At 61.1% G+C, this 55,260-nt stretch carries 53 protein-coding genes, 5 tRNA genes and 6 pseudogenes (1 of these 64 only partly in view); 47 read left to right on the top strand and 17 right to left on the bottom strand.

Annotated features, from left to right (window positions below; all coding sequences use genetic code 11):
• Positions 1–2,014, bottom strand: partial view of an EAL domain-containing protein gene (locus ACK6AU_RS12565; RefSeq protein ID WP_409299498.1) — the 5' portion only. 1,265 nt of this gene lie to the left of the window's left edge; the window shows 2,014 of its 3,279 coding nt (coding positions 1–2,014); it begins with the start codon at positions 2,012–2,014; its stop codon lies beyond the left edge, outside the window.
• Positions 2,015–2,099: 85 nt separating this feature from the next.
• Complete coding sequence (locus ACK6AU_RS12560) at positions 2,100–2,990, bottom strand: LysR family transcriptional regulator (protein WP_085599503.1); 891 nt, start codon at positions 2,988–2,990, stop codon at positions 2,100–2,102.
• Between the two features lie 151 nt (positions 2,991–3,141).
• Here ACK6AU_RS12560 and leuC point away from each other — a divergent pair, with 151 nt between their 5' ends.
• The 19 genes from leuC (at position 3,142) to ACK6AU_RS12465 (ending at position 22,128) form a co-directional block, all read left to right on the top strand.
• Positions 3,142–4,569 carry a 3-isopropylmalate dehydratase large subunit gene (gene leuC / locus ACK6AU_RS12555; RefSeq protein ID WP_185701690.1) on the top strand — a complete coding sequence of 476 codons (1,428 nt, stop codon included), beginning with the start codon at positions 3,142–3,144 and terminating at the stop codon, positions 4,567–4,569.
• Positions 4,570–4,580: 11 nt separating this feature from the next.
• Positions 4,581–5,225 carry a 3-isopropylmalate dehydratase small subunit gene (leuD, locus tag ACK6AU_RS12550; RefSeq protein ID WP_409299497.1) on the top strand — a complete coding sequence of 215 codons (645 nt, stop codon included), beginning with the start codon at positions 4,581–4,583 and terminating at the stop codon, positions 5,223–5,225.
• 78 nt (positions 5,226–5,303) lie between these two features.
• A complete protein-coding gene (locus ACK6AU_RS12545; protein WP_409299496.1) occupies positions 5,304–6,068 on the top strand; it encodes a class I SAM-dependent methyltransferase in 765 nt (254 codons plus the stop codon).
• A 52-nt stretch (positions 6,069–6,120) separates the two neighbouring features.
• The gene (leuB, locus tag ACK6AU_RS12540; RefSeq protein WP_409299495.1) at positions 6,121–7,203 is read left to right on the top strand and encodes a 3-isopropylmalate dehydrogenase; all 1,083 of its coding nucleotides are present in this window, start codon (positions 6,121–6,123) and stop codon (positions 7,201–7,203) included.
• A gap of 54 nt (positions 7,204–7,257) precedes the next feature.
• Positions 7,258–8,370 (top strand): aspartate-semialdehyde dehydrogenase, encoded by a 1,113-nt coding sequence (gene asd / locus ACK6AU_RS12535; protein WP_409299494.1) that lies wholly within the window; start codon positions 7,258–7,260, stop codon positions 8,368–8,370.
• Positions 8,371–8,516: 146 nt separating this feature from the next.
• Complete coding sequence (locus tag ACK6AU_RS12530; protein WP_409299493.1) at positions 8,517–9,527, top strand: aspartate-semialdehyde dehydrogenase; 1,011 nt, start codon at positions 8,517–8,519, stop codon at positions 9,525–9,527.
• A gap of 204 nt (positions 9,528–9,731) precedes the next feature.
• Positions 9,732–12,317: a FimV/HubP family polar landmark protein gene (locus ACK6AU_RS12525; protein ID WP_409299492.1), complete on the top strand. Its 2,586-nt coding sequence runs from the start codon at positions 9,732–9,734 to the stop codon at positions 12,315–12,317.
• A gap of 418 nt (positions 12,318–12,735) precedes the next feature.
• Positions 12,736–13,560 (top strand): tRNA pseudouridine(38-40) synthase TruA, encoded by an 825-nt coding sequence (gene truA / locus ACK6AU_RS12520; RefSeq protein WP_185701726.1) that lies wholly within the window; start codon positions 12,736–12,738, stop codon positions 13,558–13,560.
• Between the two features lie 63 nt (positions 13,561–13,623).
• Positions 13,624–14,256, top strand: coding sequence for a phosphoribosylanthranilate isomerase (locus ACK6AU_RS12515; protein ID WP_409299491.1), 633 nt, complete (start codon positions 13,624–13,626; stop codon positions 14,254–14,256).
• Positions 14,257–14,515: 259 nt separating this feature from the next.
• The gene (gene accD, locus ACK6AU_RS12510; protein WP_185701697.1) at positions 14,516–15,436 is read left to right on the top strand and encodes an acetyl-CoA carboxylase, carboxyltransferase subunit beta; all 921 of its coding nucleotides are present in this window, start codon (positions 14,516–14,518) and stop codon (positions 15,434–15,436) included.
• Positions 15,433–16,740: a bifunctional tetrahydrofolate synthase/dihydrofolate synthase gene (gene folC / locus ACK6AU_RS12505; RefSeq protein WP_409299490.1), complete on the top strand. Its 1,308-nt coding sequence runs from the start codon at positions 15,433–15,435 to the stop codon at positions 16,738–16,740. Before accD ends, folC begins: the two co-directional genes overlap by 4 nt.
• Entirely contained in the window at positions 16,724–17,374 is a 651-nt protein-coding gene (locus tag ACK6AU_RS12500; protein WP_409299489.1) for an SPOR domain-containing protein, read from the top strand. The genes folC and ACK6AU_RS12500 overlap by 17 nt, the downstream gene beginning before the upstream one ends.
• An 84-nt stretch (positions 17,375–17,458) precedes the next feature.
• A complete protein-coding gene (locus ACK6AU_RS12495) occupies positions 17,459–18,016 on the top strand; it encodes a CvpA family protein (RefSeq protein WP_185701700.1) in 558 nt (185 codons plus the stop codon).
• Between the two features lie 41 nt (positions 18,017–18,057).
• Positions 18,058–19,563: an amidophosphoribosyltransferase gene (purF, locus tag ACK6AU_RS12490; RefSeq protein WP_031321374.1), complete on the top strand. Its 1,506-nt coding sequence runs from the start codon at positions 18,058–18,060 to the stop codon at positions 19,561–19,563.
• Between the two features lie 36 nt (positions 19,564–19,599).
• The gene (locus ACK6AU_RS12485; RefSeq protein WP_185701701.1) at positions 19,600–20,811 is read left to right on the top strand and encodes an O-succinylhomoserine sulfhydrylase; all 1,212 of its coding nucleotides are present in this window, start codon (positions 19,600–19,602) and stop codon (positions 20,809–20,811) included.
• Positions 20,812–20,816: 5 nt separating this feature from the next.
• Positions 20,817–21,584, top strand: a complete 768-nt coding sequence (locus tag ACK6AU_RS12480; protein ID WP_409299501.1) for an SDR family oxidoreductase — start codon at positions 20,817–20,819, stop codon at positions 21,582–21,584.
• 157 nt (positions 21,585–21,741) lie between these two features.
• Positions 21,742–21,817: transfer RNA gene (locus tag ACK6AU_RS12475), tRNA-Val, on the top strand.
• A 59-nt stretch (positions 21,818–21,876) separates the two neighbouring features.
• Positions 21,877–21,953 (top strand) — tRNA-Asp (locus ACK6AU_RS12470).
• Between the two features lie 98 nt (positions 21,954–22,051).
• Positions 22,052–22,128: transfer RNA gene (locus ACK6AU_RS12465), tRNA-Asp, on the top strand.
• 164 nt (positions 22,129–22,292) lie between these two features.
• Here the strand turns inward: ACK6AU_RS12465 and ACK6AU_RS12460 are convergent.
• Positions 22,293–23,576 (bottom strand): NAD(P)/FAD-dependent oxidoreductase, encoded by a 1,284-nt coding sequence (locus ACK6AU_RS12460; protein ID WP_409299488.1) that lies wholly within the window; start codon positions 23,574–23,576, stop codon positions 22,293–22,295.
• A gap of 187 nt (positions 23,577–23,763) precedes the next feature.
• Here ACK6AU_RS12460 and ACK6AU_RS12455 point away from each other — a divergent pair.
• Positions 23,764–23,840: transfer RNA gene (locus tag ACK6AU_RS12455), tRNA-Val, on the top strand.
• Positions 23,841–24,124: 284 nt separating this feature from the next.
• On the opposite strand, the gene ACK6AU_RS12450 is transcribed toward ACK6AU_RS12455, so the two are convergent.
• The 3 genes from ACK6AU_RS12450 to ACK6AU_RS12440 form a co-directional block, all read right to left on the bottom strand.
• Positions 24,125–24,319: a hypothetical protein gene (locus ACK6AU_RS12450; RefSeq protein WP_409299487.1), complete on the bottom strand. Its 195-nt coding sequence runs from the start codon at positions 24,317–24,319 to the stop codon at positions 24,125–24,127.
• Positions 24,320–24,811: 492 nt separating this feature from the next.
• Positions 24,812–25,429 carry a peptide chain release factor H gene (gene prfH / locus ACK6AU_RS12445; protein WP_185701703.1) on the bottom strand — a complete coding sequence of 206 codons (618 nt, stop codon included), beginning with the start codon at positions 25,427–25,429 and terminating at the stop codon, positions 24,812–24,814.
• Entirely contained in the window at positions 25,429–26,562 is a 1,134-nt protein-coding gene (locus tag ACK6AU_RS12440) for an RNA ligase RtcB family protein (RefSeq protein ID WP_409299486.1), read from the bottom strand. Before ACK6AU_RS12440 ends, prfH begins: the two co-directional genes overlap by 1 nt.
• Positions 26,563–26,837: 275 nt before the next feature.
• On the opposite strand from ACK6AU_RS12440, the gene ACK6AU_RS12435 reads away from it, so the two are divergent.
• From ACK6AU_RS12435 to ACK6AU_RS12410, 6 genes and pseudogenes are all read left to right on the top strand, one after another.
• Positions 26,838–27,158, top strand: coding sequence for a helix-turn-helix domain-containing protein (locus tag ACK6AU_RS12435; RefSeq protein WP_053138141.1), 321 nt, complete (start codon positions 26,838–26,840; stop codon positions 27,156–27,158).
• Positions 27,159–27,245: 87 nt separating this feature from the next.
• Positions 27,246–27,596 (top strand): hypothetical protein, encoded by a 351-nt coding sequence (locus ACK6AU_RS12430; RefSeq protein WP_409299485.1) that lies wholly within the window; start codon positions 27,246–27,248, stop codon positions 27,594–27,596.
• 335 nt (positions 27,597–27,931) lie between these two features.
• Positions 27,932–28,561 carry a lytic polysaccharide monooxygenase auxiliary activity family 9 protein gene (locus tag ACK6AU_RS12425; protein ID WP_031321399.1) on the top strand — a complete coding sequence of 210 codons (630 nt, stop codon included), beginning with the start codon at positions 27,932–27,934 and terminating at the stop codon, positions 28,559–28,561.
• Positions 28,562–28,605: 44 nt separating this feature from the next.
• Positions 28,606–30,072 carry a carbohydrate-binding protein gene (locus ACK6AU_RS12420; protein ID WP_185701706.1) on the top strand — a complete coding sequence of 489 codons (1,467 nt, stop codon included), beginning with the start codon at positions 28,606–28,608 and terminating at the stop codon, positions 30,070–30,072.
• 198 nt (positions 30,073–30,270) lie between these two features.
• Complete coding sequence (locus ACK6AU_RS12415) at positions 30,271–30,471, top strand: hypothetical protein (protein WP_409299484.1); 201 nt, start codon at positions 30,271–30,273, stop codon at positions 30,469–30,471.
• A gap of 77 nt (positions 30,472–30,548) precedes the next feature.
• Positions 30,549–30,937 (top strand): annotated as a pseudogene (locus tag ACK6AU_RS12410) (VOC family protein).
• Positions 30,938–31,171: 234 nt separating this feature from the next.
• Here the strand turns inward: ACK6AU_RS12410 and csrA are convergent.
• Positions 31,172–31,366: a carbon storage regulator CsrA gene (csrA, locus tag ACK6AU_RS12405; protein ID WP_007920550.1), complete on the bottom strand. Its 195-nt coding sequence runs from the start codon at positions 31,364–31,366 to the stop codon at positions 31,172–31,174.
• 267 nt (positions 31,367–31,633) lie between these two features.
• Here csrA and ACK6AU_RS12400 point away from each other — a divergent pair, with 267 nt between their 5' ends.
• Positions 31,634–31,996, top strand: coding sequence for an SPOR domain-containing protein (locus ACK6AU_RS12400; RefSeq protein ID WP_409299483.1), 363 nt, complete (start codon positions 31,634–31,636; stop codon positions 31,994–31,996).
• 51 nt (positions 31,997–32,047) lie between these two features.
• On the opposite strand, the gene ACK6AU_RS12395 is transcribed toward ACK6AU_RS12400, so the two are convergent.
• The 3 genes from ACK6AU_RS12395 to ACK6AU_RS12385 form a co-directional block, all read right to left on the bottom strand.
• On the bottom strand, positions 32,048–32,737 hold the full coding sequence (locus ACK6AU_RS12395) for an endonuclease (RefSeq protein ID WP_185701710.1): 690 nt from the start codon (positions 32,735–32,737) through the stop codon (positions 32,048–32,050).
• A 4-nt stretch (positions 32,738–32,741) separates the two neighbouring features.
• Entirely contained in the window at positions 32,742–33,011 is a 270-nt protein-coding gene (locus ACK6AU_RS12390; protein ID WP_053138153.1) for a DUF1654 domain-containing protein, read from the bottom strand.
• 200 nt (positions 33,012–33,211) lie between these two features.
• On the bottom strand, positions 33,212–34,300 hold the full coding sequence (locus ACK6AU_RS12385; protein WP_409299482.1) for an asparaginase: 1,089 nt from the start codon (positions 34,298–34,300) through the stop codon (positions 33,212–33,214).
• 340 nt (positions 34,301–34,640) lie between these two features.
• Here ACK6AU_RS12385 and ACK6AU_RS12380 point away from each other — a divergent pair, with 340 nt between their 5' ends.
• From ACK6AU_RS12380 to ACK6AU_RS12350, 7 genes are all read left to right on the top strand, one after another.
• Positions 34,641–35,099, top strand: a complete 459-nt coding sequence (locus ACK6AU_RS12380; protein ID WP_185701712.1) for a hypothetical protein — start codon at positions 34,641–34,643, stop codon at positions 35,097–35,099.
• Between the two features lie 269 nt (positions 35,100–35,368).
• Positions 35,369–36,325: a sugar ABC transporter substrate-binding protein gene (locus tag ACK6AU_RS12375; protein ID WP_409299481.1), complete on the top strand. Its 957-nt coding sequence runs from the start codon at positions 35,369–35,371 to the stop codon at positions 36,323–36,325.
• Between the two features lie 55 nt (positions 36,326–36,380).
• Complete coding sequence (locus ACK6AU_RS12370; protein WP_185701714.1) at positions 36,381–37,934, top strand: sugar ABC transporter ATP-binding protein; 1,554 nt, start codon at positions 36,381–36,383, stop codon at positions 37,932–37,934.
• Entirely contained in the window at positions 37,931–38,908 is a 978-nt protein-coding gene (locus ACK6AU_RS12365; RefSeq protein ID WP_185701715.1) for an ABC transporter permease, read from the top strand. The genes ACK6AU_RS12370 and ACK6AU_RS12365 overlap by 4 nt, the downstream gene beginning before the upstream one ends.
• A gap of 3 nt (positions 38,909–38,911) precedes the next feature.
• On the top strand, positions 38,912–39,931 hold the full coding sequence (locus ACK6AU_RS12360; protein WP_185701716.1) for a LacI family DNA-binding transcriptional regulator: 1,020 nt from the start codon (positions 38,912–38,914) through the stop codon (positions 39,929–39,931).
• A 24-nt stretch (positions 39,932–39,955) separates the two neighbouring features.
• Positions 39,956–40,873, top strand: a complete 918-nt coding sequence (rbsK, locus tag ACK6AU_RS12355) for a ribokinase (protein ID WP_185701717.1) — start codon at positions 39,956–39,958, stop codon at positions 40,871–40,873.
• Between the two features lie 92 nt (positions 40,874–40,965).
• Complete coding sequence (locus ACK6AU_RS12350) at positions 40,966–41,994, top strand: nucleoside hydrolase (RefSeq protein ID WP_185701719.1); 1,029 nt, start codon at positions 40,966–40,968, stop codon at positions 41,992–41,994.
• Between the two features lie 33 nt (positions 41,995–42,027).
• Here the strand turns inward: ACK6AU_RS12350 and ACK6AU_RS12345 are convergent.
• Positions 42,028–42,218 (bottom strand): annotated as a pseudogene (locus ACK6AU_RS12345) (hypothetical protein).
• A 137-nt stretch (positions 42,219–42,355) separates the two neighbouring features.
• On the opposite strand from ACK6AU_RS12345, the gene ACK6AU_RS12340 reads away from it, so the two are divergent.
• Together ACK6AU_RS12340 and ACK6AU_RS12335 are read left to right on the top strand one after the other, a co-directional pair.
• Entirely contained in the window at positions 42,356–42,661 is a 306-nt protein-coding gene (locus ACK6AU_RS12340) for a hypothetical protein (protein WP_185701720.1), read from the top strand.
• 159 nt (positions 42,662–42,820) lie between these two features.
• On the top strand, positions 42,821–43,135 hold the full coding sequence (locus ACK6AU_RS12335) for an I78 family peptidase inhibitor (RefSeq protein ID WP_409299480.1): 315 nt from the start codon (positions 42,821–42,823) through the stop codon (positions 43,133–43,135).
• Positions 43,136–43,203: 68 nt separating this feature from the next.
• Here the strand turns inward: ACK6AU_RS12335 and ACK6AU_RS12330 are convergent, their stop codons facing one another.
• Positions 43,204–43,416 (bottom strand): cold-shock protein, encoded by a 213-nt coding sequence (locus tag ACK6AU_RS12330; RefSeq protein WP_185701722.1) that lies wholly within the window; start codon positions 43,414–43,416, stop codon positions 43,204–43,206.
• Between the two features lie 291 nt (positions 43,417–43,707).
• Positions 43,708–44,007: a hypothetical protein gene (locus tag ACK6AU_RS12325; protein ID WP_185701723.1), complete on the bottom strand. Its 300-nt coding sequence runs from the start codon at positions 44,005–44,007 to the stop codon at positions 43,708–43,710.
• Positions 44,008–44,384: 377 nt separating this feature from the next.
• Here ACK6AU_RS12325 and thrS point away from each other — a divergent pair, with 377 nt between their 5' ends.
• The 9 genes from thrS to ACK6AU_RS12280 all read left to right on the top strand — a co-directional run bounded on the left by thrS (position 44,385) and on the right by ACK6AU_RS12280 (position 51,848).
• A complete protein-coding gene (gene thrS, locus ACK6AU_RS12320) occupies positions 44,385–46,307 on the top strand; it encodes a threonine--tRNA ligase (protein WP_185701724.1) in 1,923 nt (640 codons plus the stop codon).
• Positions 46,307–46,858: a translation initiation factor IF-3 gene (gene infC, locus ACK6AU_RS12315; protein WP_176719736.1), complete on the top strand. Its 552-nt coding sequence runs from the start codon at positions 46,307–46,309 to the stop codon at positions 46,856–46,858. Before thrS ends, infC begins: the two co-directional genes overlap by 1 nt.
• A gap of 60 nt (positions 46,859–46,918) precedes the next feature.
• Entirely contained in the window at positions 46,919–47,113 is a 195-nt protein-coding gene (gene rpmI / locus ACK6AU_RS12310) for a 50S ribosomal protein L35 (protein ID WP_002553160.1), read from the top strand.
• Between the two features lie 30 nt (positions 47,114–47,143).
• Positions 47,144–47,500, top strand: coding sequence for a 50S ribosomal protein L20 (rplT, locus tag ACK6AU_RS12305; RefSeq protein ID WP_016963673.1), 357 nt, complete (start codon positions 47,144–47,146; stop codon positions 47,498–47,500).
• 109 nt (positions 47,501–47,609) lie between these two features.
• Positions 47,610–48,626, top strand: coding sequence for a phenylalanine--tRNA ligase subunit alpha (gene pheS, locus ACK6AU_RS12300; protein ID WP_068585791.1), 1,017 nt, complete (start codon positions 47,610–47,612; stop codon positions 48,624–48,626).
• A 35-nt stretch (positions 48,627–48,661) separates the two neighbouring features.
• A complete protein-coding gene (pheT, locus tag ACK6AU_RS12295; protein WP_409299479.1) occupies positions 48,662–51,040 on the top strand; it encodes a phenylalanine--tRNA ligase subunit beta in 2,379 nt (792 codons plus the stop codon).
• Positions 51,041–51,043: 3 nt separating this feature from the next.
• On the top strand, positions 51,044–51,346 hold the full coding sequence (gene ihfA, locus ACK6AU_RS12290) for an integration host factor subunit alpha (RefSeq protein ID WP_002553164.1): 303 nt from the start codon (positions 51,044–51,046) through the stop codon (positions 51,344–51,346).
• On the top strand, positions 51,327–51,683 hold the full coding sequence (locus ACK6AU_RS12285; RefSeq protein ID WP_007920509.1) for a MerR family transcriptional regulator: 357 nt from the start codon (positions 51,327–51,329) through the stop codon (positions 51,681–51,683). The genes ihfA and ACK6AU_RS12285 overlap by 20 nt, the downstream gene beginning before the upstream one ends.
• Positions 51,684–51,771: 88 nt before the next feature.
• Positions 51,772–51,848 (top strand) — tRNA-Pro (locus tag ACK6AU_RS12280).
• A gap of 76 nt (positions 51,849–51,924) precedes the next feature.
• On the opposite strand, the pseudogene ACK6AU_RS12275 reads toward ACK6AU_RS12280, so the two are convergent.
• Positions 51,925–52,422 (bottom strand): annotated as a pseudogene (locus ACK6AU_RS12275) (tyrosine-type recombinase/integrase); the annotation flags it as partial.
• Positions 52,423–52,488: 66 nt separating this feature from the next.
• Between ACK6AU_RS12275 and ACK6AU_RS12270 the strand changes: the two are divergent.
• Positions 52,489–52,899: pseudogene (locus ACK6AU_RS12270) on the top strand (lysozyme).
• Positions 52,900–52,917: 18 nt separating this feature from the next.
• Positions 52,918–53,253 (top strand): annotated as a pseudogene (locus ACK6AU_RS12265) (hypothetical protein).
• A 192-nt stretch (positions 53,254–53,445) separates the two neighbouring features.
• Here ACK6AU_RS12265 and ACK6AU_RS12260 read toward each other — a convergent pair.
• The 3 genes and pseudogenes from ACK6AU_RS12260 to ACK6AU_RS12250 form a co-directional block, all read right to left on the bottom strand.
• Complete coding sequence (locus ACK6AU_RS12260; RefSeq protein WP_409299500.1) at positions 53,446–53,973, bottom strand: DUF4189 domain-containing protein; 528 nt, start codon at positions 53,971–53,973, stop codon at positions 53,446–53,448.
• A gap of 235 nt (positions 53,974–54,208) precedes the next feature.
• A pseudogene (locus tag ACK6AU_RS12255) lies at positions 54,209–54,632 on the bottom strand (SOS response-associated peptidase family protein); the annotation flags it as partial.
• A gap of 230 nt (positions 54,633–54,862) precedes the next feature.
• Positions 54,863–55,260, bottom strand: a 398-nt coding sequence (locus ACK6AU_RS12250) for a hypothetical protein (RefSeq protein WP_409299478.1), incomplete at its 5' end; no start/stop codon positions are given.

The following is a 55,260-nucleotide window of genomic DNA, read 5'->3' as shown; positions in this document are numbered from 1 at the left end:
GGTTGGGCAGGTTGGTCAGAGGATCGTGGTAGGCCAGGTGGCGGATCTGCGCCTGGGCATTCTTCAGCAAGCTGACGTCCCGGGCGGTCAGCAGCAGGCAGGGGGTTTCATTGAGGGTGATCGGCTCTACCGATACCTCGAGGGTGAAGATTTCCCCGCGCTTGTTGCGCCCCAGCATCTCCAGATGGCGCGCCCGACCCTTGAGCTTGAGCTCGGCCAGCAGCGTGGCCAGTTGGGTTTCCTCGGCCCAGATCCCGACCTCGTACAGGGTATGGCCCATCACTTCGTCGGTGCGGTAGCCGGTCAGGCGGCAGAAGCCGTCGTTGACCTCCAGGTAGCGGCCGGTATCGCGTTCGGTGATGGTGATGGCGTCGGGGCTGGAGTGGAAGGCCTTGGCGAACTTCTCTTCGCTGGCCTTGAGCGCCGCTTCCGAGCGTTGCTGCTGGGTGATGTCGCGCAGGGTGGTGACGATGCACGGTTGCTTGTCGACGATGATCTGGCGGCTGGAGATGATGCAGGTCAAAGGCTGGCCGTCCTTATGGTTGACCACCACCGCCACGTTGTTCAGCGCCTGTTCGCGGATCACTTGTTCGATTCGCCGCAGACGCGGCGCGGGGTCTTCCCAGAGGCCGATCTGCTCGGCGCTGCGATTGATCACGTCGTCCAGGGTCCAGCCGAAGGTCTGGGTGAAGCTGGAGTTGATCTCGATGAACTGGCCGGTTTCCAGCAGGGTGACGCAGATCGGGTCGGGGCTGACCTGGAACAGGCTGGCGAATTTCTCTTCGGAGGTGATCAGGCGCTGCTCGCGTTCCACCTGCTCGGTGATGTCCAGCAGGGTTCCGGCCATGCGCAAGGGGTTGCCTTGCTCGTCGCGATAGAGACGGGCGCGGCTTTCCAGGTAACGCGAGCTGCCATCGGCCAGTTGCACGCGATAGGTCAGCTGATAGTTGCCCGCGGGGCCTTCGCGCAGGCTGCGATAGGCGTCGCGCATGGAGTTGCGCTCCTCGGTGGGCACGCCCTCGAAGAAGGCATCGAAGGACTCGTGAAACGGTGCAGGCTCCAGGCCGTGCAGCTGCGCGGCTCGTGCCGAGCCATAGAGCATGCCACTGGGGATGTGCCAGTCCCAGGTGCCCAGTTGCGCCGAGTCCAGGGCCAGGTCCAGGCGTTCCTGGCTGTCCTTGAGGGCCTGTTCGGCGCGTTTGCGCTCGCTGGTATCGAGAAAGGTGCTGAGCAAGAAGGCCTTGCCCTCCAGTTCGACCTTCTGTGCGCTGAGGATGCCGTCGTGGATCTGCCCATTGCTGGCGCGCAGTTGCACTTCGAGGCTGGCGGCCTGGCCCTTCTTTTGTACGGCCTTGATCAGTTGGGCGCGCTGTTCGGGATTGACCCACAAGCCGATTTCCAGGGTGGTGCGGCCGATCACATGCTCGGCGGGCCAGCCGAACTGGCTTTCGAAGTACTGGTTGGCTTCGCTGATCAGGCCATCTTCGAGGCGGGTCAACAGCACCATGTTGGGGCACAAGTGGAAGAGGGTGGCAAAACGCTTTTCCGAGCTGCTCAGGGCCTCTTCGCGCTGGCGCTGGTGGGTGATTTCGCGGATTACCCCGATCATCCGGGGTTTGCCATGCTTGTCAGGCAGCACGCTGCCGTTGATTTCCAGCCAGTGCAGGCTGCCATCGGGCCAGCGGATGCGATGGTGCATGGCCTGTTCCAGGGGCGCGCCGGCCAGCACCGAATGGAAGGCGCGTATGGTCCGGGCCCGGTCCTCGATGGGCAACAGGTCGAGATACTCGAGGTTTTCCGGCAGGGGGTGGCGCGGATCGAAGCCGAACAGTGCCTGGGTGCCCCGGGACCAGCTGATTTGCCCGCTTTCGATATCCCAATACCAGGCCCCCAGCTTCGCGCCGTTGAGCGCGGCGAGCAGTTGTGGCGCACTTTCCCAGCTCTGTTCCGACTCCCTGGGGTCGACGGCGTGGATGCGCGGCATGGGCGGAATACGGTCAGCGGGTTTGGGCATGGTGATCAGGCCTTGTGCTGAGTAGTTCGTTTGGCGCGAGGGCTCATGGTGGGAGGCGGCAGGGCACGGGCAATACCCGGAATACTTATGCCGGGTTCCCTGGCCAATCGACCTGTGCGTCCAATAAGGCCATGAAAGCCCGCGCAGCATTCGACAGTGTCCGTTCGGTATGCAGGATATAGCCTAGCTGGCGGTGTAGTTGTATGCCCGGTAAAGGGATGCGCGCCACTTGTTCGTCGAGCATTGTGCGCGGCAGCACACTCCAGGCCAGGCCGATGGAGACCATCATCTTTATGGTTTCCAGATAGTTAGTGCTCATGGCGATGTTCGGCGTCAGCCCCTGGGCCTCGAACAATCGCTGGACGATGTGGTGGGTGAAGGTATTGCCGCCGGGGAAAACCGCCGGATGCAGGGCGATATCCGCCAGGCTGACCTGGCCGTTGCTGACCAACGGGTGTTCCGGGGCGGCGACGAAGTCCAGTGGGTCGTCCCAGACCGCGGTGGCCTTGACCAGGCCGTGGGGCTCGGGAGCCAGGGTGATGACCGCGAGTTCGGCGCGGCCGTGGAGGATTTCCTCATAGGCCACCTCCGAGTCGAGAAACTGGATGTCCAGGGCCACTTGTGGGTAGCGCCGGGTATAGGCCCGCAGCAGGGGCGGCAGGCGATGCAGGCCGATGTGATGGCTGGTGGCCAGGGTCAGGCGCCCGCTGACTTCGCCGGTGAGGTTGGTCAGGGCCCGGCGCGTGTCGTCCAGCACGTTGATGATCTGATAGGCCCGGGGCAACAGGGCCCGGCCAGCCTCTGTAAGACCGACTTCACGGCCCAGGCGATCGAACAGTCGCACATTGAGCTGTTGTTCCAATGCGGCGATGCGCTTGCTGATGGCCGGTTGGGTCAGGTGCAGGCGCTCGCCTGCTCCAGAGAAGCTGCCGGTTTCGGCGATGGCGATGAAGGCATTGAGGTTGGCCTGGTCCATCTTGCATTCCTGTTGGTTATCCAAATCATGAAAAATATGAATTTGAGTTATTTAATCTAACGCCATAGCATCAGCCTCACAAGCCAAGGGGTTATTGATCGGCGCACGGTCAGGGCCCAGGCGTAGAAACAAGCTGATGAGGAAAGGTCCGATGGCTGGCAAGACGCTCTACGACAAGCTCTGGGAAATGCACGAGGTGAAGCGCCGTGATGATGGTTCGTCGCTCATCTACATCGATCGTCACATTCTTCACGAAGTGACCTCGCCGCAGGCCTTCGAAGGCCTGCGTCTGGCCGGCCGCCAGCCATGGCGCATCGATGCCAACATCGCTACCCCGGACCACAACGTGCCGACCACCCAGGCCGAGCGCAAAGGCGGCCTCGACGCCATCGCCGACGAAGTGTCGCGCATCCAGGTCAAGACCCTGGACGAGAACTGCGACGATTTCGGCATCCTCGAATTCAAGATGAACGACATCCGCCAGGGTATCGTCCATGTGGTCGGCCCTGAGCAGGGGGCCACCCTGCCGGGCATGACCGTGGTCTGTGGCGACTCGCACACCTCGACCCACGGCGCCTTCGGCGCGTTGGCCCACGGTATCGGCACTTCCGAGGTGGAGCACGTGCTCGCCACCCAGTGCCTGGTGGCCAAGAAGATGAAGAACATGCAGGTGCGTGTCGAGGGCCGGTTGCCCTTCGGCGTGACCGCCAAGGACATCGTCCTCGCGGTGATCGGCAGGATCGGCACCGCTGGCGGCAACGGCCACGCCCTGGAGTTCGCCGGCAGCGCCATCCGCGACCTGTCCATGGAAGGCCGCATGACCATCTGCAACATGTCCATCGAGGCGGGCGCCCGCGTCGGCATGGTGGCCTGCGATGACAAGACCATCGAGTACGTGAAGGGTCGTCCGTTCTCGCCGCAAGGCAGCGACTGGGACAAGGCCGTGGAGGCCTGGAGCGACCTGGTGTCCGATGCCGACGCGCATTTCGACACCGTCATCGAGCTGCGTGCCGAAGACATCAAGCCACAGGTCAGCTGGGGCACATCCCCGGAAATGGTGCTCGCGGTGGACCAGAACGTACCGGATCCGAGCGTTGAAACCGATGCGGTCAAGCGCGACTCCATCGTCCGGGCGTTGAAATACATGGGCCTGAATGCCAACCAGGCGATCACCGATATCCAGCTGGACCGCGTATTCATCGGCTCCTGCACCAACTCGCGGATCGAAGACCTGCGCGCCGCCGCCGCCGTGGCCAAGGGGCGCAAGGTCGCCTCCACCGTGAAGCAGGCGCTGGTGGTGCCGGGTTCGGGCCTGGTGAAGGCCCAGGCCGAGCAGGAAGGTTTGGACAAGATTTTCCTCGAGGCGGGCTTCGAGTGGCGTGAGCCGGGCTGCTCCATGTGCCTGGCGATGAACCCGGACCGCCTGGAGAGTGGCGAGCATTGCGCGTCCACCTCCAACCGCAACTTCGAGGGCCGCCAGGGCGCCGGCGGGCGTACCCACCTGGTGAGCCCGGCCATGGCCGCGGCTGCCGCGGTGACCGGTCGTTTCATCGATGTACGTGAATTGATGCAGGCCTGAGGAGACCAGAGATGAAAGCATTCACCCAGCACACAGGTCTCGTCGCGCCGCTCGACCGTGCCAACGTCGACACCGACCAGATCATTCCCAAGCAGTTCCTCAAATCGATCAGGCGCACCGGCTTCGGCCCGAACCTGTTCGACGAATGGCGCTACCTCGATGTGGGCCAGCCCAACCAGGACAACTCCAAGCGTCCGGTGAATCAGGAGTTCGTGCTCAACTTTCCGCGCTACCAGGGCGCCAGCGTGCTGCTGGCCCGTGAGAACTTCGGCTGCGGTTCCTCCCGCGAGCATGCGCCGTGGGCGCTGGACGAGTACGGCTTCCGTACGGTGATCGCGCCGAGCTTCGCCGACATCTTCTTCAACAACAGTTTCAAGAACGGTTTGTTGCCGATCATCCTCAAGGATGAAGAAGTCGACGAACTGTTCCAGCAGACCGAAGCCACCGAGGGTTACCAGCTGACCGTCGATCTCGCCGCGCAGACCGTGACCCGCCTGGACGGCAAGCAGTACCGCTTCGAGGTGGACGCGTTCCGCAAGCACTGCCTGCTCAACGGCCTGGACGACATCGGCCTGACCCTGCAGGACGCCGACGCCATCCGCCGTTTCGAGGTCGGCTACAAGCAGCGCCAGCCCTGGTTGTTCCGCGACGCCTGAGTGCCTGCGTCCCGGCCCTTGCGGTTCGTTGCAGGGCCGGCCAGTGAGCACCGTTCTCTACGCCCCAAGGAGCCAAGCATGACCAGCAATGCCCATACCCAGGTGGTACAGCAGCAATTCGGCGGACAGGCCGTGGCCTACCTCAACAGCGCAGTGCATGCCCAGGGCGCCGAATTCGCGCTGCTACAGGCCGAAGTGACGGGCAAGGACGAGGCCCGGGTGCTGGATCTGGGCTGTGGTGCCGGGCACGTCAGCTTCCATGTGGCGCCGTTGGTCGCACAGGTGGTGGCCTATGACCTTTCGCAGCGGATGCTGGATGTGGTGGCAGCGGCGGCTCGGGAGCGTGGCCTGGAGAACATCCGCACGGTAGCGGGTGCGGCGGAGCGCCTGCCGTTCGCCGATGGCGAGTTCGACTTCGTCTTCAGTCGCTACTCGGCCCACCACTGGAGCGACCTGGGCCTGGCCCTGCGCGAGGTGCGCCGGGTCCTGAAGCCTGGCGGCGTGGCGGCGTTCATCGATGTCCTGTCACCTGGCAGTCCATTGCTGGATACCTACTTGCAGAGCGTCGAAGTGCTGCGCGACACCAGCCATGTCCGCGACTATTCGGCCGGGGAATGGCTGCACCAGCTCAATGAGGCCGGTTTGCAGGCCCGCAGCAGCGCCCGGCAGCGCCTGCGCCTGGAGTACGACTCCTGGGTCGAGCGCATGCGCACGCCCGAGCCGCTGAGGGTGGCGATTCGCCAATTGCAGCAGGCGATGGGCAATGAAGTGCGCGAATATTTTCAGATTGAGGCCGATGGTTCGTTCAGTACGGATGTACTGGTACTGTGGGCCGAGCGATAGAATTTTTCCGGGTGCGCCCAAGGGCGTACCGACAGAACGAACGAGGAACCCCATGAGCAAGCAGATTCTGATTCTCCCTGGCGACGGCATTGGCCCGGAAATCATGGCCGAAGCGGTCAAGGTCCTGGAGTTGGCCAATGACAAGTACGGCCTGGGTTTCGAGCTGAGCCACGATGTGATCGGCGGCGCGGCCATCGACAAGCACGGCGTGCCCCTGGCCGACGAGACCCTGGACCGGGCCCGTGCCGCCGATGCGGTGCTGCTGGGTGCGGTGGGCGGTCCGAAGTGGGACAAGATCGAACGCGATATCCGTCCTGAGCGCGGGCTGTTGAAGATTCGCGCGCAACTGGGGCTGTTCGGCAACCTGCGGCCGGCGATCCTCTACCCGCAACTGGCCGATGCCTCCAGCCTGAAGCCGGAAATCGTTTCCGGCCTGGATATCCTCATCGTCCGCGAACTGACCGGCGGTATCTACTTCGGCGCTCCTCGCGGCACCCGCGAGCTGGAGAACGGCGAGCGCCAGTCCTATGACACCTTGCCCTACAGCGAGAGCGAGGTCCGGCGGATCGCCCGGGTCGGCTTCGACATGGCGCGGGTGCGCGGCAAGAAGCTGTGCTCGGTGGACAAGGCCAACGTCCTGGCGTCCAGCCAGCTGTGGCGTGAAGTGGTCGAGCAGGTGGCCAAGGACTATCCGGACGTCGAGCTCAGCCACATGTACGTCGACAATGCGGCCATGCAGCTGGTGCGCGCGCCCAAGCAGTTCGACGTGATCGTCACCGACAACCTGTTTGGCGATATCCTCTCCGACGAGGCCTCGATGCTCACCGGTTCCATCGGCATGCTGCCTTCGGCCTCCCTGGACGCCAACAACAAGGGCATGTACGAGCCTTGCCACGGTTCGGCGCCGGACATCGCCGGGCAGGGCATCGCCAACCCGCTGGCGACCATCCTCTCGGTGTCGATGATGCTGCGCTACAGCTTCAACCTGACCGCAGCGGCGGACGCCATCGAGCAGGCCGTGAGCCGGGTGCTGGACCAGGGCTTGCGTACCGGTGACATCTGGTCGGCCGGTTGTACCCGGGTCGGTACGCAGGAAATGGGCGATGCAGTAGTCGCGGCGCTGCGGAATCTGTAATCTTTCGGGCCCACTGCACTGACAGTGGCCCACTTTTGTATAGGTGTAGTTGCGATGAAACGTGTAGGTCTGATCGGTTGGCGCGGTATGGTCGGTTCCGTGCTCATGCAGCGGATGCTTGAAGAGCAGGACTTCGATCTTATTGAACCGGTGTTTTTCACCACTTCCAATGTCGGTGGCCAGGGTCCGTCGGTAGGCAAGGATATTGCCCTGCTCAAGGACGCCTACAGCATTGAAGAGCTGAAAACCCTCGACGTGATCCTGACCTGCCAGGGTGGCGACTACACCAGCGAAGTCTTCCCCAAGCTGCGCGAAGCCGGTTGGCAGGGCTACTGGATCGACGCTGCTTCCAGCCTGCGCATGCAGGACGACGCGGTGATCATCCTCGATCCGGTGAACCGCAAGGTCATCGACCAGCAGCTGGATGCCGGGACCAAGAACTACGTCGGCGGCAACTGCACCGTCAGCCTGATGCTGATGGGCCTGGGCGGCCTGTTCGAAGCCGGCTTGGTGGAGTGGATGAGCGCCATGACCTACCAGGCGGCCTCCGGCGCCGGCGCGCAGAACATGCGCGAGCTGATCAAGCAGATGGGGGCCACCCATGCCGCGGTCGCCGATGACCTGGCCAACCCGGCCAGCGCCATTCTCGATATCGACCGCAAGGTGGCCGAGGCCATGCGCAGCGATGCCTATCCAACCGAGAACTTCGGCGTGCCGCTGGCCGGCAGCCTGATTCCGTGGATCGACAAGGAGCTGCCCAACGGCCAGAGCCGCGAAGAGTGGAAGGCCCAGGCCGAGACCAACAAGATCCTCGGTCGTTTCAAGAACCCGATTCCGGTGGACGGTATCTGTGTGCGTATCGGCGCCATGCGCTGCCACAGCCAGGCACTGACCATCAAGCTCAACAAGGACGTGCCGATCGCCGATATCGAAGGGTTGATCAGCCAGCACAACCCCTGGGTCAAGCTGGTGCCGAACCAGCGTGAGATCAGCATGCAGGAGCTGAGCCCGACCAAGGTCACCGGTACCCTGAACATTCCGGTGGGCCGTCTGCGCAAGCTGAACATGGGGTCGCAGTTCCTGGGCGCCTTCACCGTGGGTGACCAACTGCTGTGGGGTGCGGCCGAGCCACTGCGCCGCATGCTGCGGATCCTGCTGGAGCGCTGATTCTTCTGCATCGCCGCGAAAAACCCGCGTTCCCTCAAGGGCGCGGGTTTTTTCATGGGCCGCAAGTTGTGGTCGCTCCGGCGAATTGCCTCGTCCCCGCGTGCCGGGTAAAGTGCCGCTCCCCCCGTTTTGCCTGAGGTAGCACCATGACTCCGTCCTTTGATATTGCCGTGATCGGTGCCACCGGTACCGTCGGCGAAACCCTGGTGCAGATTCTCGAAGAGCGTGATTTTCCGGTCGGCAACCTCTACTTGCTGGCCAGCAGCGAGTCGGCAGGACATTCGGTGCCGTTTCGCGGCAAGAACCTGCGTGTGCGCGAGGTCGACGAGTTCGACTTCGGCAAGGCCCAGCTGGCGTTTTTCGCCGCGGGTCCGGCGGTGACCCTGAGTTTTGCGCCGCGGGCGACGGCGGCCAATTGCGCGGTGATCGATCTTTCCGGGGCCTTGCCCTCGGCGCAGGCCCCCAGCGTGGTGCCGGAAGTCAATGCCAAGGTGCTGGCCGGCCTGGGCAAACCTGTGCAACTGAGCAGTCCCAGCGCCTCGGCCACGGCGCTGGCGATCGCGCTGGCGCCATTGCAGGAGCTGCTGGACATCCAGCGGGTGGGCCTGAACGCCAGCCTGGCGGTTTCCAGCCAGGGCCGCGAGGCGATCAGCGAACTGGCCCGGCAGACTGCCGAACTGTTGAATGCGCGTCCCCTGGAGCCGCGTTTCTTCGACCGGCAGATGGCCTTCAACCTGCTGGCCCAGGTCGGGACGGCGGATGCCCAGGGCCATACCCTGCTGGAAAAACGCCTGGTCAGGGAGCTGCGCGAAGTACTGGGCCTGCCTTTGCTGAAGATTTCTGTCACATGCATTCAAGCGCCGGTGTTTTTTGGCGATAGCTATAGCGTGACTCTGCAGTCGGCTGCCGATATCGACCTTGCAGCGGTGAATGCCGCGCTGGAGGCGGCGCCTGGCCTGGAGCTGGTGGACGCTGGCGACTATCCGACGGCCGTCGGTGATGCCGTGGGCGAGGACGTGGTCTACGTTGGGCGGGTTCGCGGCGGGGTCGACGATCCGGCGGAACTCAACCTCTGGCTGACCTCGGACAACGTTCGCAAAGGCGCGGCGTTGAACGCGGTGCAGCTGGCTGAATTGTTGATAAAAGACCTGCTGTAAAAGATACTTGGCAACAATTTGCAGAATGAATCTAGCTGGGCGCTATGCTTGGCAAGTTGCTGGAGGCGAGTGGCCGTCAGGTGCTCCCGGGGCATGCAAGAATTAATCGCGCGTAGTGGCCATCCTGGCCCCGCGCAATGCCTTATGGCAGCCGCTACAAAACCTTCTCGCTAGCCGAGGAAAGTTCAAACAAAGGATGAGGCTATGGTTCAAGTTCGCAAACTGGTGTTAGCAATAGCGGCCGCCTCGGCGCTGTCCTCCGGTATGGCGCAGGCGCTTGGGCTTGGGGAGCTGACCCTGAAGTCGAGTCTGAACCAGCCTCTGGTAGCAGAGATCGAATTGCTCGATGTGAAGGACCTCACTGCCGCCGAGGTGGTGCCAAGCCTGGCCCCGGCAGATGAGTTCGCCAAGGCCGGCGTCGATCGCCAGGCCTTTCTCAATGACCTGAGCTTTACCCCTGTCCTCAATCCCGGCGGCAAGAGTGTGCTGCGGGTAACGTCAAGCCGTCCGCTATCCGAGCCCATGGTCAAGTTCCTGGTGCAGGTGATGTGGCCTAACGGTCGCCTGCTACGCGACTACAGCGTCCTGCTGGACCCTTCGAAGTTCTCTCCCGAGGCCGCGGCTGCCCAGGGCGCCCCGGTCTCCGGTCCTGCGGTGAAGGCTCCGGTCACGGCGGCCAGCAAGATCAGCAAGCCCGAGCAATACACCACCTCGGCCCGTGACACCCTGTGGGAGATCGCGGCGAGGAACCGTAATGGCGCGTCGATCCAGCAGACCATGCTGGCGATCCAGGCGCTGAACCCGGATGCCTTCATCGACGGCAATATCAACCGCTTGAAAACCGGCAAGGTGTTGCGCCTGCCGGATGTGGTCCAGAGCACCGCGTTGCCGCAGCCCAAGGCGATCGCCGAAGTGGCCGCGCAAAATGCTGCCTGGCGCCAGGGGCGGCGTGGCGGTGCCCGTGGCCAGCAACAAGTGGACGCGACCCGCCGTGCAGGTGCCGACAAGGCGCCCAAGCAGGCCAATACCCGGGACAACCTGAGCCTGGTCTCCGCCGAGAGTGGCAAGGCCCGCGGCAAAGGCGCCGCAGGCGACAGCAAGGCGTTGAGCAATAAGCTGGCGGTCACCCAGGAAAGCCTGGATTCGACTCGTCGCGACAATGCCGAACTCAAAGAGCGCATGGCAGATCTGCAGAGCCAGTTGGACAAGCTGCAGCGCCTGATCGAGTTGAAGAACAACCAGTTGGCCAAGTTGCAGGCCGAGGGTGCGGCTCCGGCGGCGCCTGCAGCCCAGCCGGCGCCAGCCATGCCGGCGGAACTGGTGAGCAAGCCCGAGGCTCCGGCCCCGGTGGCTCCAGTGGCCCCAGCCAGCGAGCCTGCAGCCACTCCTGCACCTGAGGCGGAGGCGGCCAAGGCCGATGAAGACAAGTACGGCGACCTGCTGACCAATCCGATCCTCTTGGGCCTGGTCGCCGGCAGCCTGGTGGCGGCCCTGTTGCTGTTGCTGCTGTTGCTGGCGCGTCGCCGCAAGGCCCGGCAGGAGGCTGAGAAACATCTGCGCATGGCCCGGGCATTGTCCGAGGAGAACAATTTTTCCGAAGACATGGATCTGCCGCAAAGCAGCTTCGAAGGTCTTGAGGTGCCGCCGCCGAGCGTCAAGCTGGCTCCAGCTCCAGCTCCAGCTCCAGCTCCAGCTCCGGTAGCGGAGCCGAACGTGGCGCCAGCCGCGCCACAGGAGCGGGCGACCGACGTCCTGGGCCAGGCGCAGAACCATATCGCCGGCGGCCGCCTGAACCAGGCTGCGGCGATTCTTGAAGAAGCGGTCAAGATGGAGCCGCAGCGCAGTGAGCTGCGCCTGAAGCTGATGGAAGTCTATGCGCGCCAGGGCGATCGCAGCGCCTTCGTCGCCGAAGAGCGCCAGCTGGTAGCCAATGGCGATAACCATGCGCAGGTCGAGCAACTCAAGAGCCGTTATCCGGCCATGGTCGCAGTGGCGGCCGCGGCAGGCCTGGCCACGGCAGCCGCAGCGGCGGAACTGGATGCCGAGTACGTCAAGGAATTGCTCCAGGACGAACCGCCGGCGGTTGAGCCAAAAGCCCCGCTGGAAGGCCTGGATGAAGACTTCGACCTGAGCCTGGATGACCTGGAGGCCGCTTCGCCGGCGGTGGTGGCGCCTGAGCCCGAACCAGAGGTCGAACTGGAAGATTTCCCTCTCGACGACGACCTGAGCTTCGGTTCGGTGCTCGAGCAGCAGATCGCATCCGAGGAAAACCTGGATGACCTGGGAGATTTCGATCTCGACCTGGGCGCGGATCTGCCTGCGGCCACCCAGAGCGATGACGATTTCCTGCTGAGCCTGGAAGACGATCTCAAGGACCTGCCAGCTGGCGAGGTGCCTACGGTGACCGAGTCGGCCCTGGACGACCTTGACCTGTCGGCGGACTTCGACCTGTCCCTGGCGGACGAGATGGGCGCGGACGAACCCAAGGATGCCTTCACTTCCGAGCTGGATGACGTCAATGCCGAGCTCGAGCGACTCGCCCAGACTCTCGATCAGCCGGAAGCGGGGGCGCCGACCTTCACTGCCGCGGATGCCGCTGCGGCACCCGAGGACAGTGAGTTCGACTTCCTGGCCGGTAGCGATGAAGTAGCGACCAAGCTCGATCTGGCCCAGGCCTACATCGACATGGGCGACAACGATGGCGCCCGGGATATCCTAGGTGAGGTGCTGAGCGAAGGTAACGAAGGGCAGAAGAGCGAAGCACAGGAAATGCTCGCGCGGCTGGCTTGAGTCGACCTGATGCTTGAGCGCAACGGCAGTCCATGAGGCTGCCGTTTTTGTTGGTGCCACCCGGGTTCGGCAGCCGGCCCATGACAGGGGCCTGTTTCTCGGCGGATCGATACAGTCCGGGAGGCGGCCTCATGGCGGTCCCGGACTACTCTCAGGGCAGGCAAGAACAGATCGGCAGCGCCTGCCAGATTCGCTCCGTGCCCGGTTCCCGCGGCATTCATTCATCAGGTCCCGATCAGGTTTTTTGTTATCAGTCGCTGTATGGGCTGATATGTAGCGCGTGGTCGATGATCGCTGCAATCTGCAACTAAACCCCCGTGGTGCATGGCGTCCGTTTGCGCTGGCCTTATAATGGGCGCCTTTGCGCATATCAGCAGGCTGTAAGTTCTTGGCAAATATAGATAACGCGGCCGCCGAAATGGCGGCCGCAGGCTTTTCCCGGATCGCCCTGGGCGTCGAATACAAAGGCTCGCGCTACCATGGCTGGCAGCGCCAGTCGTCTGGCGTCCCCAGTGTCCAGGAAGCCCTGGAGAAGGCCCTGTCCAGGGTCGCGGACTCCCCGATAACCCTGACTTGCGCGGGGCGTACCGATGCCGGGGTACATGCCAGCGGCCAGGTGGTGCACTTCGACACCCAGGCCGTGCGCCCGATGAAAGCCTGGGTCATGGGGGCCAATATCAATTTGCCCCATGACATCAGTGTCAGTTGGGCCCGGGAGATGCCGGCGCATTTCCATGCGCGTTTCAAGGCGATCGCCCGGCGCTATCGCTACGTCATCTACAACGATCAGATCCGCCCGGCCCACCTCAATGAAGAAATCACCTGGAATCATCGTCCACTGGACACCGAGCGGATGGCCGAGGCTGCCGCCTACCTGGTGGGCACCCACGATTTCAGTGCTTTCCGGGCCGGACAATGCCAGGCGAAGTCGCCGATCAAGGAGATTCACCACCTGCAGGTCATCCGCTGCGGCAAGATGATCGTCCTGGATATTCGCGCCAGCGCGTTCCTGCATCACATGGTGCGCAATATCGCCGGGGTGTTGATGACCATTGGTGCCGGCGAGCGGCCGGTGGAGTGGGCCAGGGAGGTCCTGGAAAGCCGGGTGCGCCGAGCTGGTGGCGTTACCGCCCATCCTTTTGGGCTGTATCTGGTACAGGTCGAATACCGGGATGAGTTCCAGTTGCCTGAGCGCTACATCGGGCCGCATTTCCTCACCGGATTCCCGGAATTTGGCGGCTGACGCCCGGAAAAGCATTTGCTACCATCCGGAACTTTCCGGATTTACCCCAGGGGTTCACACGATATGTCGGCCGTTCGCAGCAAGATTTGTGGGATTACCCGCATAGAAGACGCGCTGGCGGCGGTGGCGGCGGGGGCCGATGCCATCGGCCTGGTGTTCTACGCCAAAAGCCCGCGGGCGGTGAATGTGCAGCAGGCGCGGGCGATCATCGCCGCCTTGCCGCCGTTCGTGACCACGGTCGGGCTGTTCGTCAATGCCAGTCGTTGTGAGTTGGGAGAGATCCTCGACGCCGTGCCGCTGGACCTCTTGCAGTTCCATGGCGATGAATCGGCTGCCGCCTGCGAAGGTTACCATCGCCCCTATATCAAGGCGCTACGGGTCAAGGCGGGGGATGACATCGCCGCGGCCTGCCTGGCCTATCCAGGGGCCAGTGGGATCCTCCTGGATACCTATGTCGAAGGCGTGCCTGGGGGAACCGGCGAGGCCTTCGACTGGTCCCTGGTTCCGCAGGGGCTGAGCAAGCCGATCATCCTCGCCGGCGGCCTGTCTGCCGATAACGTCGCGATGGCCATTGCCCGGGTGCGTCCTTATGCGGTGGATGTCAGCGGCGGCGTGGAGCAGAGCAAGGGCATCAAGGATCCAGCGAAAATCCAGGCGTTTATGCAGGCTGTACGTCGCAGCAGTGAGTCGATGTGACGGCTGGCAGTCTGCCGCCGTCCATAACACCACTGTACAAAACAGGCAGGCGCCGCCATGAGGCGGGGTCTTAATCGAGTGGCAGCCGCTCTATCGCGGGTTGTCGGGATGGCGCAGGAGAGGTTCGCTGCGGGCTGGTCGAGCCAAGTGCTGACCGCGGTAGCGAGTCGATCATCGCCGCATACATGAATTTGGCTCAAGGGCATGCGCGGGGCCGCGAACCACAGTGTTCGGGCCGCCGGTACTGGAGAAAGAAAGCATGAGCAACTGGTTAGTAGACAAACTGATCCCTTCGATCATGCGTTCCGAGGTGAAGAAGAGCTCGGTGCCCGAAGGTCTTTGGCACAAATGCCCGTCCTGCGAGGCCGTGCTCTATCGTCCGGAGCTGGAAAAGACCCTGGATGTTTGCCCCAAGTGCAACCACCACATGCGGATCGGCGCACGTGCCCGCATCGATATCTTCCTTGATGCCGAAGGTCGCACCGAGCTGGGTGCCGACCTGGAGCCAGTGGACCGCCTGAAATTCCGCGACGGCAAGAAGTACAAGGATCGCCTGAGCGCAGCGCAGAAGCAGACCGGCGAGAAAGATGCGCTGGTTTCCATGAGCGGTACGCTGCTGGGGATGCCAGTGGTGGTTTCGGCTTTCGAATTCTCCTTCATGGGGGGCTCCATGGGAGCCATCGTTGGCGAGCGTTTCGTGCGTGCGGCCAACTATGCCCTGGAAAATCGCTGCCCGATGGTCTGCTTCTCCGCTTCCGGTGGTGCGCGCATGCAGGAAGCGCTGATCTCCCTGATGCAGATGGCCAAGACCTCCGCGGTGCTGGCGCGCCTGCGCGAAGAAGGCCTGCCGTTCATTTCCGTGCTGACCGATCCGGTCTACGGCGGCGTCTCCGCCAGCCTGGCGATGCTGGGCGATGTAATCGTCGGTGAACCCAAGGCGCTGGTAGGTTTCGCCGGCCCACGAGTGATCGAGCAGACCGTGCGCGAGAAGCTGCCTGAAGGCTTCCAGCGCAGCGAATTCCTGCTGGAGCACGGTGCGATCGACATGATCATTTCCCGTCAGGAACTGCGTCCACGCCTGGGCAACCTGCTGGCCCAGCTGATGGGCCTGCCGACGCCGGAGTTCGTGGCCGCACCGGTCGAAGCAATTGTGGTTCCCCCGGCCCCTGCAAGCCTATGACCCGACGTACCCTGGGCGAGTGGCTCGCCTACCTCGAGCAGTTGCATCCTTCGGCCATCGACATGGGGCTGGAGCGCTCGCAGCAGGTAATGGCCCGGATGGGGCTGGGCAAGCCGGCACCCCGGGTGATAACCGTCACCGGTACCAATGGCAAGGGTTCAACCTGTGCCTTCATCGCTTCCCTGCTGCGGGCCCAGGGCCTGCAGGTCGGGGTCTACAGTTCGCCGCACCTGTTGCGCTACAACGAGCGGGTGCAGGTCGATGGCGTCGAGGCGACGGACCAGCAGTTGTGCGAGGCCTTCGCCGCGGTGGAGGCCGGGCGTGGCGAGGTCTCCCTGACCTATTTCGAAATGGGCACCCTGGCGGCATTCTGGCTGTTCCAGCGCGCGACCCTGGATGCCGTGGTGCTCGAAGTCGGCTTGGGAGGGCGCCTGGATGCGGTCAACCTGGTGGATGCCGACATCGCCCTGGTGACTAGCATCGGTGTCGATCATGTGGAGTATCTCGGCGACTCTCGCGAGTCCGTGGCCTTCGAAAAGGCCGGGATCTTCCGTCCTGGCGCCCCGGCATTGTGCGGCGACCTCGAGCCGCCGCAGCCCTTGCTGGACAAGGCGCGAGAGCTGGGTTGCCCGTTTTTCCTCCGTGGCCGGGATTTCGATCTGGGAATCACCGACACCCATTGGCAATGGCGTGGCCTGGATAACCAGGGCAAGCCGGTGGAGTTGCGCGACCTGCCGCTGCTCGACCTGCCCATGGAAAACGCGGCCCTGGCGCTGCAGGCCTATCTGCTGACCGGGTTGCCCTGGCAGCCTGAGCGGATCGCCAGCGCGTTGCAGCAGACCCGCGTGACCGGGCGCCTGGATCGTCGCCGGATCAACTGGCAGGGCAAGTCGATCAGCCTGTTGCTGGATGTCGGGCACAACCCCCATGCGGCGCAGTACCTGGCCGAGCGCCTGGCGCGCCGGCCGGTGGCTGGCCGGCGCCTGGCGGTGTTCGGCCTGCTGGCCGACAAGGACCTGGCGGGCGTGGCGGCCTGCCTGCAGGCGTCGATCCAGCACTGGGCCGTGGCTCCGCTGGACTCGCCCCGGGCACGTCCGGCCGAGGATCTGCAGGCGGCGCTGGAGAACCTTGGCGCTCCTGTGGCGTCTTACGCCAGCGTGGCGGCGGCGCTGGAGGCGCAATGCGCGCAGGCCGCCACCGATGACGAAATACTGTTGTTCGGGTCTTTTTATTGTGTTGCCGAGGCCCTTGAGTGGTTGGCCCGGCGCGCCACGGAGGAAGCTGCACATGGCTATGCTGGATAACGTCTACAAGCAGCGGATGGTCGGGGCGTTGGTGCTGGTGGCACTGGCCGTGATCTTCTTGCCGATGCTGTTCTCGCGAGAAGATGAGCAGCGCCATGTGGTGGTCGAGGCGCCTGCTGCGCCGCAGTCATCGGCGTTGCCCCAGGTCCAGGTCGAGCCGGTGGTGGTTCCGGAGCCGCAGCCATTGCCGCAAGGTTCCGTGCCTGCCGATGAGCCGGTGGTGCAGCAGGCGGCCCCTACGGCGCCGATCGCTCCCAGTGTGCCGGCGGCTCCGGCACCGGTAGTGGTCAACAAGCCAGCCCCGGCGCCCAAGCCCGCGCCAGTGCCGGCGCCAGCGCAGCCGGTGGTGAGCGCCAAGCCCGATACCAGCCAGAGCCGGGTCGATGCCAATGGCTTGTCCGTCAGCTGGTCGGTGCAACTGGCCAGCCTGTCGAGCCGGGAAAGCGCGGAAAACCTGCAAAAGACCCTGCGTAGCCAAGGCTATAACGCTTATATCCGTTCGGCCGAAGGCAAGAACCGGGTATTCGTCGGGCCGCTGATCGAGCGTGCCGAAGCGGATCGCCTGCGTGACCTGTTGGGCCGCCAGCAGAACCTCAAGGGCTTCGTGGTGCGCTTCCAGCCAGAGCGCGGTTGATTTCAAAAGCACAGTGAATCGCGGCTTACCGACAGCCAAGCGCTCTGTTAAAATGCGCCGCCTTATCCGTCTGTAGGCTGCACTGTGCCATTTACCCTGGTTGACTGGGCGATTGTTGCAATAATCGCCATTTCCGCTTTGATCAGCTTGAGCCGTGGTTTCGTCAAAGAAGCCTTGTCGTTGCTTACCTGGATCATCGCAGGAGTCGTCGCCTGGATGTTCGGTGGCTCGCTGTCCGAGTACCTCGGCGCCTATATCGAAACGCCTTCGGCTCGGGTGATTGCGGGCTGTGCAATCATGTTTGTCGCCACCTTGCTGGTGGGCGCAATGGTCAACTATCTCATCGGCGAATTGATTCGCGTCACCGGCCTGTCCGGTACCGATCGATTCCTCGGCATGGCCTTCGGCGCGGCGCGTGGCGCGTTGCTGGTGGTCGTGGCGGTCGGGCTTCTTAGCTTGGGGCCGGTTCAGCAGGATTCCTGGTGGCAGCAGTCGCGGCTGGTGCCACAATTTCTATTGGTTGCAGATTGGTCCAAGAACCTCATATTGGGGTGGAGCAGTCAGTGGCTGGCCAGCGGTATCAGCGTACCCGCTGAAATACCGTTCAAGGAGCACCTCTTACCGGCCAAAACGCCTCAGTAAGATGGGTTCAGTTCAGTTTCATTAAGTAGGGGTTGCGTCGCATGTGTGGCATCGTCGGTATCGTCGGTAAGTCGAACGTTAATCAGGCGCTGTATGACGCGCTAACCGTCCTCCAACACCGCGGCCAGGACGCGGCCGGTATCGTGACCAGTCATGATGGCCGGTTGTTCCTGCGCAAGGACAACGGCCTGGTCCGTGATGTGTTCCAGCAGCGCCACATGCAGCGCCTGGTCGGCCACATGGGCATCGGCCATGTGCGTTACCCGACCGCCGGTAGCTCCACTTCGGCCGAGGCCCAGCCGTTTTACGTCAACTCGCCTTACGGCATCACTTTGGCGCACAACGGCAACCTGACCAACGTTGAGCAGTTGGCCAAGGAGATCTACGAGTCCGACCTGCGCCACGTCAACACCAGTTCCGATTCCGAAGTGCTGCTTAACGTGTTCGCCCACGAGCTGGCCCAGCGCGGCAAGCTGCAGCCCACCGAGGAAGATGTGTTCGCCGCCGTGACCGACGTGCACAACCGTTGCGTAGGTGGTTATGCGGTGGTGGCGATGATCACCGGCTATGGCATCGTCGGTTTCCGCGATCCCCATGGCATCCGTCCGATCGTGTTCGGCCAGCGCCATACCGACGAGGGCGTGGAGTACATGATCGCTTCCGAAAGCGTGTCCCTGGATGTGCTGGGCTTCACCCTGATCCGCGACCTCGCGCCGGGCGAGGCGGTCTACATCACCGAGGAAGGCAAGCTCTACACCCGCCAGTGCGCCACCAATCCGCAGCTCACCCCGTGCATCTTCGAGCATGTGTACCTGGCCCGTCCTGACTCGATCATCGACGGCGTCTCGGTGTACAAGGCGCGCCTGCGCATGGGTGAGAAGCTGGCCGAGAAAATCCTGCGCGAGCGCCCCGAGCACGATATCGACGTGGTGATCCCGATTCCGGACACCAGCCGCACCGCGGCACTGGAGCTGGCCAACCACCTGGGTGTGAAGTTCCGCGAAGGTTTCGTGAAGAACCGCTACATCGGCCGGACCTTCATCATGCCGGGCCAGGCCGCGCGCAAGAAGTCGGTACGCCAGAAGCTCAACGCCATCGAGCTGGAATTCCGTGGCAAGAACGTGATGCTGGTGGACGACTCCATCGTGCGCGGCACCACCTGCAAGCAGATCATCCAGATGGCCCGCGAAGCCGGAGCGAAGAATGTCTACTTCTGTTCCGCTGCCCCGGCCGTGCGTTATCCGAACGTGTACGGCATCGACATGCCGAGCGCCCACGAGCTGATCGCCCATAATCGCTCCACCCAGGATGTGGCCGACCTGATCGGTGCCGATTGGCTGATCTACCAGGACCTGCCGGACCTGATCGAGGCGGTCGGTGGCGGCAAGATCAAGATCGAAAGCTTTGATTGCGCGGTGTTCGATGGCAAGTACGTGACTGGTGATGTCGACGAGGCCTATCTGAACAAGATCGAGAATGCCCGCAACGATGCCTCCAAGGCCAAGACCCAGGCGGTCAGCGCGATCATCGATCTTTACAACAACTGATCCAGAGCATTCACGAAGAGATTGGGAGTAGGCGGCATGAGTCAGGATTGGGATGCCGGTCGGCTGGATAGCGACCTTGAAGGCGTAGCGTTCGATACCCTGGCGGTGCGCGCTGGTCAGCACCGTTCGCCGGAGAGCGAGCACGGTGATCCGATGTTCTTCACCTCCAGCTATGTGTTCCGCACGGCCGCCGATGCGGCCGCGCGTTTCGCTGGCGAGGTACCGGGCAACGTCTATTCGCGCTACACCAACCCTACGGTGCGTTCTTTCGAAGAGCGCATCGCGGCACTCGAAGGGGCGGAGCAGGCGGTGGCTACTGCGACGGGCATGGCGGCGATTCTCTCGGTGGTCATGAGCCTGTGCAGTGCTGGCGACCACGTGTTGGTTTCGCGCAGCGTGTTCGGTTCCACCATCAGTCTGTTCGAGAAGTACTTCAAGCGTTTCGGTGTCGAAATCGACTACGTGCCCCTGGCGGACCTGTCTGGCTGGGACGCGGCGATCAAGAGCAATACCCGATTGCTGTTCGTCGAATCGCCCTCCAATCCACTGGCCGAGCTGGTGGATATCGCCGCGCTGGCTGAAGTGGCCCATGCCAAGGGGGCGATGCTGGTGGTGGATAACTGCTTCTGCACCCCGGCGCTGCAGCAGCCGCTCAAGCTGGGTGCGGACGTGGTGGTGCATTCGGCCACCAAGTTCATCGATGGCCAGGGCCGCTGCATGGGCGGCGTGGTCGCCGGACGCGGCGAGCAGATGAAAGAAGTGGTGGGTTTCCTGCGTACCGCGGGGCCGACCCTGAGTCCATTCAATGCCTGGGTCTTCCTCAAGGGGCTGGAGACCCTCAGCCTGCGCATGCGCGCCCATTGCGCCAATGCCCAGGCCCTGGCCGAGTGGCTGGAGCGCCAGGATGGGGTCGAGAAGGTGCATTACGCCGGGCTCGCCAGTCATCCGCAGCACGAGTTGGCCAAGCGCCAGCAACGTGGCTTCGGCGCGGTGGTGAGTTTCGAGGTCAAGGGGGGCAAGGAGGGCGCCTGGCGCTTCATCGATGCCACTCGCCTGGTCTCGATCACTGCCAACCTGGGTGACAGCAAGACCACCATTACCCATCCAAGCACCACCTCCCACGGACGCCTGGCGCCACAAGAGCGTGAGGCGGCGGGTATTCGCGACAGCCTGATCCGTATTGCGGTCGGCCTGGAAGACGTTGCCGACCTGCAAGCCGACCTGGCTCGCGGCCTGGCAGCCTTGTGATCGAGTTGTCGACGCCCCCGGGGGCGGGCAATGGTCGTGTTGCGCTGGTGACCGGCGCGGCACGGGGTATCGGCCTGGGCATCGCCGCCTGGCTGATCAGCGAAGGCTGGCAGGTGGTCCTCACCGACCTGGATCGCGAGCGCGGCTCCAAGGTGGCCAAGGTGCTGGGCGACAACGCCTGGTTCATCACCATGGATGTGGCCGATGAGGAGCAGGTGGCTGAAGGGGTCGCCGAGGTGTTGGGGCAGTTCGGGCGTCTCGATGCCCTGGTTTGCAATGCTGCCGTGGCCGATCCGCACAATATGACCCTGGAAAGCCTCGACCTGGGGCATTGGAATCGGGTGTTGGCGGTGAATCTTGGCGGGCCGATGCTGCTGGCCAAGCACTGCGCGCCCTATCTGCGGGCCCACGGCGGTGCGATCGTCAACCTTGCCTCTACCCGCGCCCGCCAATCGGAGCCGGACAGCGAAGCCTATGCTGCGAGCAAGGGGGGCTTGTTGGCCCTGACCCATGCGCTGGCGATCAGCCTCGGGCCGGAGATTCGCGTCAACGCGGTAAGCCCGGGCTGGATCGATGCTCGTGACCCGGCCGTGCGGCGCGCGGAGCCCTTGTCCGATGCCGACCATGCCCAGCATCCGGCAGGTCGGGTGGGCACCGTTGAAGATGTGGCGGCTATGGTGGCCTGGCTGCTTTCACGCAGTTCGGGATTCGTCACCGGCCAGGAGTTCGTGGTGGACGGTGGCATGTCCAAGAAGATGATTTACCAGGATTGAATTCTTTCGCGGGCAAGGAGCGGGGCGCTTGCCAATCGCTGGGGATTTTTCCCGGGGCTTGAAGCGTGTCGTTTACAGCTCTTTTGAAAAAAACTTCAATCCTGCTATTGACTTAGCTTCGATACGTGCGTAAATTTCGCGGCCTCAGCGAAGCAAAGGGTGATTAGCTCAGCCGGGAGAGCATCTGCCTTACAAGCAGAGGGTCGGCGGTTCGATCCCGTCATCACCCACCACTTCCTGAGTGCCTTTCGAAAGAAAGGCGGAAGCTTCCAAGGAAGCCTCCAACCGACGCGCAGCGGTAGTTCAGTCGGTTAGAATACCGGCCTGTCACGCCGGGGGTCGCGGGTTCGAGTCCCGTCCGCTGCGCCATATTTTCCAGATCAGGTTCGCCTGGTTTGAGATTGAAGGCCCTAGGGCCTCAGTCAGATGATTCAAGAGTTTCACCTGGATATAAATCCAAGCGATACGCAGCGGTAGTTCAGTCGGTTAGAATACCGGCCTGTCACGCCGGGGGTCGCGGGTTCGAGTCCCGTCCGCTGCGCCATATATGCTTCAAGGACCACTGAACGCCTTGATGCAGCGAAACAGCAAAGACCCCGGTCGCAAGACCGGGGTTTTTGTTTTTGCATTTGTAGCTTCTGTCGTTATGATTCGCCCACAAAAAAACCGCCTGGCTGGCGGTTTTTTTGTGGGTGATGCAAAGCCTCGTCAGAAGCCGAGTTTGTCCCGCAAGCTGTAATACCAGGCTCCCAGGGCGCTGAATGGGACGCGTAGCGCGTGTCCGCCGGGGAAGGGGTAGTGGGGTAGATTGGCGAAGGCGTCGAAGCGCTCCGCCTGGCCTCTCAAGGCCTCTGCCAGGACTTTGCCGGCCAAGTGGGTGTAGGTCACGCCATGGCCGCTGCAGCCCTGGGAGTAGTAGATGTTGTCCCCCAGGCGGCCAACTTGCGGCAGGCGCGACAGGGTCAGCAGGAAATTGCCGGTCCACGCATAGTCGATCTTCACGTCCTTGAGCTGTGGGAAGGCCTTGAGCATCTTGGGGCGGATGATCGCTTCGATATTCGCTGGGTCCCGGGCGCCATATACCACGCCACCGCCGAAGATCAGGCGCTTGTCGCTGGAGAGCCGGTAATAATCCAGCAGGTAGTTGCAATCCTCGACGCAATAGTCCTGAGGCAGCAGGCTGGCTGCCAGTTCGTCGCTCAAGGGTTCGGTGGTGATCACTTGGGTGCCGCAAGGCATGGACTTGGCTGCGAGCTCCGGAATCAGGTTGCCCAGGTAGGCATTGCCGGCGACGATGACGAACTTGGCGCGGACCTTGCCCTGGGGGGTGTGCACCACGGGATTGACTCCGCGCTCGACCCGCACTGCCGGGGATTGTTCATGGATGACACCGCCCAGGGATTCGACGGCGGCCGCTTCGCCCAATGCCAGGTTCAGCGGGTGGATGTGGCCGCCGCTCATGTCGAGCAGGCCGCCCTGGTACTGGTCGCTGGCCACGACTTCGCGGATCCGCCGCTCATCCAGCAGTTCCAGCTGAGTGTGGCCGTAACGCTCCCACAGGCGTTTCTGCGACTCCAGATGGGCCATCTGCTTGCCCGTCAGGGCTGCGAACACGCCACCGTCCTTCAAGTCGCACTGAATCTTGTACTTGGCGATGCGTTCGCGAATGATCTTGCCGCCCTCGAATGCCATTTGTCCCAGCAGTTGTGCCTGCTTGGGGGCGACGCTGCGCTCGATTACATCGATGTCGCGGCTGTAGCTGTTGACGATCTGCCCGCCGTTGCGCCCGGATGCACCGAAACCGACCCTGGCCGCCTCCAGCACGGTGACGCGAAAGCCGTTCTCCAGGAGGAAGAGGGCGCTGGACAGGCCGGTGTAACCCGCACCGATCACGCAGACGTCGGTTTCCATCTCGCCCTGCAGTTGGGAGCGTTCCGGGGCGGCGTTGGCGGAAGCGGCGTAATAGGACTGTGGGTATGGAATGTGCGCCATCCTGCGACCTCTTGTGTTTAATATATTTTACGAATGCGGCGATGCTACCTGAGTTGTAAATGGGCTGCCAGAGCAGAAGAAAAACTTATTCGCCCCCCGGAAATTAAAAAATTCGCATATTCATAGGCTTAGCTGAAAAAAAGGTGTTGACACCCCTGCGGAATTCCGTAGAATGCCGCCTCACAGCAGGCACGTAGCTCAGTTGGTTAGAGCACCACCTTGACATGGTGGGGGTCGTTGGTTCGAGTCCAATCGCGCCTACCAAACAAAATCCGCTCTGCTGGGCGGTCTGAAAAAGGGTTCACCGAAAGGTGAACCCTTTTTTCGTTATGGGGCTTTTTCACGGCCTTTGCACAACCCTTCCGTTCTTCCTGATACCCGCTGCATGTGGCATTCCAGCTCCGCTGAGCTTGCACTGGGCGTTGCCCTGACGGCGCCTCGGGTTCTTGTTCTTCGTTGCCTGGCAGTTTGTGTGCCTGGCGCAATGGCGTGTGTAGCTAGCCGGTCGATTCGGCAATGGCTGGCACACAGGTTATGTTGCGGAAATATCAAAGGTGGCGAACAAACTGCGCAAACAAAAGAGAGTTCTCAGTCACTCGGGCGATCATTTCTGCCTGTGCCTGTTTTTCGAATACAGCAAAAAATTTGATAACCCCCTGTTTTTTCTGATGAAACCATAGCGCCGCGGTTTTTCCGGTGACGCATTCTTGGAGGCTTAGCCGTTGGCCAGGCAGCGAGCGCATGGCACTTCAGGGCGGCGGTGGGCGAGGCACCGGCGTTAATTATCATCATCAGATAGCGGGGGGAGCGGGGCAGCCTTGGCCGTCGCTCAAGCCCTGCTCGATCATTGTCTGCCGATCTTGTTGATCGAGTGTTTGCGCAATCTAAGGGGCGCAGTCCAGCTGGCTGATCCAGTTGATGTCGTTCAGGTTCGCGTGCAGCAGGTTCTCTAGGCGCCTTGGCGGTCGCCGTATGGCGCCCCGGCGGGACGTCCGGGGACGCTAGATGAGTGGCTCCGGCAGTAGGCTGGAGCGCCTCTGTCGATTCATTGGGGATGAGTTGCAGCCGTATCCGGGGCGAGCCAACTTGATGTTGAAAGCGTCGAGAGATTGCCTACCGGTGCTGTCGCGCAGAGGTGAGGGGCTGCGGCCGTACTGCGGGCAACCTGCGGTTGCACGATGAGGAACTGGCCTCGCTTCCGGGGCGCGTGGTGCTGTGCGCCCCGGGGCAAGGTGTCAGTCCTGGGCGATGAAGGACGGACCGTTGAAGATGCGTACCGGATTGCCGCGTTCCACTTGGTGGTGGGCGTAGCGGCGATCCTGGCGCAGTTGCTCCTGTTCTTGCTGTTGCCGGGCTTCCAGGCGCTGCTGGATCAACAAGCGCGCCAGGCGCTTGTTGTCATGCTGGCTGCGCTCGGACTGCACTTTCACGCTGATACCGGTAGCCAGGTGCGTGGCACGCACGGCGGAATCCGTGGTGTTCACATGCTGGCCACCGGGGCCCGAGGCACGCATGGCTTCGAAGCGGATCTCGCTGTCCTGGGCGCCCTGGGGCGGACTGAACAGCTGGCCGGCGAAATACCAGTTCTTGCGCTTGTGGCCGGGTCGCGAAGGGCTCTTGCAGCTCCAGAGCAGGGTGCCGGTCCAGCGCCGGGCCAGCTCCTCGGCCTGCTCGCCGTCGAGGCGGGTCAGGACCGACTTGCAGTGGTTACCGCCATATCCGGCAACCTGCTCCACGATATCGATACGCACGCCCAGGAACTGGGCCTCGCGATGCAGCTGGCGCAAGGCCTTGCTCACGGCGATTTCACATTCCAGCGGGCCCTGGGCGGAGGAGAGTTGCAGCAACAACATCAGCAGCACCCCCGGCGCTTGTAGGTCAGTACCGGCTTGAGCCGGGCGATGATCTTCACCAGCCCGGCATCACGCAGGCTGCCCACTACGCTGTCGATGCTCTTGTAGGCTTCGGGGGCCTCCTCGTACATCAAGCCGCGGTCTTCGCAGATCACCCGGCTGCCCAGTTGGGTGCGCTTGAGCTGTTCGAAGCTGAAGCGTGCGTCCAGGCGGCCCTTGCAGTCGCTGCGCAGCCATTTGCGCCCGGCCCCGTGGGCCAGGGAATAGAGGCTGGCGGTTGCCGGGGTGGGTCGCACCAGGTAGCTGTGGTCGCCCCGGGAACCCGGGATGACCACCGGTCCTGCGTCCGAAGGCGTGGCTCCTTTGCGATGCAGCCAGCCGCTGACTCCGTCGACGTTGGCCGGCGATACCAGGTTGTGGTTGATGTCCAGCACGGCATGCCCCTTGGCCCGCAGGTTGCGAAGCAGCCGCTCGGCGATCAAGCGGCGATTGGCCTGGGCGAAGCGCAAGGCTTCATTGTGTTGTTGCAGATACTGGGCACCGGCGACGCTGTCGACGTCCAGGGGCTGATGCCCATGCTGGTCCACATGACGGCGCAGAATGGCTTCCCCCAGGCCCCGGGAACCGCTGTGCACCAGCAGGAGCAGGGCCTTGGGGTTCAGCTCCAGGGCTTGCAGGGCCTCGGTGTCGTACACCTGGTCGAGCTGTTGCAGCTCGGCGAAGTGGTTGCCGCCACCAATGGTGCCCAGGGAGTGCTCATGGCCGGTCACCGGCAGGTCCAGTTGCTCACGTTCTTCATCCCACTGCTCATCCAGCGGAAGGTCGATGTTGCCGATCTTCTTTTCCAGCTTGTCGAGGTTCGGGCGAATGCTGGAAATATCGGTTTGCCACAGCGCCATGCCGCAGCCGATGTCGTTGCCCACCAGGGCTGGGTAGATCACCTGGGTGGAGAAAAATGCCGCGCCTACCGGGTAGCCTCGGCCGGGATGCAAGTCAGGCATGCCGACGACCTGGCGCATGCCGGGCAGTTGGGCGGTGGTGTGCAGTTGCTGGAGCGCTTTGTCTTCGATCCAGGTGGTGTCGGAGGCGATCAGAGAGACGCCGTTCGACAAATGACGGATGCAAGTGTCCATGTCCAATTCCTGATTGGAAAAAATATTCAGGTAATGGCAGGACGAAGCGGGATTAAGCGAAGGCGCTAACGAATAGCGGGTGCAGCGTTTAAACCAGGCACGTCCTGCAAGGGGTGATCAGCTGTTCCATGATGAGTCTCCTTGTCAAAAGTGTGGGAAGGGGCGCGCAGGTTAATTGTTTGTCCCATGGCTGGCAATGGGCCATTTTACAAAATGGGCACCTTCGCCAATGGCCACGGTCGTAACAACCATCACCTTGTCGAATGAGGATGGTTATGCAGACCTTCGGTGAGCGCTTGAAAGAACAGCGCAAGGCGCTGGGGCTTTCCCAGCAGGAGTTCGGGGCTATCGGCGGGGTCGAGGCCAATGCCCAGGGGCGCTATGAGAGTGGTGAGCGGGTACCCAAGTCGGATTACCTGATGGCGATCGGACGTCATGGGGTAGACCTGCTCTACGTGTTGACCGGCGAGCCTTCACGCTTGCCCGAGGGCAGCCTGAGCGCCGATGAAAGCAGCATCATCCAGAACTACCGCCATCTCGGCGATGACGACCAGGAGGCCATCGCGCAATTGGCGTCGTCCCTGGCCGAATGCTGAACCTTTGCGCGGTTTTTTCTCGTCCCTGGACGGCTTTTTTCCAGCGTCTGAGCGATACTCTCGCGTTTTCACGGACCAGGAGGCAGCATGCGGGTTTTGACGGCGGTAACGGTGGCGGCTCTGTTGGCCGGCTGCGCGAGCTCCAACATGGATGATGCGCGGGCCAAAGCCCCCGCCAAGACTTTGACCTCGGCCAAGGCCGACCAATTGGTGGCGCAGTGCGTGCAGTTCGCCTGGCAGGATGAAGCGGTATTCGGTGTCGACGCCGCAGCCTATCTGGAGTCGGGCAAGGGCGGTGGCTATACGGTGTATAGCCGGTCCGCCGAGTCCTTCGTGGATATCAAGGCCGAGGCGGCGGCGACCACCGTCCGCTTCTACACCGCCGAAGACAACTTCGTCTCCAAGCGTCGGCTGGCGGCTTTGGCCACCTGCCTGTAGTTTCCCCTGGCGCAAGCCTTCAGCGCGTTTCCCGCAAACCCGGCCCTGGCCGGGTTTTGTCGTTTCTGGAACTTTGATTTTTCGCTCTTAGTTTCAAGTTCTTCTCTGGAATAAACCGGGAAAAGCCATTTTTGCTCCAGAAAAGCGTGTAATACATTGACTCTTCAAATTGTCAGCGCAAATAAGGAGGCCCAAGGTTTAATGGGCTTTGCGCTGTTTTTTGCAAATTGGTCGAAGTGGTTACTTGTCGAGGGCATGAAAAAAGTCGGAAAAAGTGCGCTAAGTTAAAGGTGCTCGCCAAGAGCGGGTTTTAATTAATCAATGGAGTGAAAGAAATGAATAAGCCACAAACTCAACTTAAACATGGTCGTGTCGTATCTCCTTCCAGCCGCGGTGCGGTTGCGGTGGACCTGGGGCTCTTGGGCACCTGGCAGGTCAACGAAATGGAAGGCGGGAAGAACTTGCCGGCCTTGGGCGCCGGACCGTTCCCGGCCCCTTACGGCAGCGACGAGCCCAGTGTCGCGCCGCCTGCGGATGGCCATATCCTCAGCGGTGGCAAGACCGATGCGCGTGATTGCGTCAACTTCACCGACGAAGAAATGTCGAAGAAACTCAATCGTCCATTCAGCTGGCCGCTGGTGAACGTGGAGCCAGGGCAAGTATTCCGGGTGCAGTGGGTTTACAGTGCTCCACACGTCACTCGTGGTTATAGCTGGTTCATCACCAAAGATGGCTGGGATCCGAAACAACGGATCAGCCGTGCGCAACTTGAGCCCAAGGCTTTTTACCAGGATTTCTATACTCAAGTTCCGTATCACGCCCATGGCCCGGAATTGAAAGCCAAGACCGAACATGAAGTCGTTTTGCCCAAGAACAAGAAGGGGCACCATGTTGTAGTTCTGGCCTGGATTGTTGCCAATACAGGTAACGCTTTCTATCAGGCCTTCGATCTGGACTTCAAATAAGTTGCAGTAGAAGAAGCTCTTTAATAGTTCTGAAGGAATAGAACATGGATAAAATCGACTTTTCCTTGATCAAGAGCCTGGCCGCCGATGCCGCATCGCTGATGCCCAGCCTCGCCGGCAAGAAGATCCTCATGGGCTTCTGGCACAACTGGGCCGCTGGCGCCGCCGATGGTTACCAGCGCGGGCAGTTCGCCAACCTGAGCCTGCTGGATGTACCCAAGGAGTACAACGTGGTGGCGGTAGCCTTCATGAAAGGCAACGGCATTCCCACCTTCAAGCCCTACAACCTGTCTGACGCCGAGTTCCGGCGTCAGGTGGGCATACTCAACAGCCAGGGGCGGGCGGTGTTGATCTCCCTGGGTGGCGCCGATGCGCATATCGAGCTGCACAAGGGCAACGAACAGCCCTTGGCCAACGAGATCATCCGCCTGGTCGAAACCTATGGCTTCGATGGCCTGGACATCGACCTGGAGCAGAGCGCCATCGACTTCGCCGATAACAAGAGCGTGCTGCCAGCGGCATTGAAACTGGTGAAGGATCATTACGCCGGCCAGGGCAAGCACTTCATCATCAGCATGGCGCCGGAGTTCCCGTACCTGACCAGCAGTGGCAAGTACCTGCCGTACTTGCAGGCGCTGGAGGGCTACTACGACTTCATCGCCCCGCAGTACTACAACCAGGGCGGTGACGGCCTCTGGGTGGCGGAGGCCAACGGTGGTCGTGGGGCCTGGCTTGCCCAGAGCAACGACCAGGTGAAGGAGGACTTCCTGTTCTACCTCACCGACAGCCTTGCTACCGGCACCCGTGGCTTCACCCGCATCCCGGCGGACAAGCTGGCGATCGGCCTGCCGAGCAACGTCGATGCCGCGGCTACCGGGTATGTCATCGATCCGGCGGCATTGACCAATGCCTTCAAGCGCCTGCAGAAGGCTGGTCATGCCATCAAGGGGCTGATGACCTGGTCGGTGAACTGGGATGCCGGCATCAACCGGCAGGGAGCGCACTACAACTGGGAGTTCTGCAATCGTTACGCGCCGCTGATCCATGGCGATGGCGGTGAGCCGGAGCGCCCACCGGCACCCGGCAACCTGGCGGTATCGGGCCGTAGCCGCAACAGCATCGGCCTGGAGTGGAGCGTGGTCGGCGGCGAACGTCCGGTGGAGTTCTACACCCTGTATCGCGACGGTCGGTCAGTGGCCAAGACGCCTGCTCCAGGGGTCGAGGACCAGGGCCTGCAACCCGATACCGAGTACAGCTACTTCGTCACTGCCACCGACATCCGGGGGCAGGAGTCGTTGCCCAGCCGCAGCGTGACCGCCAGGACCGCCGGTGGCGAGGTGGACCCGGGCTTCCCGCAGTGGCGCGTCGGCCAGCACTACCGCAAGGACGACGGCGTGAGCCATGAGGGCAATCGTTACCTGTGCCTTCAAGAGCACACCTCCAACCCGGCGTGGACGCCTTCGGTGGCTTTCACCTTGTGGCGCAAGGTATTGCTGGAGCGCCATGCTTGAGCATGGCGGGTCATTGCAGGAGCGGATGGCCAGGCGACCCAGGTGCGGATCTTCCGATCCGTGCCTGGGTCGTTTTTTGCCTTGCGCATTTCCCTGCAGCGGCGGATGCCGCGCCCATGAACCATTCACTGAGCTGCCCGGATGTTTCGATCAATCGGATGGAGGTGAGCGCAAAGCTGATGCAGTGGATGTTGGCGATTGTGCACCCGCTGGCGTTTGCCGGCGGTGCAGGCCCGTGCCGCAGCCTTTGTGCGCCTGGTCCGTGGCGAGTCCAGCTACCGGTCGGTGTTGCTGGTCGACAATGCCTGGAGGCTGATCGCCCTGGTGTTGCTGCTGGTCGCGGCCAGTGGCAGGGCGCGAGGAGTGGGGCTGGCGCAGCTGCAGGCTGGAACTTTGTAATCAATGGTAAGCGCTACTGCATTGGCCTGGGCTTGGGAGTAGTCTCGCGACTCGATCAATGAGCGATGGATGCCGCGATGTCCCCAGGGTTTCAGATGAACAAGCTGGTCCCGGAACTGCTGGTCACGAACCTGGACCGCAGCCTGGAATTTTATTGCACCACCCTGGGCTTCAGGGTCGAGTACCAGCGACCTGAGTCCGGCTTCGCCTTTCTTGATTTCAACGGTGCCCAGCTGATGTTGGAAGAGGACGACCAGGAGTCGTCGCCGTGGCGTGTCGAGCCCTTGGAAGTACCTTTCGGACGCGGGATGAACCTGTCGATCGAGTGCCCGGACATTCGTACCTTGGCGCAGGCCCTGGCACACGCTGGCATCATGTTGCGCCGGGATATCCAGGAGTGCTGGTGCTCGACCCGGATGGCTACCTGCTGCGTTTCACCCAGGCGCTGGGTTTCAGGCCGGCCTAGTCCGGGTCTGGGGCGACGCCTGCAGAGCGGGGCGTCGCGTATCGGGAGTCAGGGATGGAGTGTGAGTCGGGGAGGAGAGTCGTCAGTGATGAAGGGGGGGCTGGTGCCTGGGAATCTGTGGTGCTTGCCGCCCTGTCGGGGCATGCAGCGGGGTTGCGGGAAAAAGCTCAAGGCGAACAAGGTATACGCCGCGCCAATCGTAGCGCGCGGGCCGAAAACTGATGCTCATGGGGCTCAAGGGGTTTCGCGTTTGTCCGGTGCGGTGAGGCCCGCCTGGATCCGTTGGTAGATTTCTTCACGGTGGACCGCGACGTCTTTTGGCGCATTGATGCCGATACGGACTTGTTGGCCGCTGACGCCGAGGATGGTGATCGTAATGTCGTCACCGATGTTGATGCTTTCACCGACTTTGCGGGTGAGTATCAGCATGGTCTTCTCCTTGATAGCTTGGTAGGGCACCAGATTGAAACAGTGCAGAGGTCGGTCTTAGGTATAGATTAGTGCGAAGTTCCACTAAGTGGGTGCCTCTTTCTGACGCGCAGAGGATCTATAAATTCCCAAGGCGCAACTATACAGATGCAATAAATATCATTCTTCCTGTTTCGGCTCGATTTTGTGACGAGGTCTCTCGAGCCTTGGGTGGTAAAATCGCCGAGTCAGATTTTCTAGGGGTAGGTTGTGCGCACGATAGCGATGATGTTAGCCGCATTGGCAGTGGTGGGCTTGGCCGGTTGTGGCGAAGGCAAGCGAGTCGAGGTGAGCAAGAATGCCGCGGGAGCGGCGCAGGATCAGCCGGCGGTGATCGCCACTTCTGCACAATGGGATGTGCTGGTGGGCAGCGAGTTGCCCCAGGCGGTGAGCGACCTCACCGGCTGGTTGATCGAGCACGGGATCATGTCCAACGTGGTGACGGTGGACGGCAAGCAGCGAGTGCTGGTCGGGCCTTTTGCATCCCGGGCCGAAGCCGAGGCGAAGAAGGCCGAAGTGGTCGAGAAGCTGGTCAAGGCGAAGAAGCGCGATATCGATGTCACGGTGATCGAGCACCAGAGCGCGCAGTAGGCCAGGATTTCCTTCCTGGAGTATCGCCCGCGTCCTGCGGGCGATTGCAGGTCAACCGCAAACCTTGAGGTTGACCGTCCCGACGAATTCGTTACCGCGTCCCATCACGCACGCCACGCTCTGGTTGCGTTGGCGCTCCCAGTCCTGCACCGGATAGGTCTTGTTCCAGGCTTCGAAAAGTTGCCGGTCCTGCTTTGACAGGCGCAAGCCGTATTGCTTGCTCATGTAGAAGTAGGTGCGGGCGATCATGCCGCGGATCGATGGCCTGGGCATGACCTTCTTGGCCTTGAAATCCACCTGGGTCAGGCAGGAGCCATATTGACCCGGTTGTTCGGGGAGCCAGCCGAAGCTGAAGTTGCTGCGGTCGCCATTCACTTCGCCGATGCTCGGTACCAGGTTGTGCAGGTCGGCCTCGGCACGTTGATAAGTCGTATCGTTGCGCGAGCAGTTCTTGCGGCCGCCTTGTTGCCAGCACTGGCGTTGGTGGCCGATTTGCCAGGCCGGCACTATGTGTTCCCATTCGATGCGCTCGGCGCGCTTGGCATTCTTGCGGGGTACATAGCCGCAGGCGGCCAGGTTCACCCGATTGCCCTTGTACTTGCAGCCGCAATAGAACTCGGTGGACTGTGGGGCATAGAGTTTCCAGGCAACCTTCTTGGCTTCACTGAAAGTGCGAGGGGCATCGGCCTGGGCGCTGAAGCAAAGGAACAACAGCAGTACAGCGAAGCAACGAACGATCATCAGCTCAATCTTCCTTCGGCACGACCCAGAAAATCTGCACGCCACCATCGTCGCGATAGGCGAGGGTGACGTTGTCGTTTTCGGCGATCTCTTCCAGCAGGCGTTCCCATTCGTCCTGGGGTTCATCGGCGAGGCGGAAGATCAAGGCAGCCTTGGCTTTTTGGGCGGTAGGAGAGTTGATGATCTTTTGGATGCGCACACCCAGGCGTTCATAGGAGCTGAGGGGTGTTTGGGATGAGGCCACGGAACAATCCTTATTAAGCTGTACGTGCATACAGTATTTAACTGTAGGAAATTTCGCAACTGCTTAAAATTCAAGAAGTTCTTCTGACAACGCTTTGCGCGTTTGTCTCATGGCTGCCGGAAATTTTTAAGGTGGGAGAAGAAGCGGAGTGATCTGGAATCAAGGACCACTCGCCCGGGCGGGCGAGTGGCGGCAAGCCTGCTCGACCGGGGCCGGTCGAGCAGTGGGAATCAGTATTCCCAGAACATGCGTTGCAGTTCCTTGCTGTCCTGGGTCTTGGTCAGGGCGACCATGGCCAGGATGCGGGCTTTCTGCGGGTTCAGGTCATGAGCCACGACCCAGTCGTACTTGTCATCAGGTTGTTCGGCGTTGCGCAGTACGAAACCACCGGCATTGACGTGGGAGGAACGGATGATCTGCACGCCATTCTTGCGCAGCTCCTGCAGGGCCGGTACCACGCGGGAAGATACCGAGCCGTTGCCGGTGCCAGCGTGGATGATGGCCTTGGCGCCGCTTTGAGCCAGGGCCTTGTAGGCGGTGTCGCTGACGTTGCCGTAGCCATAGGCGATTTCTACGTCAGGCAGGCTCTTGATGTTCTTGATGTCGAATTCCGAATCCATGGTGTGGCGCTTGGCTGGCAGGCGGAACCAGTAGGACTTGCCTTCCACCACCATGCCCAGCGGGCCCCATGGGCTCTTGAAGGCTTCGGTCTTGATGTTGATCATCTTGCTGACGTCGCGACCGGATTGGATCTCGTCGTTCATGGTCACCAGTACGCCTTTGCCCCGGGAGTTTTTGTTGCCGGCCACGGATACGGCGTTGTACAGGTTGAGCATGCCGTCCGCCGACATGGCGGTGCCTGGACGCATGGAGCCGACTACGACGATTGGCTTATCGGTTTTTTCCACGAGGTTGAGGAAGTAGGCGGTCTCTTCCAGAGTGTCGGTGCCGTGGGTGATGACGATGCCGTCCACGTCCTTGCTGTCGGCCAGCTCGGCTACGCGGCGGCCCAGTTGCAGCAGGTTTTCGTTGGTGATGCTTTCCGAGGCGATCTGCATCACCTGCTCGCCACGGACGTTGGCCACTTGGCTCAACTCGGGAATACCGGCGATCAGTTGCTCGATGCCGACCTTGGCTGCCTGGTAGGTGGCGCTGTTGGCGGCGCTGGCGCCAGCGCCGGCAATGGTGCCGCCGGTGGCGAGGATTACCACGTTGGAGAGTTTCTGTTGGGTTTCAGCTTCCTTGGCCTGCAGGGCTGCGGGTAGGAGCATGAGCAGGGCCAAAGCGCCCGGAACGAAGGTTTTGAAGGCAGATTTCATTGTTTTCTCTCTAGTAGTGAGACAGTGCTGATGCAGGTTCATCTAGAAACACCTCGGCTGCAGATCTGTATGCGGCAGGGCACCGCAGGTTGAGCAGGATTTGTACCAGCGCTACCTTGGCCAGATATTTATTTTAAGTTACTGATTTATATCAATTTTATTTCTATATTTGACGAGCCTTGACAAGCATCTGTCCGGGTTTCCGAACGTTTGCGGGTGTGATGTTCGGCAAACCGAAAGCGACAGTCGAAAGCCGTGCGCGGGCTTTTCGCTCATGAATTAAAGATTGTTCTGAAGCGGTCGATGAGTCTTTTAGGATTTTTTTTAACTAGGAGTTCACATGTCGCTGTCAGTCGGATTTCCAGGGCCGGGGGCTATTCTGATCAATGGCAAGTCGCCCGCGACCATCAATGCGTTGAGCGACGCCAGTGCCGAGGGTGCTCCGGCAGCGCTGGGCACTGAAGACCCGGGTACTTTGCGCGTCGGCTCGGCCAAGCAGGCGGAAAAGGCCGAGAATGGCGATGCGGGTGGCGAGGGCGACACTCACAGCATCGCGGTCAAGATGTTGCTCAAGCGCATGCAGGAGCTGCAAGAGCAGCTCAAGCAGCAGCAACAGCAGCTGGCCGCTGCCCAGGCCGCCAGCTATCCGACCCCCGAGGCCAAGCAGACCGCCGTCATGGCCATCCAGGGGCAGGTCGCGCAAACCAACGCCGCACTGGCTGAAGTTTCGGGCAACCTGGTGCGTGAACTGGCCAAGGAGTCAGGCTCCTCCGGCAAGCTGGTGAATACCTCCGCTTGATCGTGCCCGCCCAGTGCCGGGCACTGGGCGGCTACCTCTTTTTAGCTATCGGCCGCCCTGTGCGTCGATGGCCTTCCCACGCTGTGAACATCATTGACAAACCCCATTCTGGTTCGCATAGTTCGCCTTACGCAAACGTTTGCGCGGAATTCCGGCAAGGATAATCGACTATCTTTTCCGAACCTCCAGGCCGTTTAGCGATACCCGGCACCTGGTTCCGCATGCCATGCAAGCGTTGCCCACAATAATCATAAGATCGGAGTGAACCCATGAAGCTGCCCTTTGCTGGACGTCTACTCGCTGCTGCGGTCCTGGCTGCTACCTGTGCAGCGCTGCCCCTCTCTTCGGCCTATGCCGATACCCCGCAGAAACCCAAGGTCGCCCTGGTCATGAAGTCCCTGGCCAACGAGTTTTTCCTGACCATGGAAGACGGTGCCAAGGCCTACCAGAAAGAACACCCGTCCGACTTCGACCTGGTGTCCAACGGCATCAAGGATGAAACCGATACCGCCAACCAGATCCGCATCGTCGAGCAGATGATCGTCTCCAAGGTCAATGCGCTGGTGATCGCGCCTGCCGACTCCAAGGCGATGGTGCCGGTGATCAAGAAGGCGGCGGATGCCGGGATCACGGTGATCAACATCGACAACCAACTCGACCCCGGCGTGCTCAAGAGCAAGAACATCAGCGTGCCGTTCGTAGGTCCTGACAACCGCAAGGGCGCTCGCCTGGTGGGCGAATACCTGGCCAAGCAGCTCAAGGCCGGGGACGAAGTGGCGATCATCGAAGGTGTCTCCACCACCACCAACGCCCAACAGCGTACCGCTGGCTTCAAGGACGCCATGGAGGCCGCGCAGATCAAGGTAGTATCCCTGCAGTCCGGTGACTGGGAGATCGACGCGGGCAACCGTGTCGCCGCGGCCATGCTCAGCGAATACCCGAACCTCAAGGCACTGCTGGCCGGTAACGACAGCATGGCCGTGGGCGCGGTATCCGCGGTGCGCGCCGCTGGCAAGGCCGGCAAGGTGCAAGTGGTCGGCTACGACAACATCAATGCCATCAAGCCGATGCTCAAGGATGGCCGGGTCCTGGCCACCGCCGATCAGTTCGCCGCCAAGCAGGCGGTGTTCGGCATCGAGGCCGCGCTGAAGATTCTCAAGGGCGAGAAGGTCGACAGCGGCGCCAATGGCGTGATCGAAACTCCGGTCGAACTGGTCACCAAGTAATCCTCCCGGCGGTACAACGGCGCCCATCCTGCGGATGGGCGCATGGAGAGTCTTTATGCCTGTTTCCGCTGCGAATGCTGTCCTCTCGGTCAGCGCTATCGGCAAGACCTATGCGCAACCGGTACTGACCGGTATCGACCTGACGCTGCTGCGTGGTGAAGTGCTGGCGCTGACCGGCGAGAACGGCGCCGGCAAGAGTACCTTGTCGAAGATCATCGGGGGTCTGGTCAGCCCCACCACCGGCCATATGCGTTTCAATGGCCAGGATTACCGCCCGGGCAGTCGTACCCAGGCCGAGGAGCTGGGCATCCGCATGGTCATGCAGGAGCTCAACCTGCTGCCGACCCTGTCGGTGGCCGAGAACCTGTTCCTCCACAACCTGCCCAGCCAGGGCGGCTGGATCAGCCGCAAGCAGCTGCGCAAGGCGGCGATCGAGGCCATGGCCCAGGTCGGCCTGGACGCCATCGATCCCGACACCCTGGTGGGTGAACTGGGGATCGGCCACCAGCAGATGGTGGAGATCGCCCGCAACCTGATCGGCGACTGCCATGTGCTGATCCTCGACGAGCCGACCGCGATGCTCACCGCTCGCGAGGTGGAAATGCTCTTCGAGCAAATCACCCGGCTGCAGGCCCGCGGGGTATCGATCATCTATATCTCCCATCGCCTGGAAGAGCTGGCCCGGGTGGCCCAGCGCATTGCCGTGCTGCGCGACGGTTGCCTGGTCTGCGTCGAGCCGATGGCCGATTACAACAGCGAGCAGTTGGTGAACCTGATGGTGGGGCGCGAGCTGGGCGAACATATCGACCTGGGCGAGCGCAACATCGGCGCGCCGGCGCTGACCGTCAGCAACCTCAGTCGTGCGGACAGGGTCCGCGATGTGTCCTTCCAGGTGCGCAGCGGCGAGATCTTCGGTATTTCCGGATTGATCGGGGCAGGGCGCACCGAGTTGCTGCGCCTGATCTTCGGCGCCGACATCGCCGACAGCGGCAGCATTGCCCTGGGCGCTCCGGCGCGGACGGTGAGCATCCGCTCCCCGGTGGACGCGGTGGCCAACGGCATTGCCCTGATCACCGAGGATCGCAAGGGCGAGGGCCTGCTACTGACCCAGTCCATCAGCGCGAATATCGCCCTGGGCAACATGCCAGCGATTTCCAGCGGCGGCCTGGTCAATGCCGAGGATGAAGAACAGCTGGCGCGCCGGCAGATCGACGCGATGCGGATTCGCAGTTCCAGTCCGGCGCAGTTGGTGTCCGAACTCTCCGGCGGCAACCAGCAGAAGGTGGTGATCGGTCGGTGGTTGGAGCGCGACTGCTCAGTGCTGCTGTTCGATGAGCCGACCCGTGGTATCGACGTTGGCGCCAAGTTCGACATCTATGGCCTGTTGGGTGAACTGACGCGCCAGGGCAAGGCCTTGGTGGTGGTCTCCAGCGACCTGCGGGAATTGATGCTGATCTGCGATCGCATCGGCGTGCTGTCGGCTGGACGGTTGATCGATACCTTCGAGCGCGACAGTTGGACCCAGGACGAATTGCTTGCCGCCGCGTTCGCCGGCTATCAAAAACGAGATGCGTTGCTCAATGAAGCGGCGCCTAGGAATGCATCATGAAAATTGCACCTGCAAGCGGCAAGCGAGGCGGCCAGTATTACGGCCTCGGCACCTACCTGGGGCTGGCGGGGGCATTGTTGGGGATGATCGTCCTGTTCTCCCTGCTCAGCAGCCACTTCCTGTCCTACGACACCTTCAGCACCCTGGCCAACCAGATCCCGGACCTGATGGTGCTGGCGGTGGGCATGACCTTCGTCCTGATCATCGGCGGCATCGACCTATCCGTAGGTTCGGTGCTGGCCCTGGCGGCGTCCACTGTCAGCGTGGCGATCCTCGGCTGGGGCTGGAGCGTGGTGCCGGCGGCCCTGCTGGGCATGGCCTGTGCCGCGCTGGCCGGCACCCTCACCGGCTCGATCACTGTGGCCTGGCGCATCCCGTCGTTCATTGTGTCCCTGGGGGTGCTGGAAATGGCCCGGGGCGTGGCCTACCAGATGACCGGTTCGCGCACGGCCTATATCGGCGACGCCTTCGCCTGGCTGTCGAATCCGATTGCCTTTGGCATTTCGCCGTCGTTTATCATTGCCCTGCTGATCATCTTCCTGGCCCAGGCGGTGCTGACCCGCACCGTGTTCGGTCGCTACCTGATCGGCATCGGCACCAACGAAGAGGCAGTGCGCCTGGCGGGAATCAATCCCAAGCCTTACAAGATCCTGGTATTCAGCCTGATGGGGTTGTTGGCGGGCATCGCTGCGCTGTTCCAGATTTCCCGCCTGGAGGCGGCTGACCCGAACGCGGGCTCCGGCCTGGAGCTACAGGTCATCGCTGCGGTGGTGATCGGCGGCACCAGCCTGATGGGCGGGCGCGGCTCGGTGATCAGCACCTTCTTCGGCGTCTTGATCATCTCCGTGCTGGCTGCAGGTCTTGCGCAAATCGGCGCAACCGAACCGACCAAGCGCATCATCACCGGTGCGGTCATCGTGATTGCCGTGGTGCTCGATACCTACCGCAGCCAGCGCTCCAACCGGCGGGTTTGACTCATGGCAACAATCAAGGATGTGGCAGCGCTGGCGGGAATTTCCTACACCACGGTGTCCCATGTACTGAACAAGACACGGCCGGTCAGCGAAGAAGTGCGGCTCAAGGTCGAAGCGGCGATCCAGCGCCTGGACTACGTGCCCAGCGCGGTGGCTCGTTCGCTCAAGGCCAAGACCACCGCCACCATCGGTTTGCTGGTGCCCAACAGTCTCAATCCGTACTTCGCCGAGTTGGCTCGGGGTATCGAGGATTACTGCGAGCGCAATGGCTATTGCGTGATCCTCTGCAACTCCGACGATGATCCGGACAAGCAGCGCAACTATCTGCGGGTACTGCTGGAGAAACGCATCGACGGGCTGATCGTGACCTCCGTCGGTGGCGACAGCGGCCTGGCCCAAGGGCTGGTCGGGGTGCGTACGCCCATGGTGATCGTCGACCGTGGCCTGGAGGGCGTGGATGCCGACCTGGTGCGCATCGATCACCAGTACGGCGCCTACCTGGCGACCCGGCATTTGCTGGAGCTGGGGCATCGCGACATCGCCTGTGTGGGCGGCCCGGCCAATACCAGCGTGACCCAGATGCGCCTGGCGGGCTTTCACCAGGCGTTGCGCGAGGCGGGGGTCGAGGTGCCGGCACGGCGCATCCTGGAGAGCGATTTCAGTAGCACCGGCGGGTACCTGGCGGCGGCGCAGCTGCTGGATGAGAGTCCGCCGAGCGCGATCTTCGCCACCAACGACATGATGGGTATCGGCGTGTTGCGCGCTGCGGCGGAGCGCAATATCCGCGTGCCCGGCGAATTGTCGGTGATCGGTTTCGACGACATCCTGTTGAGCCGCTATGTCTATCCGGCGCTGACCACCGTGGGTCAGTCGATCCTGCAGCTGGGCGAGACCGCGGCTGAGCTGTTGCTGCGCCGTATCGCCACGCGGGACCTGCCGCTGGACCAGCGCATCGTCACGCCGAGTCTCGTCTTGCGGGAATCGACCGCGCCCGTCGCTGGCGCGTTTGTGCAATACCGCTGAACCTTATTGATTGAGTATCGATGTATGCCAGCAAAAGTAGTGGTAGTGGGTAGCCTCAACATGGACCTGGTGACCCGGGCCGAGCGCCTGCCTCGGGGGGGCGAGACGCTGGCGGGCAAGTCCTTCGCCACGGTGTCCGGCGGCAAGGGGGCCAACCAGGCGGTGGCGGCAGCCAGGCTGGGCGCGGAAGTAGCGATGGTGGGCTGCGTGGGTGACGATGCCTATGGCGTGCAGTTGCGTGATGCGTTGCTCGCCGAGGGCATCGATTGCCAGGCCGTTAGCGTGGTCGAGGGTTCCAGTGGCGTGGCCCTGATCGTGGTGGATGACAGCAGCCAGAACGCCATCGTCATCGTTGCCGGTGGCAACGGCCAGCTTGTGCCCGAGAAGGTAGCGGCCGTGGACGCGGTATTGCAGCAGGCCGAGGTGATCATTTGCCAGCTCGAGGTGCCGCTGGCCACGGTGGGCTATAGCCTCCAGCGCGGTCGTGAGCTGGGCAAGACAGTGATTCTCAACCCGGCGCCAGCCAGCGGGCCGTTGCCGGAACACTGGTATGCCTGGATCGACTACCTGATTCCCAACGAAAGCGAGGCCGGCGCACTCAGTGGCGTGGTCGTCGATTCGCTGGAAAGCGCCGAGCAGGCGGCCAGCCGCTTGCTCGCCGCGGGTGCCGGCAAGGTCATCATCACCTTGGGTGCCCAGGGCTCATTGTTCGCCGATGGCAGCCGCTTCGAGCAGTTTCCGGCGCCCAAGGTGCAGGCCATCGATACCACGGCGGCGGGGGACACCTTCGTCGGTGGCTTCGCGGCCGCGTTGGCGGCCGGCAAGAGCGAGGCCGAGGCCATCCGTTTCGGCCAGGTGGCGGCGGCTCTGTCAGTGACTCGTGCCGGCGCCCAGCCTTCCATTCCCACGCAGTCCGACGTCGAGGCGTTCATTCCCGCATGAAAAAGACCCCTTTGCTCAACATCGCCCTGATCGCCGGCGTGACTTTCTAGGTCGCCAACCGGTTTTTTCCCACTTTGCACAAGGAGTGCGCTATGCGCCGCTATGCTCAGCTGTTCCACCACTGGTTCCGGAGTCTACTGCTCTTGTCTTTGCTCACTGCTACCGGCGCCCAGGCGGCGGAAAAGATCGACCTGATCATCGATACCGACCCGGGGGCCGACGATGTGGTGGCCCTGTTATTCGCCCTGGCGTCGCCCGAGGAGCTGCATGTCCGCGCCTTGACCACCGTGGCCGGCAACGTGCGCCTGGACAAGACCTCGCGCAATGCGCGCCTGGCGCGTGAGTGGGCCGGGCGCGAGGAGGTTCCGGTGTACGCTGGTGCCCCTACGCCTTTGCTGCGCACGCCCATCTATGCCGAGAACATCCATGGCAAGGAAGGTATTTCCGGGGTCACGGTGCATGAGCCCAAGGCTCCCCTGGCCAAGGGCAGTGCGATCAACTACCTGATCGACACGTTGCGGGCGGCCAAGCCCCATAGCATCACCATCGCCATGCTCGGCCCTCAGACCAACCTGGCGCTGGCGCTGATCCAGGCTCCCGACATCACCCAGGGCATCAAGGAGGTGGTGGTCATGGGGGGGGCGCACTTCAACGGCGGCAATATCACTCCGGTGGCGGAGTTCAACCTGTACGCCGATCCCCAGGCCGCCGAAGTGGTGCTCAAGAGTGGCGTCAAGCTGACCTACCTGCCGCTGGATGTCACCCACAAGATCCTGACCAGCGATGCGCGCCTGCAGAAGATCGCGGCATTGAACAACAATGCCAGCAAGGTGGTGGGCGATATCCTCAATGAGTACGTCAAGGGCGATATGGAACACTACGGTATTCCAGGTGGCCCGGTGCACGATGCGACCGTGATCGCCTACCTGCTCAAGCCAGAGCTGTTCACCGGGCGTCAGGCCAACATGGTCGTCGACAGCCGCGAAGGTCCTACCTTCGGCCAGACCATCGTGGACTGGTATGACGGCCTGAAGCAGCCTAAGAACGTGTTCTGGGTCGAGAACGGCAATGCCCAGGGCTTCTTCGACCTGCTCACCGAGCGCCTGGCTCGCCTGAAGTAAGCATCGCCCCCGCAGGCACCTGCCTGCGGGGCTCTAGTCCCGACGGCTTGCCGGGTATTTCTCGAATACCGCTCCATGAACGCCAAGGCCGACCCCACCCTCAGATCCCTGACCAGCAGGTCGACGCCGATGATCGCCAGTTCTTCCGGGCTTGCAGGGCTATAGGTGAATTGGCCCTGGGGCCATCTGGCCTTGATGTCGGCGTCGATGTCGGCGATGGGCATGCAGTCTCGCTGGTTCTAGGGAAGAGGGCAGGTAAGCTTGCGGAGTTAAGCCTGTCGTCCTGGTTGGCGCACCGCGACTTAGGCATCAGGCGAGGGCTGTGCGACACTGCGGCTTTTCCGTGCTCAAGGACGCCCCTGTGCAAATCGACCTGACCCAGCCTGATGCCCTGACTCCGCAAGCGGTACGCCAATTGCTGGCTTCGGCCAGCGACAAGGTCCACACCCAGTTGCGCGTGAGCAAGGCCGGTATCGCTTATATTTCCTCGGGAGTGGTGGGCGGAGCCCAGATCGATGGCGTGCTGTTTCGCCTGGAGACCTGGGCTGCTGGCTCCGGTTACGTAGGGGAGGTGGCCGCTAGCGATGAGGCCTGGGTGATGCAGGTCCTCAATGCGCTCAAGCAGAACTGGCCGAAGCCGGCATTCGACTACATCGATATCTACTGAGCGTCATTCATATCCAGTGACGATTGTCCGCTGAAACCGGCAGGTTGGCTGAGGCAGACTTGTCCGCCGCGTGCGATGGGGCAAAATGCCATTTCGTTTTGCAACCAAACGCAAAATTGACTGTCGCACGATCTCTGTACATTTTTAAAAGGAGGCTTCATGCCTTGGAAGTTCGCTTCATTCGCAACCTTGTTGGCCGTGGCAGTCCTGAGTGGTTGCAGTACCGATGGGTCGACCAAGGAACCCGTGGCTGCAGCCGAGGCTGGGCATACTCGTTGTGAAGCAACCGCCGCCGAATTCGCCGTCGGCAAGAAGGCCTCCGCGGAGCTGCTCGAGCAAGCCCGTACCCGCGCTGGCGCGCAGTATGCGCGCTTCCTCAAGCCCAGCGACATGATCACGTTGGAATATCGCTCTGATCGCCTGAACCTCAATACCGACGCCGACCTGGTGATCACCCGGGTCAATTGCGGCTAAAGACTGCAGGTTTTACTTGCCCACAAAAAACCCCGTCACATGGACGGGGTTTTTAGTTCGCTGAGAAATTACTCAGGGCGAACTTGTGCAGCTTGCATACCCTTTTGGCCTTTCTCAGCCACGAAGGAAACGGTTTGGCCTTCTTTCAGGCTTTTGAAACCGTCGCATTCAATAGCTTTGAAGTGTACGAACAGGTCGTCACCGCCACCTTGAGGAGTGATGAAACCGAAGCCTTTTTCATCGTTGAACCATTTTACGGTGCCGGTTTGGCGATTAGACATGGTGTATCTCCAAGAAACATATATTTTCAGTAGTGCTGTGTTGCTCAGGCCAACTGGGCACACCGAGCTATCATAGTCGAAATGTTCGGCTTGGGAGCCCCCTGTGGAGGCTGTTTGCCTGATGCGCTGGTGAGTTTTCCTGCTTGGGCTGGCTACAGGCCCCGGTTTAAGGGGCTCCTGCAGAAAAACATACGGTGATAAAAAAACCGTAAAAGCTGTATTCCAGTGTCGGAAGGCCGCGTTCAGCCTGCTTGGCTAACATCGACGCGGCTCGTTCCTGGTAGTGTCGGGTTATTTCGTCACCCGGCATGCGGCGATGGCGTCGAGTGCCCGGGTGCGTAGGTCGGCACTGGGTTGTTTGGTCTTGCTCATCAGTTCCTTGATTTCCTCGGTCGTGAATTTTTCATTCAGTTTTTCGGCACCGCAGGCGCAATGCTGCTCGGCGCTTTTGGCATCGATGCTCTGGCTGGCCGCTGCAGTGCAGTCCTTCATGTAGTCGGCACGGGTGCCGGCTGGCCAGGCGGCCTGGGCGCTCAGGGGCAGCAGCAGGGCGAACGGAGCGGCTAGGGCAAGCAGGTTGTTGAGGCGCATGGGGCGATTTCTCCTGAAGTCGGTAGCAAAGACGACGATTCTCGGGGTGTTTGAGGGCTGGCGTACATGCCAAGTTCACTTTCTTCAATAAAAGACCGGAAACTGCAACTTGCGAAGTTCGCCACGCGATGATTGTGATTTTTCTGTGCTAGCATGCGCCGCTTGGGTGTTTTCAGGCTTTGGGTGTTTCACTGTCCCTCGCGGTCGATGCCTTTTTTGATTTGAATTCCAGTCACTCTGGTTCGTCCCTGGCAGGCCGAAAGGTCTCTGCCACTGTGAGGCAGGCTTTCCCGTGGGAAAGGCAGGGCGGATCTTGTACTGGCTCATCCCAACCCACGTGACCTTTGGTAGGGGTCACCACTAGGAGAGGAGGCGCCATGCCCACTATTACTCTTCCCGATGGCAGTCAACGTTCGTTCGACAAGGCCGTATCCGTAGCCGAAGTCGCCGCCTCGATCGGCGCTGGCCTGGCCAAGGCCACCCTGGCCGGCAAGGTCGACGGCAAGCTGGTCGATGCTTGCGACCTGATCGAACACGATGCCACCTTGCAGATCATCACCCCCAAAGATGAAGAGGGACTGGAGATCATTCGTCACTCGTGCGCCCACTTGATCGGCCACGCGGTGAAGCAGCTGTATCCGACCGCCAAGATGGTGATTGGCCCTGTGATCGACGAAGGCTTCTATTACGACATCGCCTATGAGCGTCCCTTCACTCCGGACGACCTGGCTGCCATCGAGCAACGCATGCAGCAGCTGATCGACAAGGACTACGATGTCGTCAAGAAGATGACTCCGCGTGCCGAAGTCATCGATGTGTTCCAGAGCCGTGGCGAAGACTACAAGTTGCGCTTGGTGGAAGACATGCCCAACGAAACCGCCATGGGTCTGTACTACCACGAAGAATATGTTGACATGTGCCGCGGTCCACATGTGCCGAACACGCGTTTCCTCAAGGCTTTCAAGCTGACCAAGCTGTCGGGTGCCTATTGGCGCGGCGATGCCAAGAATGAGCAGCTGCAGCGCGTCTATGGCACTGCCTGGGCCGACAAGAAGCAATTGGCGGCATACATCCAGCGTATCGAAGAAGCCGAAAAGCGCGACCATCGCAAGATCGGCAAGCAACTGGACCTGTTCCACCTGCAGGAAGAAGCGCCAGGCATGGTGTTCTGGCACGCCAACGGCTGGACCATTTACCAGGTGCTCGAGCAGTACATGCGTAATGTGCAGCGCGAAAACGGTTATCTCGAGATCAAGACTCCGCAAGTGGTCGACCGTATTCTTTGGGAGCGTTCCGGCCACTGGTCCAACTACGCCGAGAACATGTTCACCACGTCCTCGGAAAGCCGTGACTACGCGGTCAAGCCGATGAACTGCCCATGCCACGTGCAGGTGTTCAACCAAGGCCTGAAGTCCTACCGTGACCTGCCACTACGTCTGGCCGAGTTCGGTGCCTGCCACCGCAATGAGCCATCTGGCGCCCTGCATGGCATCATGCGCGTGCGTGGCTTCGTACAAGACGATGCGCACATTTTCTGCACCGAAGAACAGGTGAAGAAAGAAGCCGCCGACTTCATCAAGCTGACCCTGGACGTCTACAAGGACTTCGGCTTCAGCGACATCGCCATGAAGCTGTCGACCCGCCCGGCCAAGCGCGTGGGCTCCGAAGAGCTGTGGGATCGTGCCGAGGGTGCCTTGGCCGATGCCTTGAACGAGTCTGGCCTGGAATGGGAATACCAGCCGGGAGAGGGCGCGTTCTACGGCCCGAAGATCGAGTTCACCCTGCGCGACTGCCTGGGTCGTAACTGGCAGTGTGGTACCCTGCAGTACGATCCAAACCTTCCAGAGCGCCTGGATGCCAGCTATATCGCCGAAGATAACAGCCGTGTTCGCCCGGTCATGCTGCATCGCGCGATCCTTGGGTCGTTCGAGCGTTTCATCGGCATGCTGATCGAGCATTACGCAGGCGTGTTCCCGGCTTGGCTGGCGCCAACCCAGGCGGTGATCATGAACATCACCGACAAACAGGCCGATTTCGCCCTTGAGGTGGAAAAAACCCTCAACCAAAGCGGATTTCGTGCCAAGTCCGACTTGAGAAATGAAAAGATCGGCTTTAAAATCCGCGAGCATACTTTGCTCAAGGTTCCCTATCTCTTGGTTATTGGAGATCGGGAAGTCGAGATGCAGACTGTCGCTGTGCGTACCCGTGAAGGTGAAGACTTGGGCTCGATGCCTGTCGCCCAGTTCTCGGCGTTGCTCGCACAAGCGGTTTCCCGGCGTGGTCGCCAAGATTCGGAGTAATTATTATTAAGCGTGATATGAGACAAGATAAACGAGCTGCACCGAAAGCCCCGATCAACGAGAATATCTCGGCACGCGAGGTTCGGTTAATTGGCGCTGACGGCGAGCAGATTGGCATCGTCTCGATTGATGAAGCGCTTCGTATAGCTGAAGAAGCCAAACTGGATCTGGTGGAAATTTCCGCCGACGCAGTCCCACCTGTTTGCCGGGTGATGGACTACGGCAAGTCGATCTTCGAAAAGAAGAAGCAACTTGCTGCTGCGAAAAAGAACCAGAAGCAGATTCAGGTTAAAGAAATCAAGTTTCGTCCAGGGACGGAGGAAGGGGATTACCAGGTAAAACTACGCAACCTGGTACGTTTCCTGAGTGACGGGGACAGGGCCAAGGTTTCCTTGCGATTCCGCGGCCGTGAGATGGCCCACCAGGAGCTGGGGATGGAACTCCTCAAGCGGGTTGAAACTGACCTGCAAGAGTACGGTTCGGTCGAACAGCATCCTAAGATGGAAGGACGCCAGCTGATCATGGTCATCGCCCCGAAAAAGAAGAAGTAATCAACAGGGCACGGCAGGCCTTCTGATTATGTTTATCAATTGAATGCGGAGTATCCGAACATGCCAAAGATGAAAACCAAAAGCGGTGCTGCTAAGCGGTTTCTGAAAACTGCTAACGGTATCAAGCACAAGCACGCTTTCAAGAGCCACATCCTGACCAAAATGTCGACCAAGCGTAAGCGTCAACTGCGCGGTAGCAGCTTGCTGCATCCGTCTGACGTGGCAAAAGTCGAGCGCATGCTGCGCCTTCGTTAATTTTTGGATCAAGAATAGAGGAAGTAACTCATGGCTCGTGTAAAGCGTGGCGTCATTGCCCGTAAGCGTCACAAGAAAATTCTGAAACTTGCTAAAGGCTACTACGGCGCTCGCTCGCGCGTATTCCGTGTTGCCAAGCAAGCGGTAATCAAGGCAGGCCAATACGCCTACCGCGACCGTCGTCAGAAAAAACGTCAGTTCCGCGCTCTGTGGATCGCTCGTATCAACGCTGGTGCTCGTACCAACGGCCTGTCCTACAGCCGTCTGATCGCTGGTCTGAAAAAGGCGTCCATCGAGATCGACCGTAAGGTTCTGGCTGATCTGGCAGTGAACGAAAAAGCGGCGTTTGCTGCGATTGTCGAGAAAGCTAAAGCCACCTTGGCTTAAGTACCCCCGACAGTCATCCGGGTCCACCCTCGTGGGCTCTGGTGTTAAACGTCATAAATAGGGGAAGAGCCTTCAAGCTCTTCCCCTATTTTGTATCTGGAGTCTGTACATGGAAAACCTGGATGCGCTGGTTTCTCAAGCACTTGAGGCCGTGCAACACGCAGAAGACATCAATGCCCTGGAACAGATCCGGGTTCACTTCCTTGGCAAGAAGGGCGAGCTGACTCAGGTGATGAAGACCCTGGGCAACCTGCCAGCCGAAGAGCGCCCGCAAGTCGGTGCGCTGATCAACGTTGCCAAGGAGCGTGTAACAGAGGTTCTCAATGCTCGCAAAGCGGCTTTCGAGGAGGCGGAACTCAGCGCCAAGCTCGCCGCCGAGTGCATTGACGTAACCCTGCCGGGCCGTGGCCAGACCTCTGGTGGTCTGCATCCGATCACGCGGACCCTGGAGCGTATCGAGCAGTTCTTCACCCATATTGGCTACGGCATTGCCGAAGGCCCTGAGGTCGAAGACGACTATCACAACTTTGAAGCGCTCAACATCCCAGGCCACCACCCGGCCCGGTCGATGCACGACACCTTCTATTTCAATGCGAACATGTTGTTGCGCACCCATACCTCGCCGGTACAGGTCCGCACCATGGAGTCGCAGCAGCCGCCGATCCGCATCGTCTGCCCAGGCCGTGTGTATCGCAGCGACTCCGATATCACCCACTCGCCGATGTTCCATCAGGTAGAAGGCCTGCTGGTGGATCGCGGGATCAATTTCGCCGATCTGAAGGGCACCATCGAGGAGTTCCTGCGGGTGTTCTTCGAGAAGGAACTGGCTGTGCGTTTCCGTCCTTCCTACTTCCCATTCACCGAGCCGTCCGCTGAAGTCGATATGGAATGCGTGATGTGCAGTGGTAAAGGCTGCCGCGTCTGCAAGCAGACCGGATGGCTGGAAGTGATGGGTTGCGGCATGGTTCACCCGAACGTGCTGCGTATGTCCGGGATCGATCCGGAAGAATTCCAGGGCTTTGCCTTCGGCATGGGCGCCGAGCGCCTGGCCATGCTGCGTTACGGTGTCAATGACTTGCGCCTGTTCTTCGACAACGACTTGCGGTTCCTTGCGCAATTTCGCTAGTCGCGCGTCCGTAACGAATCTATTAGGAGAGCAGGATGAAATTCAGTGAACAATGGCTGCGTGGCTGGGTTAGCCCGCAGGTAAGTCGCGACGAACTGGTCGCTCGTCTGTCCATGGCCGGCCTTGAGGTGGACAGTGTTACGCCAGCCGCCGGTGATTTCAGCGGTGTGGTGGTGGGGGAGGTACTAAGCACCGAGCAGCACCCTGATGCCGACAAACTGCGGGTCTGCCAAGTCAGCAACGGAGCCGAGCCTTTCCAGGTTGTCTGTGGTGCGCCGAACGTACGCCCCGGCCTGAAGGTTCCGTTCGCGATGATCGGTGCCCAGTTGCCCGGCGACTTCAAGATCAAGAAGGCCAAGCTGCGTGGCGTCGAATCCAACGGCATGCTGTGTTCCCAGGCGGAGCTGCAGATCGGCGAAGGCAACGACGGCTTGATGGAGTTGCCGGCTGACGCGCCAGTGGGTGAGGACATTCGTGCCTACCTGAGCCTGGACGATGCCAGTATCGAGGTCGACCTGACCCCTAACCGCGGTGACTGCCTGTCGTTGGCCGGTATTGCACGCGAAGTTGGTGCCCTTTATGCGGCTAAGGTGCAGCGACCGGAAGTCAAGGCAGTTCCTGCGGTGCACGATGAAGTGCGTCCAGTTGACGTGTTGGCGCCGGCAGCCTGCCCGCGTTACCTGGGACGGGTGATCCGTAACGTGGACCTGTCCAAGCCGACCCCGTTGTGGATGGTCGAGCGCTTGCGCCGTGCTGAAGTTCGCAGCATCGATGCCGCAGTGGATATCACCAACTACGTGATGCTTGAGCTGGGGCAGCCGCTGCATGCGTTCGACTTGGCCGAGATCAACGGTGGCATCCGTGTGCGCATGGCCGAAGAGGGCGAGAAGCTGGTATTGCTCGATGGTCAGGAAGTGGCCCTGCGCAGCGACACCCTGGTGATCGCCGACCATACCCGCGCCCTGGCGATTGCTGGTGTGATGGGGGGTGAGCACAGCGGCGTCACCACCAAGACTCGCGATGTATTCCTGGAAAGCGCGTTCTTCGACCAGATCGCCGTGGCTGGCAAAGCCCGTTCCTACGGCCTGCATACCGATGCTTCCCATCGTTATGAGCGTGGCGTGGATTGGCAGTTGGCCCGTGAGGCGATGGAGCGTGCTACTGGCCTGCTGCTGGAAATCACCGGCGGTGAAGCCGGCCCGATCATCGAAACCGTCAGCGAGCAAAATCTGCCATTGGTGGCGCCTGTCACCCTGCGGGCCGAGCGCATCAGTCAAATGCTGGGCATGGAACTCGAAGGTTCCGAGGTCGAGCGTTTGCTCACCGCGTTGGGTCTGACGGTAGCTGCCGATGGGGCAGGGCAGTGGCGTGTTGAAGTCCCGAGTCATCGTTTCGATATCAGCCTCGAGGTCGATCTGATCGAAGAACTGGCACGCCTTTACGGTTACAACCGCCTGCCGGTTCGTTATCCGCAAGCCCGCCTGGCTCCACAGGCCAAGGCCGAGGCGCGGGGCGACTTGCCGGCACTGCGGCGCTTGCTGGTGGCTCGTGGTTACCAGGAAGCCATCACCTACAGCTTCATCGATCCGAAACTGTTCGAACTGTTCAGCCCTGGCGTCGAGCCCTTGCTGCTGGCCAACCCGATTTCCGCCGACATGGCGGCCATGCGCTCGTCCCTGTGGCCAGGCCTGGTCAAGGCGCTTCAGCACAACCTGAACCGTCAACAGGATCGCGTCCGCATGTTCGAAAGCGGCCTGCGGTTCGTTGGTCAGCTGGAAGGCCTGAAACAGCAGCAGATGCTGGCAGGTATCGCTTGTGGTACTCGGTTGCCTGAAGGTTGGGCCCAAGGCCGCGATAGCGTGGACTTCTTTGACGTCAAGGCGGATGTAGAGGCGGTGCTGGGTTTTGCCGGCGCCTTGGATGCGTTCACTTTCGTACCGGGCAAGCACCCTGCGCTGCACCCGGGCCAGACAGCGCGCATCGAGCGCGAGGGACGTGAAGTCGGTTACTTGGGAGCCATTCATCCGGAGCTGGCCAAGCAGCTCGGACTGGATCGCGCGGTTTTTGTGTTCGAACTGGTCCTGAGCGAAGTGGCCCATGGTCGTTTGCCGAAGTTCCACGAGCTGTCGCGCTTCCCTGAAGTGCGTCGTGACTTGGCCCTGCTGGCAGATCGTGACGTTGCCGCCAGTGCGGTCCTGGAGGTGATTCGCGAGAATGCGGGCGAGTGGCTGACCGATCTCAGGCTATTTGACGTGTACCAGGGTAAAGGTATTGATCCTCATAGAAAAAGCCTTGCCGTTGGCTTGACCTGGCAGCATCCATCGCGCACTCTTAATGACGATGAGGTGAACTCAGCGACGCAAAACATCCTCACCTCGCTCGAACAAAGGTTGAACGCCACGCTAAGGAAGTGACGTATGGGGGCTCTGACGAAAGCTGAAATGGCCGAACGTCTCTACGAAGAGCTGGGCCTGAACAAACGCGAGGCCAAGGAATTGGTCGAGCTATTCTTTGAAGAAATCAGGCACGCTCTCGAAGATAACGAACAGGTCAAATTGTCCGGTTTCGGTAACTTCGATCTTCGGGATAAACGCCAGCGTCCTGGTCGGAACCCGAAGACGGGTGAAGAAATCCCGATCACGGCTCGCCGAGTCGTCACCTTTCGTCCAGGGCAGAAGTTGAAAGCCCGAGTTGAGGCTTATGCTGGAACCAAGTCATAACGACGAGCTCCCGGTCATTCCGGGTAAACGTTACTTCACCATTGGTGAAGTCAGTGAGCTCTGTGCGGTCAAACCGCATGTGCTGCGTTATTGGGAGCAGGAGTTTCCTCAACTCAACCCCGTCAAACGCCGCGGAAATCGCCGGTATTATCAGCGCCAGGATGTGCTGATGATCCGGCAGATCCGCGCGTTGCTTTATGACCAGGGATTCACCATCGGGGGTGCGCGCTTACGCCTCTCCGGGGATGAAGCCAAAGACGATACCACTCAGTACAAGCAACTGATCCGTCAGATGATCTCCGAACTGGAAGATGTGCTCGTAGTACTCAAGAAATAATTCTCTGCTTTAAATACTTCCACTTTTCAAAAGGTTGCGGTATATTCCTCAGCGTTTCCTGAGAAGTGAAACAGGTTTCACGCCTAGTCGGGGCGTAGCGCAGTCCGGTAGCGCACTAGCATGGGGTGCTAGGGGTCGAGTGTTCGAATCACTCCGTCCCGACCATATTCCTGAGTAAAATCAGACACTTAAGCCGATCTCTTGATCGGCTTTTTTGTGCCTGCGCAAAACCCGCGCAAAACTACCCCGTGATTTCGCTGATATTAAGGTCGGGAATCGCCTCCGACCAGACGATTTCAGCATTATCCTTCTGGTAGTTTTTGGTCATGGTCTCGCTGGCATGGCCGGCTATCTTCTGACCATCCTTCCCAGCTTTCTGATACAGGTGCAGCGACAGCGCCCGCACTTCATGGAAGCCAGGCATTTCCTCCTCTTTCCATCCCTTGTAGCAACCCGCCGCTTCCCGGGCTTCCTTGAAGGCTCGCGTCAAATATCGTTCTTCGACCTGCGTCCAGTGGTCCTTCGTCTGCTCCTGTTTCTGCTTCTTGCGGTCAGGTCGGCGGAGGATCAGGTAAGGCGAGACTATGTCGTCCCGGCACCGGCTGATCACGGTCTGCAGCTCCTCGGTCACCTTGAACCGAATCCATGCTGCATCGCTGGCCTTGGCCGTCTTCTGTTGCACCACATACAGAAACCCTTCCCGAACCCCATCGAATCGCATGTTGAGGATAACCCCACGAGCTGACACATAAATAATCGAGATCACCGCCATCTGGCGGTTTTTTTGTGCCTGGAGGAAAAACCAATGCGTACGTCGCAACGCGGCTTGAGCCTGATCAAGTCATTCGACGGCCTGCGCCTGCAAGCCTACCAAGATGCCGTCGGTGTCTGGACTATCGGCTACGGCACAACCCGTGGCGTTGAGGCGGGCATGTCGATCAGCAAGGAGCAGGCCGAGTGCATGTTGCTCAATGATGTCCGGCGCTTCGAGCCTGAGGTGCAGCGACTGATCACTACACCGCTGAACAGAACCAGTGGGACGCCCCCATGAGCTTCACCATGCAACATGGGCTCAGCGAATCTGGAATCGTCGACGCTCCATCGCCTGCTCAATGCTGGCGACTATGCCGGAGCCGCAGAGCAGTTCCTGCTCTGGCACAAAACGGGTGGGAAAGTGCTATCGGGCCTGACGCCGTCCGCGTGTGGCAGAGCGTGAGCTGTTCCTGGAGGCGGCATGAAGGCCCCGGGCTGGTTGTTGCCAGTCCTGGCCCTGTTGCTGGTGCTCGCCTTGGGCGGTTGGCTGGCCTGGTCCTGGCCGGCGAACGCCTACGGCCAGGCCCTGGCTGAGCAGGCCTAGACGTACAGCTCGGACCGCGAGCAGGCCGCTACGGCGGTAATCAATTGGCAGGGCGAGAAGCAGGACGCCCGCCGGGCCTTGGAGGATCGCCAGCCACCGCCGGTGCCAGCGGCAGCTCAACGAATTGTCGGAATCACCGGTGACGGTGACCAAGGACTGATCGCCCTGGCGGCCTGCCAGAGCTACGTCAACGAAATTGTTTCAACGAAGTGAAAAAGAGCGGTTGGGCCCGTTGCGTCAACATCTAACCCGGCCGCTGTCCCCGCCGATATGTACCTTCAGACAATCCTCGCCACTATTCTTATCGCAGTAGTGCGCGGGGATGTTGACCTAAACGAACTAGCTCGACTGCATCTGCGGTTCCAGCAAGAAAGCTGGGGACCGGCAATCACGAATTACTCACCCTCAAAACGCTTCATACACAGGTTTGGTGCAGTCTTCGTATACCACCTGGCAAGCCTTGCCTCCCGTGTCGACACATGACTGTTGAGCCACCATGCGGGCTTCTTCAGGGTCTTTGGCACTGCCCAGGCCAGAGCGGGACGGCCCGTCCTGGCTGCTGGGAACTACCCACGCGACACATTGGTTTCGATACGTAAAAATCACCTTGCAATCAGTCGCCCCCCGCCTGCTGCAATCGGACAAGGCCAACTTCTCGGCACTCTCCTTGCTGGGCCTGTTGACGGCAACCCCAGCATCTGCGGTTGCTCCAGATGAAGCGATTGCGCCCCAGGTCTTATGCCACTGCCCGGCGGGCTCCTGCTCGCGGGAGCTCCCGCCAGCGCCTGGGATCGGAGCGCAGCCGCCAACCCCTTGATCGCCGATGGGATATTGCCCCGCAGGACATCTCCCCTCCGCTTCTGCAATTGCCGGAAAGGCAAGGGCCAATAGTAAAAGCACATGGGCCCAGTGCAGCGGTACAGTGCCGAACATAGACGATTTCATATACACCTCAATTTCACACAGGGCTCGTGTTTGCGCACTACTCACCCGATGCGTTCCCCCGTGTTCCGGGATGTAGAACCAAACGCTGATCGCCTTGAGGGCTATTGTCCTCGGCTGCGTAAGGTCGTTCAGAAAAATAGTTTGGTATGCCAACTGCGCCGGTCAACATAGGACGGATAAGCTAATGGCCCATTGCCGGTATCGATTGCGGCCGCCATTCCTAGGCCAGTTCAGATGCCAGGGCCACTGGCCGCCGGTTGTGTATGTCGACCATGCCTCCGGTGCTGTCGGCGGTGATGATCACAAAGCCATCATGTTCTCCGGCCCCTTCGTCCGGATCTGGTAGCTGTCCAATCGAGGTGCAGAATATCGGCGAACCCTGGATCAGGTAGGGCTGCTTCTTTGGGCCTCCTGCGTCGACCCATTCGAGCCATCAATCGATCGGGCATATGGCCCGGTGCGGCCAGATCTGGCGGAAGAAAGGCCCGTGGGCCACTTTCTCGACCCGGGCGTTAATCGGTGCGGCGCGGTCTTTGCCCAGTGTGGCCTCCAGCTCCATCGGACAGCGTCGGCGTGTAGTTGGTCGTCGGCAGTATGGAGGAGGTGAGCTGCATCGTTGGTGCCGTGTTGCAGCGCTCTAGAGGCTGGGGCGCTCCTGCACCCAGGCCTGGATTTTCAACAGTGGTCCGGGTCCTGATGTTTTCCCGAGACTAGTTGATGCAAAGATCGACGGCATGGCACCGCTCGGCCTGAACATCAGCGGGCTTGAAGAGGTGGATGGGGCGCTGTACGCGCAATCGGGGTGGTGTCGAGTTGAATGAAGTAGGCGGGGACGACCGCAGGGACCAGAATTCTGGGCCCCGCGGTGGCAGATTAGTTAGCCAACTCTGATAACTGGCCCGTCATTTGCCCCCGTCGTTGTATCGGCCGACGGATTAAAGGTGAGCGAGATATTGCTCACGGTAAAGGTTTGATGTTGGCGCGCGGTGTTCGCCATGGTGCCCCACCGGATTCGAGCGTATCCAGGAGTCTTGGCGGTACCTGAGCCCTTGCCCTGGTCATCAATCCGGCCACAAGTGAATTCCATGGCCTGTAGCCCCTCGGCCTCATCGACGTTCCACCACCGCACATTCGCGACCGTGTTGTCGTTCTCTATGACGTTATTGAGCTTGATAGTGAACGTCGCCGATTTGAGAGAAATGCCGGAGGTGTTCTCCAAAACGGGAGCGACTATCGTGTTTTGGTCCGCTTCTGGGGGGTAAAACTCCTGGCTGT

Origin of the sequence: Pseudomonas sp. KCJK8993 (genome assembly GCF_046230915.1) — a bacterium.
Taxonomy (GTDB): Bacteria; Pseudomonadota; Gammaproteobacteria; order Pseudomonadales; family Pseudomonadaceae; genus Aquipseudomonas; species Aquipseudomonas piscis.
The sequence above is the reverse complement of the archived record's forward strand: the minus strand, read 5'-3'. Positions and strand labels throughout refer to the sequence as shown.

What these genes read in the sequence shown, in the direction of transcription:
- ACK6AU_RS12560 (WP_085599503.1), bottom strand. Translation starts at nt 2,990, where the DNA reads ATGGACCAGGCCAACCTCAATGCCTTCATCGCCATCGCCGAAACCGGC.
- leuC (WP_185701690.1), top strand. Translation starts at nt 3,142, where the DNA reads ATGGCTGGCAAGACGCTCTACGACAAGCTCTGGGAAATGCACGAGGTG.
- leuD (WP_409299497.1), top strand. Translation starts at nt 4,581, where the DNA reads ATGAAAGCATTCACCCAGCACACAGGTCTCGTCGCGCCGCTCGACCGT.
- ACK6AU_RS12545 (WP_409299496.1), top strand. Translation starts at nt 5,304, where the DNA reads ATGACCAGCAATGCCCATACCCAGGTGGTACAGCAGCAATTCGGCGGA.
- leuB (WP_409299495.1), top strand. Translation starts at nt 6,121, where the DNA reads ATGAGCAAGCAGATTCTGATTCTCCCTGGCGACGGCATTGGCCCGGAA.
- asd (WP_409299494.1), top strand. Translation starts at nt 7,258, where the DNA reads ATGAAACGTGTAGGTCTGATCGGTTGGCGCGGTATGGTCGGTTCCGTG.
- ACK6AU_RS12530 (WP_409299493.1), top strand. Translation starts at nt 8,517, where the DNA reads ATGACTCCGTCCTTTGATATTGCCGTGATCGGTGCCACCGGTACCGTC.
- ACK6AU_RS12525 (WP_409299492.1), top strand. Translation starts at nt 9,732, where the DNA reads ATGGTTCAAGTTCGCAAACTGGTGTTAGCAATAGCGGCCGCCTCGGCG.
- truA (WP_185701726.1), top strand. Translation starts at nt 12,736, where the DNA reads ATGGCGGCCGCAGGCTTTTCCCGGATCGCCCTGGGCGTCGAATACAAA.
- ACK6AU_RS12515 (WP_409299491.1), top strand. Translation starts at nt 13,624, where the DNA reads ATGTCGGCCGTTCGCAGCAAGATTTGTGGGATTACCCGCATAGAAGAC.
- accD (WP_185701697.1), top strand. Translation starts at nt 14,516, where the DNA reads ATGAGCAACTGGTTAGTAGACAAACTGATCCCTTCGATCATGCGTTCC.
- folC (WP_409299490.1), top strand. Translation starts at nt 15,433, where the DNA reads ATGACCCGACGTACCCTGGGCGAGTGGCTCGCCTACCTCGAGCAGTTG.
- ACK6AU_RS12500 (WP_409299489.1), top strand. Translation starts at nt 16,724, where the DNA reads ATGGCTATGCTGGATAACGTCTACAAGCAGCGGATGGTCGGGGCGTTG.
- purF (WP_031321374.1), top strand. Translation starts at nt 18,058, where the DNA reads ATGTGTGGCATCGTCGGTATCGTCGGTAAGTCGAACGTTAATCAGGCG.
- ACK6AU_RS12485 (WP_185701701.1), top strand. Translation starts at nt 19,600, where the DNA reads ATGAGTCAGGATTGGGATGCCGGTCGGCTGGATAGCGACCTTGAAGGC.
- ACK6AU_RS12460 (WP_409299488.1), bottom strand. Translation starts at nt 23,576, where the DNA reads ATGGCGCACATTCCATACCCACAGTCCTATTACGCCGCTTCCGCCAAC.
- ACK6AU_RS12450 (WP_409299487.1), bottom strand. Translation starts at nt 24,319, where the DNA reads ATGCGCTCGCTGCCTGGCCAACGGCTAAGCCTCCAAGAATGCGTCACC.
- prfH (WP_185701703.1), bottom strand. Translation starts at nt 25,429, where the DNA reads ATGTTGTTGCTGCAACTCTCCTCCGCCCAGGGCCCGCTGGAATGTGAA.
- ACK6AU_RS12440 (WP_409299486.1), bottom strand. Translation starts at nt 26,562, where the DNA reads ATGGACACTTGCATCCGTCATTTGTCGAACGGCGTCTCTCTGATCGCC.
- ACK6AU_RS12435 (WP_053138141.1), top strand. Translation starts at nt 26,838, where the DNA reads ATGCAGACCTTCGGTGAGCGCTTGAAAGAACAGCGCAAGGCGCTGGGG.
- ACK6AU_RS12430 (WP_409299485.1), top strand. Translation starts at nt 27,246, where the DNA reads ATGCGGGTTTTGACGGCGGTAACGGTGGCGGCTCTGTTGGCCGGCTGC.
- ACK6AU_RS12425 (WP_031321399.1), top strand. Translation starts at nt 27,932, where the DNA reads ATGAATAAGCCACAAACTCAACTTAAACATGGTCGTGTCGTATCTCCT.
- ACK6AU_RS12420 (WP_185701706.1), top strand. Translation starts at nt 28,606, where the DNA reads ATGGATAAAATCGACTTTTCCTTGATCAAGAGCCTGGCCGCCGATGCC.
- csrA (WP_007920550.1), bottom strand. Translation starts at nt 31,366, where the DNA reads ATGCTGATACTCACCCGCAAAGTCGGTGAAAGCATCAACATCGGTGAC.
- ACK6AU_RS12400 (WP_409299483.1), top strand. Translation starts at nt 31,634, where the DNA reads ATGTTAGCCGCATTGGCAGTGGTGGGCTTGGCCGGTTGTGGCGAAGGC.
- ACK6AU_RS12395 (WP_185701710.1), bottom strand. Translation starts at nt 32,737, where the DNA reads ATGATCGTTCGTTGCTTCGCTGTACTGCTGTTGTTCCTTTGCTTCAGC.
- ACK6AU_RS12390 (WP_053138153.1), bottom strand. Translation starts at nt 33,011, where the DNA reads ATGCACGTACAGCTTAATAAGGATTGTTCCGTGGCCTCATCCCAAACA.
- ACK6AU_RS12385 (WP_409299482.1), bottom strand. Translation starts at nt 34,300, where the DNA reads ATGAAATCTGCCTTCAAAACCTTCGTTCCGGGCGCTTTGGCCCTGCTC.
- ACK6AU_RS12380 (WP_185701712.1), top strand. Translation starts at nt 34,641, where the DNA reads ATGTCGCTGTCAGTCGGATTTCCAGGGCCGGGGGCTATTCTGATCAAT.
- ACK6AU_RS12375 (WP_409299481.1), top strand. Translation starts at nt 35,369, where the DNA reads ATGAAGCTGCCCTTTGCTGGACGTCTACTCGCTGCTGCGGTCCTGGCT.
- ACK6AU_RS12370 (WP_185701714.1), top strand. Translation starts at nt 36,381, where the DNA reads ATGCCTGTTTCCGCTGCGAATGCTGTCCTCTCGGTCAGCGCTATCGGC.
- ACK6AU_RS12365 (WP_185701715.1), top strand. Translation starts at nt 37,931, where the DNA reads ATGAAAATTGCACCTGCAAGCGGCAAGCGAGGCGGCCAGTATTACGGC.
- ACK6AU_RS12360 (WP_185701716.1), top strand. Translation starts at nt 38,912, where the DNA reads ATGGCAACAATCAAGGATGTGGCAGCGCTGGCGGGAATTTCCTACACC.
- rbsK (WP_185701717.1), top strand. Translation starts at nt 39,956, where the DNA reads ATGCCAGCAAAAGTAGTGGTAGTGGGTAGCCTCAACATGGACCTGGTG.
- ACK6AU_RS12350 (WP_185701719.1), top strand. Translation starts at nt 40,966, where the DNA reads ATGCGCCGCTATGCTCAGCTGTTCCACCACTGGTTCCGGAGTCTACTG.
- ACK6AU_RS12335 (WP_409299480.1), top strand. Translation starts at nt 42,821, where the DNA reads ATGCCTTGGAAGTTCGCTTCATTCGCAACCTTGTTGGCCGTGGCAGTC.
- ACK6AU_RS12330 (WP_185701722.1), bottom strand. Translation starts at nt 43,416, where the DNA reads ATGTCTAATCGCCAAACCGGCACCGTAAAATGGTTCAACGATGAAAAA.
- ACK6AU_RS12325 (WP_185701723.1), bottom strand. Translation starts at nt 44,007, where the DNA reads ATGCGCCTCAACAACCTGCTTGCCCTAGCCGCTCCGTTCGCCCTGCTG.
- thrS (WP_185701724.1), top strand. Translation starts at nt 44,385, where the DNA reads ATGCCCACTATTACTCTTCCCGATGGCAGTCAACGTTCGTTCGACAAG.
- rpmI (WP_002553160.1), top strand. Translation starts at nt 46,919, where the DNA reads ATGCCAAAGATGAAAACCAAAAGCGGTGCTGCTAAGCGGTTTCTGAAA.
- rplT (WP_016963673.1), top strand. Translation starts at nt 47,144, where the DNA reads ATGGCTCGTGTAAAGCGTGGCGTCATTGCCCGTAAGCGTCACAAGAAA.
- pheS (WP_068585791.1), top strand. Translation starts at nt 47,610, where the DNA reads ATGGAAAACCTGGATGCGCTGGTTTCTCAAGCACTTGAGGCCGTGCAA.
- pheT (WP_409299479.1), top strand. Translation starts at nt 48,662, where the DNA reads ATGAAATTCAGTGAACAATGGCTGCGTGGCTGGGTTAGCCCGCAGGTA.
- ihfA (WP_002553164.1), top strand. Translation starts at nt 51,044, where the DNA reads ATGGGGGCTCTGACGAAAGCTGAAATGGCCGAACGTCTCTACGAAGAG.
- ACK6AU_RS12285 (WP_007920509.1), top strand. Translation starts at nt 51,327, where the DNA reads ATGCTGGAACCAAGTCATAACGACGAGCTCCCGGTCATTCCGGGTAAA.
- ACK6AU_RS12260 (WP_409299500.1), bottom strand. Translation starts at nt 53,973, where the DNA reads ATGTTCGGCACTGTACCGCTGCACTGGGCCCATGTGCTTTTACTATTG.